Below are 57,671 nucleotides of genomic sequence, written 5' to 3'. Positions count from 1 at the left end.
TTCTTCCGCTGGGCTATCCGGCCACAGCGGCGATACATCACCGTCAACCCGCTTGAAGGGATGCAGATTGCGAAGTCTAAGAAGCGCAAGCGCATCCTGACGGACGAGGAGCTGCGAACCGTTTGGCATGCCGCCGGCCAGACTGAAGGAGAGTTTGGAGAAATCGTCCGGTTGCTCATCTTGATGGGTCAACGCCGCAGCGAGACCGGAGCGTTGGCTAAACTCCACTACTCTCACAATCAGCAAACCGTGACGCTTCCCGGCGAACTTACCAAAAACAACCGGGTGCACACCTTCCCAGTCGGGCCAATGGCCTCGGCAATTATTCACAAGAAAGTTCAGGAGAACCGCGATAGTCCCCTGCTCTTCCCCGCTCGCGGGCCGGTGCGTGAGGGCGACCGACCTTTCAGCGGTTGGAGCAAATGCAAGAAGGCTCTCGACAAGACCGCCAACATTGCGCCCTGGACATTGCACGACCTACGCCGAACGTTTCGAACAAACCTCGGCCGCCTGAAAGTCCGCCCCGATATCGCGGAGCGGTTGGTCAACCACATCTCCGCTCGCACGGACATGGAAGACACCTACGACCTCTGGACGTACCTCCCCGAAATGCGCGAAGCGATGGAAAAGTGGGAAGCATTCGTCCAAGGCGTTTGCATCGACGTTCCGACATCACTTGCCGCGTGACCCGCACAAACTTCTGCGTTTGGACCGACGAACCTGACAAGCATTAAACGATGTCTCTGGCGCGCATTGAGGCCCCGTCCCTTCACCTTCGGCCAGTTGCTCGCGATCGCTTCGAAATTGCGTCTCTAATCGCCGCCGACATCAAACTATATTTCTCCCCAACGCACGGGGAGCAATTGGCTTATCGCAAGACAGACCTTATCGTGCAAGTTGTGTTATGCATATTGGACCGTGGCGAGCGAACGATTGGAGCCCGTCGTGGCCAGAATGCCGAAATACGAGAAGATCCGAAACAGGATGCTTCGAGAGAGGCTGGCCAAGCCGGTTGAGCCAAAGAAAAGTAAGCTTTGGGCGTTTATCAATAGCGGGATCGTCCTATGGCTTCTCTCGGCGCTGCTGCTGTCTGTCGGCGGCGGGTACGTCACAAACCACGCGCAATGTATGAAAGAGGCCGAACAGCTCATAAACCGCCAAAGCATGTTCATCCAAGAACTATATGGGCGCGAGCTTGCATTTAAGACAACAGTAGACGACGCGAAGACGGTTCAGAAGATTCCGTTCTTGCCCGGCAGTGATGGTTCGATTTGGCCCGAGCTTGCAAAGTTACAATACTTACAAGTCCTGCAGGAATTCGGCCTTCTCAATGGCCGCGTAGCTTACGATGACCTACCAGATGACTTCATTGCCAAGGCGAGAGCCAAATGGATTGAGTTCAACATCGCGAAACAGAATAAAATATCTGAGAATTTCGACAAATCTCAGCTGCCCGGGCCACAACCTAAAACCGATCCCGCCGTATTCTTCAAATTTCGAAAGCTTTTAGGTCAGCTCCAGTTCGAGGATCAATCTTTCCAACACGATCTCAATGCGGTTGCCTACTATTTCGAGCCCAATTGCACGGTTGTGAATACGTTTTTTCTGGCTCTGGGTTACAAACCACAAATCATGGCCGCGCGCGTATCTCCAGTTTACAAGGAGGAAACGTTTAAGCAGATTTTCAAAGACGCAATAGCGCGCATCTCAGCGCTTCAATCCGAACTTCATGCCGTTCTGTTGCAGCTTTACGGATAGAGTTCACGCTCTGACTCTATTCCGTTCTCAAAGAACGAATCGGGGTAGCGCGAAATCGGCGAGGCTGAGGTGTTAAGAGTTGGTGAAACACTTCCATCATGTGGCCTTATGCTCGATACGATATCTCAGCTCGTAAGCTTTGTAGTCACTGTCTCACTGACCGTCTTTGTGGCCAGGCGAGCTAAGCGTACTAGAAGTCGGGCTGTCGCAGTTGCTTGCGGAACCGGAGCTTCAATACTGCTCTCAGTTGTCAACGACTTCTCATTTACCTATGCGACCGCTGATTATGACCGGTCACTCGAATTGGTTCTGAGCCGGGCGCTGGTTTCAGCGGCCATCGGGATTATCGTTTCGTCTTTCGCAACTCGCCCATCATCAATGAAAAAGTCTTAGGCACCGCCACCTATCGCCGCAAGGTATGGGTTGAGGTTGAGGAGAATGACGAACCGAACGGTTATGGAAGAAACATACGATCTCTACACCTACCTCCCCAAAATGCGGGAAGCGATGGAAAAGTGGGAGGCATTCGTGCAAAGCGTTTGCGTGGACGCTTCGACATCGCTCGCAGCTTGATTGACGTTAGTTGATTGGCCAGTACCCGGATGAAGTCGAGGAGCTTGGCCTTGAACTGAACTATCTGCTCATCCGTGAAAGCAGTGTGAGCCCCCGCCCTAATTCTCTACAGGGGCAGTTTTTCTTGGCCACGGTACAACCCTTCTCAGGTTGGCAAAGCCTATTGCAATCGACCCAGCGGCTGCGACTCTTGGGCGAGCTGATTCTGTGGAGCATATCCCGTGATTGTTAGCGTCCTTGCCCTAGGTGAACCAGTTGCGCTGTTCAATAATCAGGACATGCACAATGTGGTTTCCTACCAGGTGCAGCAGGCACTGCAAGCCGTGCAGCAGATTCCTGCTGACACGTTCCTGAATACGCCTACCGAGGACATCGTCAGCGACCTGTCGAACAAATACAGCCTCACTCCGCCCACCCTTCGGATAGCGGATGCGTACGTTGATGGCCCGCATGAGGTCGAAATCAAATACCCGGATTACGGACGGGAGGTGCGTTTACGGGGTACGCTCTTGGCGCTCATTATCCCCTTCGATGGCGAAGGAAGCATGCTCTACATCAACCCGGGAAGGTGGGGCGGCGCAATCCGCGCTAATCTTCACAACAACAACATCATACTCGTCGTGCGAGGCGAAAATCTGCAGCCCGCTCACGTCAATGAGCAATTTAAGGTTAGATCCGACGAGATCGAGGAATATCTTGGCTACCAACGCGCAATGACAGACGAGCACCGCCAAAGTCTCCCAAATCGGCTACGGCCCGAAATCGAAGCGCGCAAACAGAAATTGCTTGATGCTCGGAAAATGGTGGCGGGGTTAGCCTTTCCGATTCGCACCAGGGCGGACACTCCAAAGACGTACGTTGCTCCGCTCGTCCGAAAGAAGATCGTGGCCGCGCTGCCCGCAACCTCGGCACCGTTTGAACCAGAGCCCGTTCTCGAAGAGGCGAACTACCAGGCCATTCTGAATATTGTCCAATCAATGGCGCTTGTGATGGAACGTAGCCCTTCCGCATTTGAAACTATGGGCGAAGAGAACCTGCGCCAGCATTTCCTTGTTCAGTTGAACGGTCACTTCGAAGGTGCGGCTTCGGGCGAGACCTTCAACTTTACAGGCAAGACCGACATTCTTATCCGGGTCAAAGACCGGAACATTTTTATAGCTGAGTGCAAATTCTGGGGAGGCGAGAAAAGCTTCCTCGCAACGATAACTCAGCTCCTAGATTATCTGAGTTGGCGTGACACGAAGACGGCCGTTTTGGTGTTCAACCGAAACAAGGACTTCTCGGGCGTGCTTAAAACGATAGAGACTTCTCTTACTAGCCATCCGAATTTGAAACACGGTCCCAAGAAGGAAGGCGCGAGCCGTTTCCGGTGCACCTTTGGCAATTCCAAAGACCCGCGTCGCGAGGTGATTGTTACCATCCTGGCCTTCGACGTTCCAACCTGAGTTCACCCATGCCCGATTTCACGATTGCCGATCGCGCCGACTTCCAGAAGATGGTTGATGCTCAAGTCGAGGAAACCCTTACCATCGAATACAAGGCATCCCCTGCCCTGACGCGGGACAGCAAAAATGTCCTGGAGCTTTGCAAAGACGTGTCTGCGATGGCCAATTCGGCGGGCGGCCAAATCATCTACGGGATAGAGGAAGATAAGAAAACCCATAAGCCCACGGCCGTCGATGATGGGGTTACCGATGAGAAAATCACCCGTGAATGGATGCATCAGATCCTTGGTTCTAACGTCCACCCTCGAATGGACGGCCTGACCGTCCAGCGCATTCCGCTAAGCGCAACGGGTTTTGGTTTCGTCATCACGGTCGAACCGACCCAAACCGGCCCACACCAGGCACCCGATAAGAAATACTACAAACGCTATGAGCTAGAAGCGGTCGCGATGGACGATTACCAGATCAAGGACATCATGCGGCGATCATCCACGCCAGACCTGCATGTTGGCCTGGATTTGGCGGGTAAAGACATCCTCATTGCCGACTTCACTGCGGGAATCAACCTTTCTAAGTCATTCCTGCTCGGTTGTATTATCACCAACGAGTCGCCTGCTCCTGCCTATCACGCCATTATTGACGTTCTCGTTGATGTTGCGCTCACAAATCCTTTTCAGGTCAACCCTTTCAAAAAATCCACGACCGTCGATCGCCCAAATACAAAACTAACGGTGTTCCGTCGCACGATCTCATCCCCGCCTGATGTGCCGATATTCCAAGAGGCAATTCATGAATCGCATTTTGGGCAGATCGCCCTCCAGGTACCGGAAAGTTCCAGAGTCAGCAGCATCTTCTATCTGGAGACGAATGTTCAGTCGCCGGGTTTTTCAAAACGGGAGGAGTGGGCAATTATGTGCAACAACGGGCGGCTTTCTCTAATCCACCCTGGACACCCCTTCATCCGAAAAGCCTAAAAGCCCTAAGGCCTCTTCATCGGCATCATCAACTTGTTCTCGCGCATCTCGTAACCGCAGCGAGCGAAAAACGCGAACGCGCCGATTAGAAGCACCCGCCAGCCTAATGATCTGCGGGTTTGTTTTTACCAAGATTACGGACGCACCCGTCGGGCTATTGCGATAATCACGACGATGACCACCGCGGCTCCGATAGCCCAGACACCGTCGGCGCTGATGGTGGCGCCCCAGAGGTTGACCAGAAGTTTGTCTGACATGACACAGCTCTCCATTTGAAAAACATGAAGAGCGAATCGGCTTTCTCAGGGGGTTTTGTCAGAAGTGGGTATTCGCCAAATCGTGTCAAATGACCGACATGCCAGCACTGAAATTGCTCACCTATTTCAAACTTGCTGGCACACCATTGACACACAATAGCGAACCCCTCCTCCCTATCCCGCTAATATCTTTCAGTTGTTGATCTTTTTGCGATTATTTTTCGCACCATGTCCCTTACCAGGGAACACGACGACCGCTGACATTTCCTAGCAAAATCAAAGGGCCGCGGTGTTACCTCGAGAGCGCGCACCTAAAAATAAAATCTGTTCATCCACCGTTACCGGCCGAAGATTGCCCTCTCGTACCGCGACATCGTCAGGATCGCCCGGACCCTGTCCACGTGGTCCATCTGCTCCCCCTACTTCGCCTCCAACGGCTTCTTGCCGAGACGGTAGAATTCGTCGTGGTGTAATTTGGGGGCAACCCTTCCGGCCCATGCCGCGGCCCAGCCGAACGGTCTCTCGAGTGATGTAGCGGGTGCATTCCAACCTGGACGCCGCACGATTGACGGCGAACCTCCGCACTTAACCTTGGCCAGTTGAAAATTCGACCGACATTGCCGAGCGCCTAGTCAATCACATTTCCGCTCGCACCGACATGGAAGACACTTACGACCTGTGGACGTACCTTCCCGAAATGCGTGAAGCGATGGAAAAGTGGGAAGCGTTCGTGCAGAGCGTATGTATTGACGAGCCGGCATCCCTCGCGGCCTAACGAACAAAAGGCTCGCGCGGCACAGAAGGATTCCAACAACCGCTTCGCTCAATATTAAAGGCGGGATTTCCGCCATTATTTTCATGGGTTACGGCTGACTCTGCCCAGGTTCCGGATACAATGCCGAATCACCTGAGGTGAACCCGTGGTCACTCGCCTACCCAGCAAGCCATCGTCAGTTGTACCCATCGTCAAACCGGGCGACCTCCGCACGGAGAGTGACGTTGAACACAAGGTCATTCTGCCCTTTCTGATCAATCCCAGTTATCTCGGCCTCAGGACCGCTTGGATACGTACCAAAGAGTACATGACGCCGACTGAGATCGATAAAGCGGCCGGGAAACGGTATGGCTATTTCCCGGATTATTCCATTTGGCTCAATAGCATTCCACTGGTGATCGTCGAGGCAAAAGCCACCGATGTCGCGATTGAATTGGGGATGCGGGAGGCGCGCCTGTATGCGTCCGAGATCAACAAACGCTATCCGCCCGAAGTAAACCCAATAGGCTTCGTGCTTGCTTGCAATGGTTTGCAATTCGGTCTTTCGGCGTGGGATAGCGAGGTTGGTGGACTCATCGCGCCGTGTGCCGACGTACAACCCGGAACCGCCCTCCTCGCTGCTTTTCAAGGCGCGATCGGTCTTGCCGCCCTCCAAGCCCGCGTCGAAAAGCTTGGTTCGCATTTCCAAGCGCGCACTTTCTACAGCGTTGCGTCGTTTATGGGCGGCCCATCCAGGCTAGCGCAGCAGCTTGGCGTCAACGATTTTGCGGAACCCCTCTTCAGCACCATCACGAAATACTTCGGCAGCAACTCCGATGAAACGCCTGACGAGGTAATCGACCGGGCATACGTCACCTCAGATGAACTCGGCAACTACGAGGGTGTACTCGAAACCTATCTCAAGGACCGCACCGACAAAATCGCGGGAAATCAGCTCAAGGCAATTGTCACGAGCAAAAACACAGCCACTGGCATTTCCTCCGAAATCCAGAAATATTCTTTAAGCCCGTCCTCGAATGCCCGCGTTCAGCTCATTATTGGTTCAGTCGGTGCTGGTAAGAGCACGTTTATCCGCCGCTTCTACCGACGATTAATGACACATGAAGTCAGCAAGAAAACTCGGTGGGCCTTTCTCAACTTCAACGTCATGCCTCCTGGGCTTGACGGCCTCAGGACATGGATCGCCGAGCAGTTCGCCAATTCGTTCGCTGAGATCAATAATGTAGATCTCTATGAGGCCGACCAAATCGAGAAAATATTCGGTTCTGAGCTTCGCCGCTTCGAACGAAGCCCGGCCAAGGCCCTCAAGAACAATGATCGAACTGAGTACGTGCGACGCCGCACGGACTTGCTCGATGAATTGACAAAAGATCCCGCGAAGCTAGCAGAATGCATCGCCAGGCATTTTTCCGGCGAAATGAATCTTGGCATCGTCATAGTATTCGACAACGTCGATAAGCGGTCGCGGGATCAGCAGCTAGCAATCTTCGAAGCTGCGCAGTGGTTCAAGGAACTGACCAAATCACTCGTTCTCATCAATCTCCGCGACTCCACATTTGAGGCTCATCGCGACGAACCTCCCCTTGATGCGTTCATAAACGCAATCAACTTCTACATCCGGCCGCCGCGGTTTGCGCAAGTAATTCGCAAACGCCTGGAATTGGTCATGGAGACGCTTCAGAGTGAGGTAGACCCGCAGCAAGAATATGCTCTCGCATCTGGCCTCAAGATCAAATATCCCGCAACACGGCTCGGCGAATTCCTTCTCGGTATCTATCTGTCGATGTTCGACGATAGGTCTGTGAAAGTTGCCTCCGCGCTGGAGGCGCTTGTCGCGAAGGATGTGAGACGAGCACTTGGAATGTTTGGCGATATCATCGTGTCGCCCCATATCCCGACAGGCCAAATTACAGGCTCTGTTTTGACGGGCGGCGAAATGCGCATTCAAGAGAACCGCATCATTCGTTCCCTAATGCGAGGACGTCAAAAATATTATAACGGCCGATCGCTATACATTCACAACATCCTCTTCGCCGACACGGATTACAATCGTCCCAGCAACTTGCTGATCCCAGACATCCTGGAATACTTAATCCGAAACCGGAAGGCGAAGATCGATTTCACCCAAGAAGGATATGCCACGATCGGCACTGTCCTGAAAAAAATGAGCCAACTGGGCTACGATGAGGAAGACGCCTTCAAAGCCATTGAGACAGTAGTGAAATGGGGACTCATCGAACCCGAGAGTTTGGTCGTTGACAAATTGTCAGAAGACGACGCGATCAGGATGCACGCATCCGGTTTCATCCATATGCGTTTTTTCTTAGAACGGAACGAGTACCTGATCGGCCTGACGACAAATTTGCAATTCGCGTCCCGCGAAGTTGCCAACGACATCGGTCAGTTGTGGGCCGGTCAGGATCACCGGCCAGACCTTCAGGTAGCGACGAAGCAGAAGATCATGAAGATTCTTAGCGACCACGTTCGCTTCGAATACACGCGACGCTGCCGTCGCCATGCGTTCTACGAAGAACACGGAATTGGTGGCCGCGTCGCAGTTGAGGCAATCGAAAAAGCTGCGGCTCATCTGAAATTCGTCCACAACCCCAAGCCAGCACCTATTCGGACAACACGTCCCAATCGCAGCGGACCGCGCCAGAACTAATCACGCGACCGAATGAGCGCCTGGGGATAACGGGAGGCCGACACTTTGGCCCCGCGTTATCATCAACTCATGGACAACATAACAGAGGCGCGCCCCGCCGCGCCCAGTGACGCCCCCCATTACACGCTCACGGTAGAAGAAGCCGCAGACCGGTACGACAAAGCCGGCGTCCCCCGCACAATCCGCCGCATTCAAAAATACTGTGCTCGTGGAGATCTGGACTGCAAAAAAGTCGAAACTAATTTCGGCGAGAAATATTTCATTTCCGAAGAATCAATTGAACGCCATATCGCACAAACAAGGGACGCCCAGGACGCGGCCGGGCGCGCTCAGCCGCGCCCCGACGCGCCCGAGCGTTCGTTAGAAACAAATGATCTTTCCAAAAAAGAAGAAGGCATGCCCACTGACGCCCCGGCGCGTCCAGACGCGGCCGGGCGCAACTTCCAAGATTTATATATTCAGCAACTTGAAAAAGAGAATGCCTTCCTGCGCGATCAAAGTGTAGTTCTGCTTGAACGAGTAAAGGAGACGAATGTGCTTACGCAAGGCTTGCAACGATTGCTTTCGCCATTACTGCGCTCGCCGGAGAAATCTGAAGAAGAAAACTCAAACACGCCGAACTGAGGCTGCACTCAACCGGCTCTCCACAGCTCCGACCCGTAACAGCTTGCGGAGGGGATATACTTTAGGGGCATGAAAGATGCTGAACAAACGCCTGCTACAATCGCGAACAATTTGGCGCCCGAACGCGTTGAACGATTGTTTATGGAAAACAATTTACTACGCGTCATGGGTTACCTTTTCTGTCATGATCCACGCGCAGCAGCAACACATGTTGAACCGATAACAGACCTCGACAAAATTGCAAAGCGACAGGTGACTATCGAACCTCACCCAAGTTATGGTCAACCCGGTCCCGCAGATTTCAAAATTTTCTTAGCGATTCTAAAAAAACTTTCGGACTACGGACGGCCAGTTCCGAACAAGGTATATTTCTCTCAACAAGAACTAGCGCGTCTTACCGATCGGGCATGGGGTGGCAAAACCGGCAAAGAATTTATTCATTCGCTGTACACGCTCGCACATACCCGCGTCACCATGCCGTTTTACCGCAACGGCAAAGACGAACCCACGATTGCCAACTTCAGCGTTCCGTCAGAGTTCACCATTCAACCGCGCGGGAGCAACATCGAAGCGTGCGAAGTTGTTATTCCCGAGTTCATTCAGCGAAGTCTCGACGATCGTTTTTTTTCCTGCCTAAACTACAATCGCATCCGGGGAATACCAACTATACAAGCCGCCCTTTATATTCGTTTGTTTCATCACTTCGCAAATCTCGCTGAGCGCGGTACGCGCAACTCTGTGCAGATACGCAAACGCTACGACGACATTTGCAAAGAATGGCTTGGCGGCATAGCCGTGAGAACTCATAAATCCCACATCGTCCGCGACCAACTCGGTGTGCATCTTGATGCCCTCGTTGCAAACAAATTTTTGCGTTCGTATTCGATCGACAAGACCGCTGCTGGCGACGGCTTCAACATCACCTTTTTGCCCGGCACTGGCTTCCACGACGACTACAATCGCTTTTACAAAAACCGCTTTCAAAATGAATTGCAGTTCAAATTCTTCGAAGAGCAACAAAGCATAGGTCATCCGCTGGAATTGGTTCGCCGTTTTCATGAGCAACGTACCGGTGAGAAAATTACTGCTTCGCATGTGACCCAAGCCGAACAGCAGTACGCGCTTACTTTGATACAGGAACTTACGTTCGAGGGTGCTCTCGCTTTCGTCGACTATGGGGTTAACCGAGCCCGGGCCGGCAATTACGCGGTCAATACACTGTCCGGGCTCAAAACCTATTGCGGCGACTTTCTCAGAGAACGAGATACGCTGGCCAAGGCACAGGCGGCAGCCGCAAATCGCGTCCGCGTAGAACAGGCGAAGGCCGAGGCCGAGGAATATGAAGCCTTCCGGCGTTCCGAGGCGGACCGACTATTTGCCGCCGCGCGGGCTGAAGTTCGGCAAACCATCGAAGCTGACTCTATTGCCCAGGCCAAGGCGAGGGGCGGCTTTTTGGGCAGCTCCGCGGGATCTATCGTAGTCCGCCTAGAACGCGATAAAATCATCGATAAGCGCTTTAGTATTCCAACCCTTGGAGAGTGGCGCACCAAAAAATTTAACTAACGAGGTCCAACAGGGAAGTGAGACTGATCGATCCGGGCGGAACCAGCCAGCCGGCCCTGCCCCTCAGAGTGCTAAAACCAAAGCTCGGGTGGGGGTTTGGCACAAATTAGTGGGGGGTTTGGCACAAACTGCATGGGGGTCTGACACAAATTAGTGGGGGGTCTGACACAAATTTCTTGGGCCGCAAATGGCAAAATACCCATACTTCAAGCCACTTTGTCCCACTCGGTCGATCGCTCAATTATATTTAATAATCAGCTCAATAAACACACGTGTGCTTTAGCTCATTCTTTTGAATGGAAAAACCAGCGCGACACAACACATTTGCAAAGTTGTCAATGACGCGCCTATTCAAAGTCTGCAGCTCACCCAGAACTCCCGGTAAGAAATGCCCCGGCTGAAAATCAAAATATGGCTCTGTTGAGCCACCAAACACGCATAGGGTCGCAAAAGAGATCTTGTGCGACGTATTTTATATGGCTCTGTTGAGCCATTCCATTCTCCGTAATCCTTGCGTTGCGAATGTCGGTTTAGGTCCCGTCAACGGACCTTGCGCGGCCCAGGCCGCACTTCCGAAAAGGGCCAACAGCGGTCAAGCAAGCCAAAGCGCAGGCGCGTCTTATAAGCGGCAACTGATCCTTAACCAGCGGTAACCGATCCCTCACAACTCAACGTAGTGCCATTGCCGAACTTTAATTGTCGTTCGCTATGGTCCTGCGCCTGTGGTGTCGACTAACGCAGGCGGAGTCACGATGAGCGGCGGCGCTAAGGGATGTTTGGTCGGGTTCGTGGTGCTTTTGGCGATCTTGGCGTTTGGCTGGTGGGGATTTCGTGGCGAGACGACCACACTTAGGTCACGGCTGACGCTTGTGGTTGAAACCCCGGAAGGTGAACGATCCGGTTCGAGCGTGAGTCAATTGACAATCCTCGCCCCCGGACGCTTGAACCGCGCAATAGGATTTTCTTCGCTGAGCACGACGGGTGAGCAAGGTGAGGCCGTTGTTGTCGATCTGGGAGCGCGTGGCGTTCTGTTCGCTACACTCGCGGATGAACGAGCTCTACGGAGCGGTGGATCGGGTATGTACAATGCAGCCCGAGTGCCATTTCCGCAGACGAAATTTCACGGAGAGGTCGGCGAAGGAATATGGGCGAAGGATGATTACACTGCTTATCTTGAGGAGTTGAATCGACGAAAACCCCGGGCTGAGTTGCCATTCGCGGATCTGCCCGTGCTCGTGCGATTTCGGGATCTGTCCGATCCGAGCAGCGTGGTGCAGGTGAGTGCTTCTGACTTGGCTGGGAGTTTCGGACCGGGGGTAAGGCTGCAGCGCGCATTTGTTGAAATCACCGATGATCCGCCAACGACGGGGATCGAAGCCCGGCTGCCATGGCTGATAACCCGCATCACGTCTTCACGAAGCCTGATCCCGCCTCCGCCGGGGCTACAGCTCTTGTCTGAGGCCACCACAGCGGAACTGCTCATTCTCGACAATTTCCGGAGACGATTTCCATAACGTCGATTCGAATGTCCGCTTCGGGTCAAAAGCGCCGTTTTGACCGTCGGCCCACGACTTCCGGTATATCCCTATGAACAGACATTCTCGGGGTCCGTCGGCTTGTCTCAAACGGGCCACGAGCCGACGTTGTGCCATTGTTTGCGTGGCTGTGATACAATGGGCCTGTGAAAAACATCATCCAATTCATGGTGACCAAAGAGCAAGGCGTCTACACCGCTGACGGCGTCAACGTGCCTGTCGTCACCGAAGGCAGCACATTTGAGGAGCTGCAGGCCAATATCCGCGAGGCCGTAGCTCTGTACTTTGAGGACGAAAACGCCGCGTCTCTTGGCTTCAGTACATCCCCCGCAATCCTTACCAACTTTGAGCTAGCCCCCGCCCTACATGAAGGGAGGGCTTAGGGTCCTTTCGGGCAAACAGGTTGCGGATATCCTCGGGAAGTTCGGCTTCGTCCTCCACAGCACCAACAGCAGCCATCTGAAGTTGCGACGCATCGGCATTGACGGACGCGAAACCCTCGTCGTCCCGGTCCACTCGCCCATCGCACGAGGCACTCTCCGGGCGATCTACAATCAAGCTTGCAGATATGTCCCGCAGGCCGAACTACACCCTCATTTTTATAACGACTAGCGCACCATGTTGGACGAACTCGAACAACTTTTCCAACTCGTCGCCGACTGGCCACCAGAAGTGCAGCAGAAGATCATGGATGCCATTCGAGCCATCCAGGCCGAATACATCGATGGCAATGAGGATGACGAGTTAAGCTCTTGAGGCCCAACTGCGTGCCGAGCTTCTGACGAGCCTATTGCACGGCTCCAATGGCGACGAGCCGATTCCTCCCATCCATCTTGCGAAGGCTGCCGAGATTGACAGCTTTCTAGCGGCGCCTACAGCCATTCTCTATCAGGTCGCGCTATTAACCGCGCGTTGTTATAGGCGTCGTCCAGTTCCAAGACGGTGGATGCGATATATGTTTGGCCCTCCTTTGAAACGACAAGAGCAAGATCCGCAATATTTGAGTGCCTCATGCACAACGGGAGTAACAGTTGCAGCTGTCCTTTGTGAAATTGAGGGATGGCCGTCTTATAGTTTCTAAGTACACGTTTGCGCGCATTAGCTAAAGCGCCGTCGTAGTTTTGCTTAAGTTGATGCCTGTTACTTTGCACCTCCACTGGAAAGCGTTCAAGGTTGTGTTCTAAGATGTGTTCGGCTCTTTCGCGAAGCTCCAGTGATGCATCAAAAATAAGATCGACCGGGTTGTTAAAATAATTCGCGATCTCCGGTAGTTTGCTAAAGGAATTTAATCGGCCGTCAGCACCTGTGACGAAACGATCTAACGTCCATTTTTGAGGAATTGACTTGTCTCGGTTCTCCAAAAAGAAGGCATATATATCTTCCTGCAAATTTGTCAGAAGACCGGTGTTTCCACATGCCACCTTTTTGCCGTTCCGATCGGTAGCAAAGGCGAGCTTATCTTCCTGAAGAAGTTGCGCAAACGTGTACACGATGTAACTAAAGAGGACAGGGTGAGGATATTTCTTATTCTTCTGCTTGTAGGTCCAGTCTTCGGCTTGGGCCAGTCCCCCTTTGCCGTCCCGGCCAGCGAGCACGTCCAGTAATTCCCCCGACCTCAACTTTTCGATGTCAGCAAAACGCTCCAGCGGAAATCGAGATTGAAAGACTCGGACCCTGACTGCAGATAAACTTTTATCTGTCGTCTGCGTTTCAAATTCGACTTCTTCTCCAACGATAAGTTCACGCGGACCTTCAGCCTGAATTTCTTTATATCGAACATAAATATTGTCTCGAAAATCGGGACATTTAATGAAGCCAAACTGGTCATCGTCGTTCCAAACGACTACTTGACCTCGATGGCGGTTCTTGAGGCGATCAACTTTTATTGCCCGAGGTGCTCGCTCTTTGTTATTTGGTTTTAGAGAAAACTCGACTTCTTCGCCTTTCATTGGCGGTGTGTCTGCCTGAAAATCCGCTATGGCGAGAGCCGCAAAGTCCTTGATGTGCTCCGTTGGCTCGCCCAGCAGTTTTATCCATCCCTTCCGAGTGTCCTGGTTAAAACTTTCCACTTTTCCTCTATAACGGATAGGCTCTTGCGGTTTGGGGAGTGGTCCGAGTTCGATGGCGTCAATTTGAGTGATGGTTGGGGCGGTGATAGGTTCTAACCGAGCTTCGGGTTCGGCTTGGGTAGGGGAAACAGCCTCCTCGATAGCGTCAACAACAACAGGTTGAGGTGTCGGAGCGACCTGAGCGTATTTGGCTTCGACCTTGGCGACGGCCTCATAGAAACTCAGTTCCTCCGCATGTATCTGCTCCTCCGACATCGCCGTTTTCTGAAAGGCCGCAAGCATTGCGCTTCTTGCTCGCTCGTAAAGCGAACGTCTGATCTCTATGCCATCATCGCCGTTTGCCTCAGCACGCGCGACAAGAGCTTCAATTGTAGGAAAGAAATCCGTCATCAAAATCCCCCAAAAATTCCCTTATTTCTGAAGTGTAGTGCGCGAGAATGACCCGCGTAAAGTGCATTGCGCGTGGAAAGAGACGCGCTACCTCAGTACAAGGACCTACCCGACCTCCTGCAGAAAGCACTCAAACGCAGGCGGACGGGCAAGGAGCTTACCTTCCTTCAGGAAACAATGGGACTAACTAGCCCCGTGGACTGCCCTTTTGTGCAGTGCATGAGTACACCATGTTGCTATTGCTACTTCCGGTAGATTCGATAAGTTTCTTGCTCGGCCGGTAACCCCAGCCGTGCGCACGGCTCCATTCTTTGGAGACGACGCATGACTGGTAAGGAAATCGTAGACCATAAAGGACTGAAGGCACTCGGCATTAGATATTGCAAAGTGCACCTAGGCCGCTTGGAGGAGAAGGCGAAGTTTCCGCTGAGCTTCAAACTCGCGGAGCATCGCAACTCACCGAGAGTCTGGAAACTTTGCGAAGTGCTGGAATGGCTGGAAGTTCGGGCTGCTACGAGACTGCCGACGCTCTGAATAGGAGCAGACCCCGCCCCTCCAAAGGCGGGGTTTCCTATTTCAGGCCGAGAAACTTCACTGACAAGCTCGTAACCTGCTGCTTGTCAGAGCCCACCGGCCAAATTTCCCTTACGGGACATACATTTCCGCCACTTGTCCGCTTCGGCTATCGCCTCGACTAAATCCCTTTCTGCTCTTCTTCTCTCATATCGCTCCGCGCGCTAGCGCGCGCTCCGCTAAAAGACAACTACCGTGTCTTTTTATGTTCGACGAAAGAGCCAGGCCACTCGCTGACGCTCGGGAGAAACGGATTTAGTCGAGGCGCGAAGCGCCCAGACGGACAAAGTGGCGGACAGTTTTACACTCACGCTACAATGACAGTGGACCGGTTCTTTCGTGCTGTAACGTCGCAGCGCCCGACACCGAGCCGCGCCTACACCATTCGGCAGAGCTTTGGGCTGGCGTTGCGACTTCACACCATGAACCGTTTGCTAATCGGCGCGGCCGACAAAACAAATCTGCTTTTGCAACTTTTGCAAGACGAAACGCCGGTCACCGTGATCGACCCGACTGGCGCGCTGGCCAGGGCGGCAGCCAACCAGCTGCCCCGTGCCCTCACGCAGCGCGCCTTGTACTTTGACCCGGCCGATATGGCGCGGCCAGTCGGCCTCAATGTGTTGGAAAAGGTGCCGACGGATGACCGACATCGCGTAACAGAGCAGCTGTGTGCCTACTTCGAAGCAATGTGGCCAAACGGTTGGGGAGCGCAATCGAACTACATCCTCGCAAACTGCCTGCGTCTGCTGTTGGATGGCAACGAAACATTGCTCGGCGCAATCAAACTCCTTACCGATCCCTCTTTCGGCGAACAACTCCTCCGGCAGTGTAAAGACCCCGTGGTCAGAGCGAACTGGGAAGTCATTAACAGCTGGGACCAAAGACAGCGGCAAGCCGCCCTGGCCCCGCTGCAAAACAAGCTGGGAACGCTGCTCATGTCTCCGATGATACGCAACATCGTCGGTCAGCCACGCACTACCTTTTCAAACAAGACCAACGTCATTATCGCCGACCTGGATCGGTCCAAACTGGGCGACATTACCGCCCGCCTCTTAGGCGGGCTCCTCATCACCCGCAGTACCGGGCATGTAGTTATCAACGACTACGGGTTCTTCTGCGCCCCTCTGCCCCTCCCGCAAGATCGCTTTACCGTAGCCGTTAATTTTTTGGACGAGCTACCGCAGAAGCTGCGCGGTGACGTGCTCGGCATAGACCAAAAGTACGTCTTCAAAACTCACAAGAAGGACGCCGACGAGCTATCCTTCTACGTTGGCTTACTGAACCCGCGTATGGTCGTGGATCTCGACCCTAGCGAAGTACGCACTGCACAAGGCCTCTTTAATCCTGAACGGCCTCCCTCATTAAAACGTCTAAAGCCCTTGAAAAAGAGGACGCGCGCCTGTCATACTCGCGCTCGCTTACAGGTTGAACGGCGTATTGCCCAGTATTTTTCATGAGCACATTTCCCCAAGCGGTACTTGCCCTCGCCCTTGTTCTGGGTGGGATAGCCACCCCGGGCTACTTATTGGAAAGCACCAAACAGGCTGCCGAGACCCGCGCGGCTAATCCTCCGCCGCCTCCCGTATTTTCCTGCCACTACGGCCAAATACTCGTACCACCCTCGACTTGCATCAATCTGCCGCCGGGGAATGTCGACCTAAATTTGGATCAAGGCTCACGCTTCTCTACTCCCAATAGCGAGTACGCTCAGTTGACCATCCGCTCTGGTCGAATACGCATCAATGATATTTATAGTCCGTCCGTGATGTTCTATGTCGCTGGGCAAACTATCGACGTCTCCGCAAATAAAATTGTAACCGCGCTAGAGCCGAACACTCGAATCGAAAAGCGCTTGCGCTAGATGCCCGCGATCATCTTTCTCATCGTTATGGTGGTGCTGATTATCGCCGCAACAAATTGGATGGGCGAACATCCAGGCACGTTCCAATTGCTGCTGTTCGTCGGATACATTGCGGCGGCAATTTGGATATTCAAACGATTTGCCAAGAGCCAATGGCTTACCAATTACAAGAGGAACGTCGATAACGAAAGGGCGGAGCGCGTACGCAAACGCGAGGCGGATAAGCTGAAGAAACTCGAAGACGCGCGACTGGCTGAGTGGGATACTTATACCCCTCCAGACCGCGTCCAATTTCTGCAAGATGTCACCGCCCATCCGTACCCTGCGCCGCAGTACGTCCGCGAAAGCCTAGCGTACATCTGCGTCCGCGATAAATCCTATTTGCAACGGTTCTTCGCCGTCGAGGAATACAAATCGCTTTACACCGCCATGATTGGCGTCGCCTCACGCTCTTTGGTTAGATACACCGCTGCCTTGCCCGCAGTATATCGTCAAGAACCTACCAACAGTCCTTTCACCATTTCCCTTACCCCGAATGAGGAAGAGCTGATTACTGCCCATCAACAACTCTCCCAAGAATTTCGAAACTTAGATACCCGCCTCTTTCAAAGTCGGTACCACTACACCAACCCGCTCTTACGACCTACCGAGCCGAGCATGCCCTCGCGCAAGTCTTGGGACGAGACTGGTAAGTACTACAAAGAGCAGATGGCCGAATACAAAGTCGAACTACGCACCTACGAAAGGGATCGTAAAGAATGGGAGAAAATGGAAGATGAACTGGACGAAGCGCAAACCCCAACTGAAAAAATTCTCACTGGCTCGCCACTGTATGGCTGGGCGAATGAGCTAATACCCAACCCTTTTGCCATTTCTTTCCAACTACCCGAGGCACAACGTTTTGCGGGGACTTGGATTGTTGCACCGCCAGGCCGAGGCAAAACGAACCTCCTGCACAACCTTATTAAAGAACACCGCGCCACGTCTTGCACCATCGTCTTAATGGACAGCAAAGGTGACCTCATCAACTTCTATAAGGGCTACGATAATGTAGTGCCAATTAATGCCTCGACTGTGCAGATAAATCCATTCCAGCTTGGCAGCTCGACCCGCACCCTCGACTTTCTGGAGTACATTTTCTCCGCCCTCTTGGAAACAAAACTCACCCCCAAGCAGACGACCCTCTTCCGTTGTTGTTTGGCTCTGATGCTGAAGATACCCAACGCCACCATCGAGACTTTTCGCAAGCTGCTGGTACACGGTTGGAAAGACCAAGAACCCTACGTCATGCAGCTAGACGAAATGAACCGAGATTTTTTCTATGTTGAAGGACGCAAGTCCGAGTTCGACGGCGGACAGTACAACGAAACCAAGCAGGAAGTGCTGCAACGGTTGAGGCTGTTGGTGTCCAACGACTATCTGAAGAAAATCTTTACCGCCCCGCAATCCAACACCGACTTCTTCGCCCTCCTCGACAGCGGAAAAACCATCATCATTGATAATTCCAAGGACGAGTTGGGCGAGAATGGCGCAGAGTTCTTTGGCCGCTTTTTTGTCGCGATGGTATGGATGGCAGCTGTGTCACGCTCGAAATTGCGCCAAGATCAAAAGATGCCCGTCTTTTTTTACATTGACGAGTGCCATACAGTCATAAAGCGAGACACTAAGATAACCACAATCTTGGACGAGTGCCGCAGTCAAAAGATTGCCCTGATACTCGCCCACCAACGTATTGCGCAAATTGACGCCAACGTCATTGATGCCCTCAATAACTGCGCCATCCGCATGGCCAACAGTGACGACGATGCCGAAGCCCTAGCAAAGCGTTTTCGTGTGGAAGCCGCGGCTCTCCGTTTACCTGTGGGCCAGTTTTCCTGCTTCGTGCGCGATAAGACCCCCACAGCCGTCACTATAAACGTGCCCGAGTTCGACATGAGCATCTTCCCACCCGCACCCGACACCCCTCCCCCCTACACACCGCCACCACCACCGCCGCGCAACGACCCGCCGCGCTCTGTCCCCAACGATGAGGTCGAAGACTTTTAATCCGCGATAAAGTTGGGACATGGCGAACGTGCGAACATAGCGGCCTTATCCGCCCAAATGTTCTGCCGTACCTTCTAATTATGGAAGCATACAACCTCGACACCTTCAAAGCGCTCGATCGATACCGTTATCTGCGGAGCAACTTTATCGCCGCCTATCACGGCGGCTCGACGCAGCATCGCAAGCGGGATCTTGGCCCTTTGCGTCGCCGCGGCTTCATTGCCGCACCCGAACAGCAGAAGAATTCTGCGAACTACCGCTACTCGCCGCGCGTCTATGAGCTGGCTCCCAAGGGCAGGATTGAATTACTAGCCACCGGCAGTACTCCCACAGACTGGCGCGAGGCGCGCCAGTTCTGGCACCAGCTGATGATCGCCGACATCGTAATGTCGTTCGAGATCGCGTGCAAGCAACGCGGCCTTCACTTTAGGCATCGAACCGATATCATCGGCGCACAGTCCCTCCAATTTAAGTCATCGATCTCCCATCAGTTTGCAAAACACATGGAGCACTACGACGGCGCCCTCCAGCCCGACGAGCTGTTCGCCATCAACAACACCTACTTTGTTCTGGAGGCGGACCGGCAGCACGAGCCGATAACCCGGCCGACGCTGAACGCATCGAGCTACCTGCGAAAGATCTTGCAGTACCGCGCCGTTCTGAAATCCGGGAGCTACAAAGACCTGATCCCGAACATGATGGTCATCAACATCACCACCAGTCCGGCACATGCCAGGAACATTCAAACTTTCATGCTGAACGAGCTGCGCATGTCGTCTTCGGCCCTTCTCTTCAAGGGCATCGAAATCCTGGGTTCGCGGGATAGCTACCCGCAGCCCTTGATACACCTCCTCGATGAGCCGTTTCAGCGAGTGGGGCACCCCGACTTCATCATCTCGAAGGAGACTTAATGGAAATTGACATCGAGCGTGCCAAAGAACTGATCGCCCAACGCGAAGAAATCGACGCCGAGCTGGCCGGTCTTTTTACCGGGGAGAAGAAAAAGAGATCACCACAGAAATGCAGCAGTTGCGAGAAGGAGGGCCATACCGCCCGCAACTGCCCGGATAAAATGCCGGTGGTTGGGATATAAGAAAAAGGCCCCGCAACTGAGCGGGGCCTTTTTTGTCACTGCTGCGAGATGAATTCTTCGGCGCGTTGCAGCACTTTGGCTGCGTTCAGAAGATCGCCCGTACCGAGCTGGTCGGTGTCCTTCCAGTCGTCACCGTCCTTGTAGGACTTCGAGAGCACGGTGTTGAAGAAGTCGTCATTCTTCCACACGGTTGCGGTGACGTAGCCGAGGCGGAACTTCGCTGCGGGTTGGTTTGCTTTTGGCATCTCACTCTCCTTCCCGCCGTTGGTTCATGTGCGGGAAACCGGATCGCGGACCCCCGGCCGATTCAGTCACGGCCGAGCGCAGTGCGACCTCCGGTTTTCCACACACGACCTGCATCTGCACCCAGTATACCAGGTGGTAGAATAGCGGCAGAAGCACCTCCCCACTCACCCAAAGGATGGTCCCATGCCCTTCGTGGATTTCGCGGAGTTGAAGACCCGTGTCTCGATCGAACAGGCTATGCAATGGCTCGGCATCAAGCTGACGCCACACGGCAATCAGTATCGGGGTGCCTGTCCCGTCTGCCAAGCCGGCGGCGACCGTGCCCTGATCGTCACCCCGGCCAAAGGCCTCTTCTATTGCTTTGCAAAAAAGTCCGGCGGCGACACAATCGCCCTCACCGCGCATATACGTGGCATCCCGGTAAAGGAAGCGGCCGACCAGCTCGACCGCGCCTTCGGAACTGTACAGAACGGTACTAGTACAGTTAGCAAGAACCGGGCCACAGTTCCCCAAGCACCGGAAGCTAGAAAGCAGACGGCGTTTGACCCGGAGGCGTATGCGGCGCGTCTTGATGCGTCGCATGCGTCTCTGGCCCCCTTAGGCCTGTCAGCCGAGACCCTGAAGGCTTGGAAAGCTGGATACTCAAACTCCGGCACCAACCGCGGTAGGCTTGCTATTGCCCTCCACGACCGGGATGGGAACATCCTGGGCTTCGCCGGCCGATCGCTCGGTGACGAGCAGCCAGCGCTCACTATCCCCAACGGGATCAACCCGCAGGAGATCATCTTCGGCGGCGAGCGCGTTGAGGCCGGCACACTCTACCTGGTTCGGGACGTGCTCGACGTATTGAAGGCCCACGAAAGCGGCGTCACGAATTGCGTTTGCTTCCTCACGGAAATATCGGCGCTGCAAATAGAAATGCTCGCAGCGCTGATGGCAACGAAGCACTGCGATACGGTTGAGTTGTTCTAGAGCCCCTTCGGGGGCTCTTTTCTTTCGATGATAGAATTTAGTCGGATAGCTCTGTGCGAACCTTTCCAGGGCAGCGACGAGGCACGCTGGCGGGCGAGGAACATAGGAACCCCGTTGAGAGCTGATGACTCGCAAGGTGCGGAGCTATCCCCAATTCCTTGGAGGTTGCCATGCCGCTCTTTCGTAACTTTTACCTCTGTTATCGCTGCCAAAACGAGTGGGAGGATGTCTGGTCAGCGACATGTGACGATGACTGTCCACATTGCGGCGCCAGGCATTGCAGTCCTTACAAATCGGAAGATGCCGATGAAGATGATTGAGTACGAGTTCACCCTGCCCGATGGCTCAAAGCGCTACGAGTTCGTCGACCCAGACAACGACATGAGCGCGATGCATCAGATCAACTTGTGCATGAAGCTTCATAAAGCAACGAGTGCCCATCCCGTGCAACCATCCTTGTTCGACAACGACAGCCCCGTCAATTAGCGGGGCTGTTTTCTTATTCAGCCGCTAACGCGGTGGCCCAGCTGAAATCATAATGCGCGCTCAGCACTTTCATAACCACGACCGCGCCGAGAACGCAGACGATCTGCAACAGCGTCTTCGTCGAGAATATCTTATTGAACAGCGTCATGCGACGTACCGCTCCTAACGCCGGTGGCCTAGACGAATGCCAAGCTTGAGCGCTTTCTGTCGCAGAGATCCCACACTACGTTTTGTAAGCTTCGCAATTTTGACAACGGGCGTTTTCGCCTTCGAATGCGCGCGCAGCTCCTTCACATCTGCCTTGGTGTATTCGCGGCGCACGATTGTTTTCTTCTTTGCCTTCTTAGCCACTCGTTTCTCCCCGCTTTCCGGTGCGCCCTTCTAGCACACACAGCCGTGCTGACAACCTGCGTGGTAAGATTGGGAGCGTTCTTTCGCACAGGAGGTCGCCATGAATGAACGCTCGGTTGTGCGTATCCGAGAATTGAATGACGCTTTTCGGAAGACCTTCGCCGGCGGAAAGATGGTGATGACCGCCAGCGTTGCCGCATTACCCGACATGGTAAAAGCATCTGCACTTGTGAAAGTCGCGCAGTTCGATGACTTCACTCTGGAGAACGACCCTCACGGGGAGCACGACTTTCTTAGCTTCGAACACTGTAACCGCACGTTCTTCTGGAAGTGCGATTACTACAACAAAGAGATGGACGGCGGCTCTGAGGATCCAGCCGATCCTGAAATGACGGTCCGCGTCGGCACGTTGATGCTTGCCGAGGATTACTAGCCTACTGCCCCGCCAAATCGCGGGGTTTTTCTTACCCCGTCCGCACAGTTTGATAATGGATGATACAATGACGACATACACTCACTATGGATTTTCGTCGACGAATTGTTTGGTCAATCGCGCTACCGCTCTTCACTCTTTTCCTTACGCTCAGTTGTGACGTCACAGCTTCGCTTGCCGCGACCGGCACCATCGACGCGACCAACCACTACGCGTGGAATGACAACGGCGGATACGTCAATTGGAATGCGACTAACGGAAACGTAACCGTCACGGACACCACTCTTACCGGCTACATCTGGTCGGCTGGCTTCGGCTGGATCAACCTGTCTCCTACGCTAGGTGGCGTCACCAACAACGCCGGTGTTCTGGGTGGTTATGCCTGGGGCGCCAATACTGGTTGGATAAACTTCACGGGCGTGACCATCGACAGCAATGGGCTCTTTCATGGCAGCACGGTTGCACAGTCCCTCTTTGGCACCATGACCTTTGACTGCACGTACTGCAACGTCACCACCACGTGGAGGAACTCTTCGGTCGCAGCCACCAACACCACGACCAACACTGGCGGAGGCGGCACCATCAGCGGCACGCAATCATATGGTTATGAAAGCTCGACGACCGGAACGTCTTCAGCCGCGACCACGCCGCCATCGCTTGTCCCTACCTCGCCGCCTCCGCCTGTCATCAAACCCGTGTCAGGCCCAACCAGCGGCGTGACCATCCCGGCTCATCTAACCCCCAGCATTACGTTGAGTATCTATACGAGCCCCACAGCAACCGTCGGCAGGCCTCTCGCGCTCAACATCACCTTCAACAATGCAAAGCGCACACAGAATATATCTTATGCCTACCGCTTGTATCGCGCTGATGGCTCGATCGCCTATTCGCAAACAGGCACGGTTGCCCCTGCCGCAGCGTCGAACCTTAGTGTCAGCATCCCGACTGCGGGCCTTGCTGCAGGGGCCTACACGGTGGGCGTGTCGGCGCAGTATGGCAGACAATCCATCGCTTCAGAGACGCTGCCGGTCAGCCTTTATGCAACGACGGCAGAAGCTTCTGCACATGTATCAGACACGACCACCGCAGCTGTGGCCGCTCCCTCATGCTCGTTGCTGGCTTGCTGGTGGCGGATGATTGTGGGATTCTTCAAGCGAGTGCTCTAGGGCGTGTACTCGTCAATCGCGGTTCGTGAGCGAGATCGACCCATGTCCGCACACATCGTTTCGCACGGGCTAACTCGTTGGCATTTTTGAACCGAGATTATTGCGCTTTGAAATATACCGAGGCAGGCTGGGTTAAGGACGGCACCGGTCGGCGGCGGCTGCCTGCCTTATCCCCTAGTGGCGTAAGTTGAATTTGAGAGTGGCCTCTGTTTTGGTTTAGGGTGCGCAGGGGGCCGATTCCGGACTTGGAGGATGCGCCATGCGCCCGCAGTCCTTTCTCGCAGTAGCTGTGCTGGTCGCCATGATCGGACTTGGGGCGCTCGTCGTTTATGAGTATGTGCCTCACTAGATTTAAGCCTGCGGAAACCGAAGCTTAACCGATATTCCCGGTAGGAATACGGAACTTCGTTAATCGCCAATCTGCTATGATTGCTCACCGATTCTGCTCGGCGCAACAGAGTGTTGAATGGCGAAGTCTTCAAAGCTCATAGCAGTAAAGCGCGGCAAGGTCCTCTTGGTGCGACGCAAGAGCGACCGGCTTTGGATGTTTCCCGGCGGTCGCAAGCGGCCACGCGAGACTGAGAAGGACTGCCTGCGCAGAGAAATAAAAGAGGAGCTGCCCAAACTCAAGCTCGGGCGCGTCCGCCTCTGGAAAGAGGTAAAATCAAAGAACCGGCGCTCAGGCAAAATGATGAGCGATGCAATCTTTGTCGTCAGAAAGGCATCCGGTCCCCTGACCATTGGCGACAAGAAGGAGATTGACAAGGCGATCTGGCGCAAGCCGCGCGGCATTCGTTTAACGCCGACCTCGCGTTACATCCGCGACAAACTGTTCCCCAAAGCTTAGTGAGCGGCAGCGCCACTGCCGACTGTCGTCTCCAGCCTCCACCATGGTTGCCTCGCCGTGGTGGTTCACTTAATTTAAAGAAAGAGCGACTTGCCGCTCATAGGCTTGGGATAGGGTGACGCGGCATAAGCTTCGATATAATCCGGGAGGTGACGATGCCAGATTCGGAAATGCTGATCCGGCTTATCGCTGCGGCCGGCCTTGGAAGCCTTATCGGGTTTGAGCGCGAGCGGCTACTTTGGGCAGCGGGAATACGCACTCATATGCTGGTGTGTGTCGGATCGTGCCTGATCATGATTGTCTCCCAATACGGCTTTTCTAACGTCTTGACCCACCAGAATGTCGTTCTGGATCCCTCACGAATTGCCGCGCAGGTTGTTTCGGGAATAGGATTCCTCGGTGCAGGGGCGATCCTTGCCCGGGGCGAAATCGTCAAGGGTCTTACCACGGCGGCCAGTATTTGGACGGTAGCCGCAGTCGGTCTCGCCGTCGGAGGCGGTCTATATCTGGCTGCCAGCGCGTCAACCGTGATTATCCTGATTATCCTTGCGGGCATCAAACCGCTTGAGGAGGCCTATCGTTCAAGAAATCAGAGTTGCCAGCTTAAAATTGAGGTCGAGAATGGAAGTCTCACGCCCGAACTGCTTCGAGAGGCGCTTGGTCTCAGGGCTGGCCAGATCAAGCGTTTCCTGGTGGAGAGCCGAAACGCACAGGGCACCGACGACCTGGTGATACTCTTGAGCAAGGTCTCTTCGCAGGAGATCGCCACCTATCCCGAAAAACTGAAGGAGCTTGATGGCGTTCGCGAAGTCACGATCATGAAAAGATCCAAGGATCACGCGCCAAGTTAATCGTGTCTGACTCGTGGACCGCACGGAAATATATCGTTCACGCCCTAACCCTTTATCCCCACGCTATCCTGTCTCGTTGCGCGCCGTGCTACACTGATATATACGGCCGCGATTTTTTATATGAAATCCAAACTCACGCTTTCTGTATCGCTCCTGTCCGCCGGTCTCCTCTTCCTCGTCCCGGTAGTAGCCTCCGCCTCCTATCAGCCTGGCCAAACGTTAAACCCCACGTGTCCGCCGAGCGACGCGACCTGCATCGTTGTTCCTTCCACCGCGAGCAGCACGAATATCAGCGCCAGCTTCCAGGCTACCTCGACCACCGCCACATCGACCTTCGCCGGCAGCACTTCTGTTGTTGGCACCGCATCATCAACAAACGTTGTCGTCTCAAACAGTCTCACGATAGGAAACCTCAATGGCATCCTCAAAGCTGTTGCAGGAGTCGTTTCTACTGCACTCGTTAATCTATCGACCGACGTCACCGGTATCTTGGGCGTTACCAACGGCGGTACCGGAACATCCACTGCACCAACGTACGGCCAGGTACTCATAGGTAACGGTTCAGGTGGCTACACACTCATAGCAACTTCTTCGCTCGGCATTGCGGCCGGCGGTTCAAGTCCATGGGCGACTTCCGGGTCGAACATTTCGTATAATTCCGGCAACGTGGGAGTAGGCACCACTTCCCCAAGCGCGCTGCTCACAATCGACTCGACCTCGACAACTGGAACCCTGCTGCGCCTAGGCAACGCCGGCACGGGTGGCCATATCTACGATCTCATCTCCACTGGCTCCGGCAATACCAATGGTGCCGGGCGCCTAGACATCTTTGACAAGACTGTGGGCCTTTCTCGCCTCTCCATTACCTCATCCGGCAACGTGGGCATCGGAACGACGTCGCCGTTTGCCTCGTTCGCAGTGAATGGCTCGGCGTATCTTACCGGCAGCTTGACCGTGGGGGATGCAACAACGACGCGAACAAACTTGGGCCTTGGATATGCATCCCCCTCTACACTCTTGGCTCAAACCCATATTGCGACTTGGGGAGATAGCCTGACGGCGGCGACTGCGGGAAACACACCGTACACGACGGATTTGGCACAGCTCACTGGCTTTTCCGTCTACAACGGCGGTGTCGGCGGGCAAATCAGCTCGCAGATTGAAGCGCGCATGATTGCGGATACAGCTAAATATTCCTGGCCTACCGTCATTTGGTCGGGCCGCAACGACGGCTGCAGCATTTCTACCGTCGAATCGAACATCGCAACGATGGTCTCCGCCCTTCAATCCGTGGGAAACAACAACTACGTAATTCTCGGTGTTATCAATGCGACAACCGAAGGGTCCGGTACTGGGGCGTACACGTGTATTACGAATCTAAACTCTTATCTTGCGACAACGTACGGCTCGCATTTTATCGACGTGCGCTCGTATCTGGTATCGCTCTACGATCCAAACCAAGCACAAGACGTAATCGATCACGGCAATGACACGCCGCCAACGTCACTGCGCGCAAGCGGCGATACGCTACATCTCAATAGCCAAGGCTACTATGACGTTGCGCAAGATATCTATCAGGGCTTTTCGGTATTGCAGCCGGCCAGCTCCGCATCCACACTAACGCCAAGCAACGCCCTGAGCCTCTTCGCAAACCCACCGACGATTGGATCAACAACTCCCGGGGCAGGCTATTTCTCTCGTTTTGCGGTTGGGACGACTACCAACTATTCAGCGCTAACGCTAGATGCTGGAGGAAGCGCGAATGCTAGTGCAATTACGTTCTCAGGCCTTCAACAGACGACAAACACGATAATTGCCTTAAGAAATTCTGTTACCAATTTGGGGTGGTCGATTCGTTCCGGAGGCGGCTCGCAGGAAATGTTCGACTTAGCGGACCCCTATCTCACGAATGTTCTTCAGATAAATACCGGCAGTTCGACCAATTCAAGCTTTTACAATCCGTCTGCCAGTGTTCCGTTCGGGTTCGGTACGACAACCGCAAATAGTAACTCCACATCCAGGGTCGCTATCTCCGCAAACGGATTTAGTGCTGCGTCGAATCCGCTGCTTACATTTACCGACATGCCAGGCTCTCCACCTCCAGTTATCGGAGTTCGAACGGCTGCCGGAAATGCCGGGTGGACAATCGCTGCCACCGGCGGAAGCGACGAGTTCTATAACTTGAAAAATGGCGCTGCAACGGTAATGAGTATGTACACGGGGACGGCCGGTTCTATTAACAGCTATTGGACTCCACAATCCGTTTTCAGCAAAATTGGTTTTGGTACTACGACCCCCTACGCCCGCCTTTCCCTTTGGGGGAGCGATACCGCAAGCTCAACTCTCGCTTTCAATATTGTTAACAGTGCTTCTACCACTCTCTTCGCAGTCTTCGATGGAGGCAATGCACAACTCTCGGGTACACTTACCCAGAGTTCTGACCAGCGTTTGAAGACAAACGTTATTCCTCTTGATGCTTCAACGTCCTTGTCAGAAATCAACGCGCTTACGCCCGTGACCTATAACTGGCTTGATCCAGAAAAAGGAGGCACGCGCCAGTACGGCTTTATCGCGCAGCAAGTGCAACAGATCTTCCCAAACCTGGTCTCCACCACATCCGCTACCGCACTCACGCCAGACGGAACGCTCGGCCTCAACTACCTTGGCCTTATTGCTCCGATCGTGGAGGCAATTCAGACTCTCTCGACCGAAGTACAGAGTCTTACGGCTATCGTTGCTGGATTTGCAGACAGTTTTCACACGCAACAGCTTTGCGTCGGTTCGACATGCATAAATCAGCAACAGCTCGCGGACCTACTTGCTCTTGAGACACAACAGGGCCAGGTTCAAATAAGCGCCCCTACCCCGCCGACTATTTCCAGCACCAGCACTCCCCCATCGATCAACATCCAGGGCAACAACCCTGCGATCATCCAGGTTGGCGACACCTACACCGACCTTGGCGCTATCGCGACCGACAATCAGGGCACTAGCCTCGGTTACAAAACATTCCTAAACGGCGCGCTGGTAAGCAACATCGTTATGGACACGAGCGCCGTCGCCACAGACACCATCGACTACGTTGCAACCGACACCTGGGGCAACACGTCGACGAGCACCCGCTCGATCCTTATTGAGGCCGCTGCAGCAGCATCTTCATCCGTGCAGTAACGTTCTCCGCCATTCCGCTGGCCATGGATTAGCTGCCCTAAGCGATCGCGCCGGCATCGTTGAGATTTCCCTAAGTTGTGCGGGTGGCATCCGTTAATGCATTTGCCAGATCTCCCAGAGTCCTAAAACAGGTCCCACCGAGGAGTTCTACATCCACGCCCGTACCGTTCAGGCGGTCGGATCGACTAAGAGAGCGGATTAACACGAAATCATGGATGCCTTCAGCAAGGTCCATGCGCACGGCAATTATTAGATCAATATTGGATTTTCGTCGTTGCCTCAAAATCCACTGCGAATTTCCAGATTTTGTCTTGAGGCATCGGAGCAGGTAAATTTGAACCGTGACTTTATCGTTCACGATGTATGTTCTCGCATTGAAGTCGAAGCGTGTCGTCAAATCCATGCGCCGCATCTCCGCGAAAAGCAGAGGCAGAATGCTTCTGCGCTTCGATGAGGTCTCTCGCTTAGCGGATGCATTGGAAAATTTGTTCTTTGGCTGGTATCCGATTAACTCGTATGCCTTTACTAGGCTGCCGAAGCGCTTTTGATAGCTTTGAGTTTTCGGCGTCGACCCTGCGGCATTTATAAGCTTGCTGTTCAATCGACCTTTGAGGTTCAGGAGGCACCTGAGATTTTCAAGCATGTGCTCGTCAGACTTGCGTCTTGTGAGTTCGGCGAATCTCCGCTGTGCAGCGTGAAATAGATCCGCATCAACCACTGCCTGAAACGCGTTGACTGATCGTATCCACATCTCCGACGGGTTCTTCACCGCCTTATCTTTCAGCTTGAATGAAGTGCGATTGTAGACGTTGTTACCGATGTATTTCTCGTTTGAAAGCATTCTTGAAATTGTGTCGCGATTCCATGGCCGCCCATACTGATTGACGAGCCCCTCCTGATTCAATTCTCCTGCTATCTGAATTTCGTTCTTTCCGTCGATCGCAAAGGATCTGAACATGCGTCGGACGAGGGCGACTTCACCAGCCGGCCCCGGAGCAAGGATAACGCGATCGGATTGAATAAATTTTCGTTCCCCGTCGGCCAAAATGATTCTTGGAGTGCCGCTAGCGTCGACTAAAGTCCGCCTCAAACCATATCCAGCAGGCGCCCCTTGCCAAAAGCCTCGGCTGCCTAGCGTACAATGCCCAGCAAAGACTCTCCTAGAAAGACGTCTGCTAAAGCCCGCCGCTTCCGCCCTTTGTAAAGCCTTGAGCACAGTTGATACAAGGCTACCATCGTTCTCAAACTCTTCCTCGCAATAGATAACCTGAATGCCCGACTGTTTACAGAGATACTCGTAGTGCGCGCTTTCGTCAGCATCTTGGAAGCGCCCCCAGCGACTAACATCATAAACCAAAATGACTTCGAAGTCGGCTAGCTTAGTCTGAACATCCTTGAGCAGCGACTTGAGGCCCAATCGGCCGTTCAAATGCAATCCACTACGTGCTTCGTCCGAATACTCCCGAACGATTTCGAGGTTGTGAGAGGCAGCGTATGCTGCAATTGCCGCCATCTGGTTTAGCGTCGAGTAGTCCTGTTCGTCCGTGGACATGCGAACGTATTGCGCGGCTCTCAGGGCAATTCTGTCACTCCCGGGGAAAGGCTTTCGCACGAACAGCCACCACCGATGCGGTTGCGTCGATAGTAACTTTGGCCCGATCCTGTTCCTGAGTTCTTACGAGGTTTCGAAGAATAATGTTCAAATTCCTCCAGGAATTCGGTCAGCTTTTCCGTTCGCCCAAGGCCACTACGCGAGGAAGAAAGCTGGAATGAAATGGTGGTCGAGCGGCGTGCTCATTCTTTCCTAGGAAGGATAGTATCCGTCGCGCGATCGAGAACACCCATCTGGTCGCAGACGCGCCGAAAATCGACCAGGCCGCGGTCGCTCAACTTCGATCGCTCGGATAGTGGCCGGCGGTCTATCCTCACCACCGATGTGCTTTTGGTCGCCTCGGTCTCCGGTAACCACTGATCGTCGCTCACAGCTTCTCTGCCTCTCCGCCACGGCCGCCAATACTGTAGGGCCTATTTAAGAAGTAGTTTCGATTGCCGAGCGCCTTTTCCGCGTACTGATCTATGGCCACAATAATCGCTTGGACGTGCTGATAGCCCTTCCCTGGCCGCTAAGTGCCGGACCTCCGCCAAAACTTTAATCCACGGCGGAGGATTGGCTTCGTCTTGGAAGTACTTGAGAGGCTCGCTCACCATTGGCGGCCACCCAAAACTTTCCCTTTCGAGGGAGCAGGAAGCTCGCGCTTCAACTTGTCCCGCTCCGCACAAAGCGCATCGATCTTGTTGAGCATTCGCTCTAGCAGCGCTTCGGCCGCGGCTGTAGGTATCCCTGCCCGCTGCAGCTGGCGGATTTCTCCACGCTGCCGCCCCACCTGGGTCCGCATGCGCTCGATTTCATTTCGGATGTGGTCCAGTTCCATAGCCAGCCTCAGAGTTAGTCGCAATATTTGTTCACTAAATGTTCTTACTGGCAAGCCCGTGCTGGCTTTTTTATCCTCTAGGGGCCTAAGTTGATTTTTGCAGTGGCCTGAATTGGTTAGGCGACGTTCTCGGTAAGACTACTGAGCCTTCGTTCCCCTATATGCACTGATAGGTGCATAGCCATTTATATAGGCATCAGGAACCGCGCATTTTCGTTCGCGTTAACAGGCAGCCTCCTGCGTAACGGATAAGAGGAGCCTGACGTGATCGAGCGCCCCCACCCCGATTCGTATTTGGTTCGAGCACGCATCTGTCTGAGCGTCGCGATCATCGGCGCGATGTTATTCGCTGCGGCGATGCTCACGGGTGCATTCGTCCAGTAAGGCTGGGACCCAATGTCGCCCCTTTGCCCGGTATGCAGCCTGCCCATGAAACCGCTCGGTCGCACCTTCCAGTGCGACACTTGCCGACAAATAATCATATTCTTTGACGCGCCTCACGCCCCCTGTAAACCTAGCCCGAGCGAGCCCACCCTAAGAAACAGAGCTAGGCAAGCAAGGACGCCTCGGTTGGCTGGGGCTATTTGTCAGGCACGTTCACCGGGGGAAGCGGCTGCGTTGGCATGATAGTCGTTTGACGCCCATGCTGCAGAGCGGACGCCAACGCCAAAAACCCCGCCACGGTTATGATGATCGCCCCACGCATGCGATCACCTTAGACCTCCAAGCGCCGCGCGCAATTTGACAGAAGTCGAAGGCCGCCTCAGTTGGGGTCCTGGCCTGTTTCGACCCCTGGTGGCCTAGTTTGATTCTGTTCACAATTGAACAGACCGGGCGATTTCGGCATAATAGGATCGAAACTCTGGAACCCAACGGTTAGGACCCGGAAGCCAAGAGGTGTGTCATGCAGCGTCGTCGTTTCAAACACATTCTGACTTTCCCAGAACGTCTCGATCAGGAAGCCAAGCGTCTCCGAACAGAGGCCGAAAAATTGCCGCCCGGATCCGAACGGGACGAACTTCTTCGCAAGGCTCGCCAGGCCGAAACCGCTTTTCACGTCAATGACTGGCTTTCATCACCCGGGCTTAGGGCACCGGAATAGAAGTAAGGCCGCCTCAGCTGGCGAGCTGTCCAGCATATATCCGCATTCCGCCCGGAGTGGTCATTCGCAGCCTGCCCGATAGATCGACCATGTAGCCTAGCGCGATCAGCCGCGCGCTATGGTCGGGCCGGGATCACTGCCAGGGGGCTTGTTACGGCGAACGTGTTGCCGACTATGAGCAGGGAGGCAATCCCCGCTTCAATCCTATCCCCAGCCCGGGACTTATGACCTTGCAACCGTCTCCCCTGACCCATCTGGGCCATGAACCTTTGCGCGGGGTGTGCTGACACACTCATATCGGGATTTTACGATCACCTTCCCGGGGCTAGGACCGGCGCCGTCTGCAATCTTTTCAAGCGGGCGGCGTTGTGTTGTCGGGTGCGCTCAAAGAGGCGGCCCCAGCACTGGGGGCTGGGGCAATGGCTGGGGCCGTCCTTCACTTGGACGACGCAGGCGTCTCCACCTATCCCGTCACTAATCAAGCTAAACACGAGTTCGACGCGGTGTCGGTCTGACTCCCGACATTGGGAGTGTCCTAATTCCCCGTCGCGGGTGTCCGAATTTGGACCCCACTGGCAAGCCGCTACGATTGGTGTGCCGGCAGCAAAAAAACACCCAACCAGTTGTCGGAACCAACGGACCTCGTTCGTCTTGAATCCGGGTTCTGTAGCGTTTGGAGTATTTGAATGGCCCCCCGCGCCAACTGGAAAGGCTTTTTACGCCTTTCGCTTGTTACCTGTCCGGTCGCTTTGTACCCGGCCACTTCTGATTCCGAGAAGATCAGCTTCAACCAGATCAATAAGAATACCGGCCATCGCATCAAGTACATGAAGGTAGATGCCGACACTGGCGAGGAAGTTGCTAGCGAGGACATCACCAAGGGATACAAGGTCGACACCGACACCTACATTGAAGTGTCGAAGGACGAGCTTGAGAACATCGCTCTCGAATCCACCCGGACCATCGATATCGATGAGTTTGTGCCGAAGAGCGATATAGACCCGCGCTATCTCATCCGTCCGTATTACTTGGTCCCTGACGGCAAAGTCGGACACGACGCCTTTGCAGTCATCCGCGAGACCATCCGCAGCATGGACAAGGTCGCCATTGGCCGCGTCGTCCTAACCAATCGCGAGCACATCATCAGCTTAGAGCCCCTCGACAAAGGGCTCATGGGCACGCTCTTGCGATATCCCTACGAAGTCCGGAGCGAGAAGGAGTATTTCGACGAGATCCAGGACGTGAAAGTCACGAAGGACATGCTCGATTTGGCAAAGCATATCGTCAACCAGAAGGCGGCCGATTTTGATCCTGAGAAATTCGAGGACCACTACGAAGAGGCACTGACGGAACTCATCAACGCCAAGCGCAGCGGCAAGACCATTACCGCTAAGGCGCGCCCGCGCGGTGAGAACGTGGTGGATCTCATGGACGCACTCAAGAAGAGCATCGCCAGCGAGGCGCCGCCGAGCAAAGGCAAGAAGCCCCGCAAAGCCGCTGCCGGCCAGAAGGAAATGCTGCTCCCGATCGAGGGGAAGAAGCCCGCAGCAAAGAAGGCGGCCAAGCCTGAGCGGGCTACGGGGCGCCGGAAGGCTGGATAACAGCCTCTGTTGGAAGCCGCTTGAAAAGGAATTCGCTAAGTGCGAATTACCTGCGGCGGTTTGACGCTTGGCGCCAGAACGCATAGGCAACGGGAGAGCCAAAAAAGAGCCAAAAATTTAGCTCTTTCTGCTAACCCATTGAAATCACTTACGCGCTCGTAGCTCAGCTGGATAGAGCATCGGATTTCGATTCCGAGGGTCGGGAGTTCGAATCTCTCCGAGCGCGCCAAGCCCGCCCTCGCAGCCCTTCGGACCGCCGGGCGGCCCCCTTCCCAGAGTTCAAAAAGCTCCTGTACTGCAAGGATTTGCAGCAATTGCCTTGGATAGAGAGGAGCTTGGAAACTGGTTGTTATCTCTTCGGTGTCAGGCGGTCAATTACGTCCTCCATGGGCACGAGATCGCGGAGTCAATCTACGGTGCGTCGGTCCGTGCAGCAGCGGAGAGGGCGACTGAGGCACGCAAGCGAGCCCATCGGCTCGACCAGTTCGTGAATTTTCAGAAAGTGAGCAAAATGGAACAGCGCTGGAGTTTCCGCCGGTCCAAGCCGTCTCCATCATCGCCCTACAATTGGCGTTTGCCGGTGACTGAGAGCGTAGTGCTCCCGCCTGATCAAGGCGAGCAACATGTCCCACCATTTCGGATCGTTATGCCCAGTATGTCGAGCCGCAACGACGCTGGTACATATCACGCCCGGCCGCTGGGGTTTTCAAATCCGAACTTTTGAGTGCTCCGCATGCAGGGACATGCACCAGATCGTCGCCGATCTCGCTGAGCCAATGAAATCTACGAAAACGAACGGCTGGCTTCACAGCCAATTGCAAGCGCCCATCTAATGCCGCGTGCAATGCCCCGGCCGAGCCCTCAAGCGCATCCGCACAACTTCGGCTGGCAAGCAGGCCAGCGCCTCTTGCATAAGGATGCTGGTAAGATGGGCACCATTGTCGAGGTAGGGCGTCAAATCAAAGTTCGATGGGACAAAGGCCGGACAAGCTATTACCCCCGCGATCTCCCGGCCTACGTTCAACCGACAGAGCAGTAAGGCCGTCCCAAGGGAATTTTAGATGCCAGAGTACCGCGCCTACATCTTGGGTTCGAACGGCCATGTACGAAGGCGTATCGACTTCCTCTGCGAAGAAGACGAGAGCGCCAAAGAATAAACCAAGCAGCTAGTTAACGGGCATGACGTTGAGGTTTGGCAAGGCGGTTGCAGGGTTGCGGCGTTCGAGCACAAGCCTGAAAAGGCAAGCAGCGCGATCCCTCACGAAAATCACCACGGGCAGATGATTCCGAAGCTCGCGAAGTAAATTTGCAATCAAGGGGGCGTCATGGTAGCCGACCGCATTTTGAGTATCGCCATCATCGGACTAGGCGTCTTTTCGGTGATCTTGGCGTCTCGGATAATCTTCAACATGTAGGAAGGAGGCCGCTTCAGCGCCGAACAAGTCGAGGCTGGCTTACTTCACGCTGACGAAACCAAGGTCGCTGATCCAACAGATGGCCGGACTTGGCGACCCGAAGCGGTGTTCGTTGCTGCCAAAGAACAACTCGGTAGCCCCATCCGCGGGCTGCCTTTTGGCGAGCACGGCGCGACGAAGACCAATCGCGACCTCGGTTCGTCCGAGCGCCCTCCCTGTCTCCCTTGGATGAATTTCGGCCGCCTCCATCATCAAAAGCCGCACGTCGTCACCGGGAGACCATCGTCTGAATCGTTGGCTTGCCAGTATGCACCTCATCGATTGCTTGAAGCTCGGGCGCTTCTCACAAATGGGAATTTATCAGCCACAAATGTTCCAGGAGGCAGACCGGCCCCGGCGCCGGGGCTGGCGAGCGCTGGGGCCGTCTGGGGAATGGCGCTATCTCGCGACTAAGCAACATTCCACCTTCAGTTGATCACACACAGCCATGCGCGACTGGTCAGTTTTCACCACTCTCCCATTTGTCAGAGCGAGCGTCCGAACAGAGACAGCACCGGTCGGACCGGGGCCTAACGGAGGGATCAGTCCGGCTGCGCGGTGCGGATTGGCAACAACCTTGATAATCCAGCGCGTCGGGGTGCTGGATTTAACTTCCATGACCGAATGAACCAGTCCCGCGACGAGCGATCCTTTTACGATCAGGGTTGCTTTTTGGCGGCGATGTTGATGATACCGATAGCGCCGCGCGACTTTTCGATCAGACGTCTCGAACGTGTGCATATAAACCAAGCTGCACCACGCGAAACGGTTCCGCGATGACCCGCTGCGGAGTGCCAGGCTACCTGAAAGCCTTACCCAGACTGCGCGCCTTGGCCCGTACGACAATTATCGAACGTTTCAACACGATAGCGGCACGCGCGGCCGATGTTCCTGCATCAATTAGCGCCGTCAAATGTGCAACTTGCGCTACTGACCACGTCCTGCTGCCAATTCGCACCATATGGCCCAATACCGTGCGTCCGCATTCGTTCCGAATTGAAACAAATCCCTCGCTGATCATTGAGGCAACCCTCGATATTCGGAACAATGCCGTAGGGCGGAACTTGGCGAACTGGAGGTTGCCAATGCCCCGCTACTTTTTCGATGTTGAAGACGGCCACAGGCTTTTTGATCCAACAGGCTTTGTTTGCGACGACGATATTGCCGCAGTCATCAGGGCGACGGTGCTTGCCGTAGGCATATCGCTCGATAAGCCCGAAGATGATCCTGAGCGCCGCATTGCCATAATCAACGACAAAGGACACAAGATTGGCAACGTGCCCGTGTATTCCAGGCCATCATACGGAAACCCGGCCAAATAGGTGAACCGCCGGCTCACCGCCTTCGCTGGCATCTCGACCGAATACAGAGGTGATCGCGGCACGAAGTCCAAGCCGATCCCCGGTCCACATCTTGTCTATGGATTCTTGACCACCTCTCCAAATGAGGTTGTCGCGCCGATTCATAAGGCGATGCCGGTGATCCTGACGACCGACGAGAAACGCGACGTTTGGATGCGCTCGCCGTGGGATGAAGCAAAGGCGTTACAGCGGCCATTACCGTGCCGATCTCCCTCGAAGCGATTGTCCAGCGCTACGACGCCAAGGAGTTACGATGACAGTCCAGCACTGTCACCGTAACTCCGCGCTCGATCTCAACCCCGCGGGCGCCGCAATTCGAAGCTAGGCGAGGAGCCACAAAGTGAAAACCCACCGGCGTGAACCGGTGAGCGCAATCGCGGAACCAAATCGGGCCTAGCCGACTCTCAGATTCTCCGCGGACGTCTTGCCGCGGTTTTCCTTCTCCTCGTAGCTCACCTTGACACCCTCATTGAGGCTGCTCAGACCGGCCTTTTCCACCGCCGAGATGTGCACGAATACGTCTTTGCCACCGCTGTCGGGTTGGATGAACCCAAATCCCTTGACTGGATTGAACCACTTCACAGTGCCTGTCGCCACGTCCGCTCTCCCCTTTTCAAGTAATGGTGGCAGCCTAGAGCGCTAGCGCACGATACCGCAAGAAGAAACCCGCCGGGCGGCCCACGAAATCATTTTCCCAGACCACGAAGCCGACCCGAAACAAACCCGGCCTAGCGCCCCCCAGTGTTCAAATGGAGCGATGGCTATGATGGGCTCGGTGTGGAGTCGTAAGGCACGCATGCTCCTGATCGCAAATTTGCTGGCCGGCGCCACCGTTCCGCTAGCGATGGCTGCTCACCATCCCGTCTCAAGTGTCGCGCTCGGTAGTGAGTTGCAATGCAGTAAGGCGAACTACGGTGCCAGTGCACTTAATTGCCTACTCCTCCCTCTGGGCGCTCATCACACAGGCATAACTGCCCTCGTTCGCATCGTTGTCCCTGGAACAGCGCACAACATCACCTCGCACTGCGACGGCCGCACACGCCTTCGTTCTCGATTAAGTGCACTTGTCACCGTAACTCCGTCCGGCTCAGGTCTGGTAATCGACCGAACCACACGCGCTCGTAGCTCAGCTGGATAGAGCATCGGATTTCGATTCCGGGGGTCGGGAGTTCGAATCTCTCAGAGCGCGCCAGCCCCGCGGCCAAACACGCTCCAATTTCGCCAGCCCGACGTTGCACCGGATTGGTCGATACTGGTGTCAGGGCACAATTCGTACTTGACGCTCTGGCAAGCCGTTAGTGTGCGGGCTTAGACGCGACTTCTGACTGGCTTTGCTGCGCCAGCGGTTGATCAGTGTGCGATACAGCAAGCATCGACACGACGAGAGCCAAATAGGTGACTATCCATAGCGTCGCCGGAACCGCCGGACCTGAAAACTTGGCACCGAACGCATCGAACGACAAATCTCCGCCCTCGTTCTTCGGGGGAGCGACCTCTTGAAAAACGACCACAATCGCAGCGGCCGCCACTGCGGAGATGGGCAACCCGAACATGAATTGGTAGCTGCCCAGAGCAAAAAAGTCAGTCGCGAAGGGTTGTATCCACCCAAGTTTCGAGACGCCGAAGCCTATCGCAGCAAGAGCGTAAGCGAGCAAACAAAACAGCGTTAAACCAACTACGAACCCTCGAACCCATTTCATCTGATTCATCTGAAAGCCTCGCGAGAAAGCGCTCCTCCGCTCACAACCATATCACGCATGAATCAATGATGCACGCCAAGATTTAAATTCCTCTGAAGGCGCTTCCGCGCGTCTAGGCGAGAGCCTAAGGTCTTGGGTGGACGCGCCTTTGCTCTTTTGTGCACCGTCACCGGTCAGAGCTCGGCCGCCTATATCGGGCCAGGATCGCCGCCGCCATCCCTGCTTCTGAGGCCGGGCGTCACTGGCTGTTCCAGCTCAGGTCTGGTAATCGACCGAACCACACGCGCTCGTAGCTCAGCTGGATTCAGCTGGATAGAGCATCGGATTTCGATTCCGAGGGTTGGGAGTTCGAATTTCTCCGAGCGCGCCATTTCAACGCTACAATTTGGTGACCACGGCTGTCGCTGCACGTGCCGACGCTCACCACCGCGCCGCGCGCCGGTCTTCGTCGCCCACGATCAAACGCGGCGAGCGGAGTTGCAGGACGCCGTGCGAGATGGTCGGCGGCAGCATGCAGGTGTGAACCCAGCCGACATAATGGCCGTAGTGATCGGAGGTGTGAACCAACGGGCAACGCGGATCGCCGGTGCCGTAGTAGCTGCGGTTGGCGGCCAGGGCGCTGTTGAGGATTCCGTCGATCATGCCGCCGTCGATATGAAGTTCTCCGGCGGCGGCCGGCCGCGTCTGGCCTGCTGCGACGGTCAGTGCGAGTGCCACCAGGGCCGAGGTGGCGATGTTGGATTTGATCGGCATGTGACATCTCCAGATGGATGGGTCGCCTGCCAATTGGTCGAAGCTTGTTTGAAGCGCGTTCGGGCCCGAGCCCGGACAGACGATTACAAATCGTCCATGCAGCTGCGAAGATGAAGGAGAATCGCGAGGCTGTGCTCGCGCTTACGAACTGCTCGGGATCTTGCGGCGCACCGCTTCCACGCCGGCGTCGGCGACACGATAGGTCCGTCCGCCCTCGGGCACGATCCAGCCCTTGTCGATCATTCCGGCGATGGTACTCGGGCCCACGCCGGCCGGAAACCGGCGGCCGTTGTTGATCGCGTCGATCGCAACCCGTTCGAGATGGGTGGCGACGTGCGACGGGCGCGCCCGATAGGCTTTCGCAACGATGAGGATCGACAGAACTTCCGCGCGCCGCCGCACCGCCGAGGCGCTGCGGGTCAGCTCGTTGCTGATCTCGAGGGCATTCCTGCCGGCCTTGGCGAGCGCCCTGAGCTTCTCGTCTTCGTCAAAGGTCCAGCGCCGCACGGTCCCCATTTTCCCCTCATCGCTAGGATGCGCTCCACCTGGACCCGATGCATACGCAGGCAACGCTGATTTGCCATGTGACTTTCGGCACCTCTTGATGTGACGAAGGGGACTGTCGGCGATGCCGCGGCTGCAACGGGCGAAGCATCAAAAGGAATCGGCCCGCCACCGGCCCCGCAAGGGGCCGGCCACGGCACCGTTCTGTCCTAAGAGAACCGATCAGTGCTTGGTTGGGTCAAGCACCACGATCACGCCGGTCGGTTCCGGCTCATGCGGCTGCAGACTGGTCAAAGTCGCGTCGCTCCACTCGGCGAGACTGACGACCTCGCCGGCTTCTCCCTCGATGTCGCGCGTTTCGGCGGGTTCGAGCACCTTGAGACCGCTTCTGTCGACAAAAAAGGTGTGGTCTCCGAAGACGCTGTTCAATCGGGCGACCGCGGGATGATCCTCGGGAAGCACTTCGGCCTCCATTTGCATCATCGTCCGTTTCACCTGTTCGGAATTTAGCTTCATCAGCTGCTCCTGTTTGGGTTCCGGTCTTGGCTGGCTTCTTCCCCGCTTCGCCCGTTTCCTCAGGGCCTCAACTCTCGAACCGATGCCGCAGCGAAACGTTCCCCGCGCGCGACGCATTGACCGCGCACGTGACGGTTCCGCATCGCGCGACGTGCGTGCTTGTCGCAGGCGAGTTTCAGGCGAGGCCCGCCAGCACGACCTCGGAGATGATGGCATCGTTGATGCGCCGCTGTTCCGTGCCCGGCCTGCCGTAATTGCCGCAGCATTGCGCCACGACGACGTCGAGCTTGGGGAATACGTAGAGGCGCTGGCCACCCCAGCCGATGCCGCCGACCCAGGGTTCAAAGCGCTGTGAGGCCGCGGCGATGGACCCGCCGAGATACCATTGATAGCCGTAGCGGCGGTCATCCGCGATGGTGACCGCAGGCGCTACCACGCGTTTCATCCAATCCCGCAGCACGATCTGCTGGCCGTCCCACGCGCCGCCGGCGCGCCAGAGTTCGCCGATCTTCAGAAGATCGCGCGGCAACAGGCGCAGGCCCGAGGCGGCGCGATACTGACCATCGCCGAGGCCCTTCGCCCAGTCGACCGGACCGAAGCCCAGCGGATCAAACAGCACGCGGCGGCAATAGGCGAGCAGCGGTTCGCCGGTGCCCCTCTCGATCAGGCGACCCAGGATCGCGGTCGCGCCGCCGCAATAAGTCCATTTGGTGCCGGGCTCGTCGACAATCGGCCGCTCCAGGATGAAGCGGAAACGATCGGGCGCTGCTTCCATCGCGATCTCGGAATTGCGCAGGTCGCTCCCATAGGGGACCGTGAGTTCGTCCCATTCGAGCCCGAGCGTCATCGAGAGCAAATGATGGATGGTGATGCGATCACGGCCGGGCTGGCGCGCAAGATCGGCATATTCCGGAAACTGCTCGTAGAGTTTCGCCTCAGGCGGCGGCACCTTGCCGGCGGCGAGCGCGACGCCATAGGCGAGGCCGACCACGCTCTTGGACACTGAGCGCAAATCGTGTGGGACGTTGGGACCGAACACGACATTGCCGAGCCGCCCACGGCCTGCCTGTTCGTCGTCGCCCTGCCCGTAATGCTCAAACACGAGCTTGCCGCCCTGGCTCACCAGCAGCGCATGGAGGCCGCTGATCCTGCCGGCACTCTCGGATTGCGCGAGGCGCGCGCTGAATGTGTCCTCTGACACCGCGGCAATTGCGCGCGGCGCGATCAGGCTCGCACCAAGCCCGGCCAGAACATGACGGCGATCGAAAACCCGTCGCATATGCATGGTCATCCTCCTCCCGATGCCGGCGGCCATCGAACTCCCGCGAGCAGCCAGTTCTGTATATAGCAAGGTACCATGTAATGCAAGGTACTTGTCCGCACTTGTCCCAACCGCCGTGCTGCGGACATGGCTGAGCGGGTAGCCGCGGCTCCCCGCTCCCGATGTCGGTCTGCTAATGCAGTCGCGCGGCCCTCGCCTTCGCCGCCTTCAGCGTGTTCTCCATCAGGCAGGCGATCGTCATCGGACCGACGCCACGCGGCACCGGCGTGATGGCGCCGGCCACCAGAACCGCTTCATCGAAGCTGACGTCGCCGCGCACCGCGTAGCCGCCGTCGGGCGTCTGGACGCGGGTGGTGCCGACATCGATGACGATGGCCTGTGGCTTGATCCAGTCGCCGCGCACCAGCCCGGCCTTGCCCACCGCGCTGACGAGAATGTCGGCCTGACGGCAGATGCCGCTGATGCCGCGGGTGTGGATGTGGGTCTGCGTCACGGTCGCCTGCTCCTTCAGGAGCAGCGCGGCCATCGGCTTGCCGACGATGTTGGAGCTTCCGATCACGACGGCATGAGCGCCGGTGAGATCCGGCCGGATCGACTTGATCAGCCGGAGACAGCCGAGCGGCGTGCACGACACCAGCGCGTCGTCGCCGTGGAACAGGCGACCGGCGTTGAGGGCGTGCAGGCCGTCGACGTCCTTGGACGGATCGACCGCGGCCATCACGCGCAACGCGTCGATATGTGCCGGCAGCGGCAATTGCACGAGGATGCCGTCGACATCGTCGCGCGCGTTGAGCCTCTCGATCAGCGCGAGCAACTCGCCCTCGCCGGCACCGTGCGGCAGCAATTCGACGCCGCCGCGCAAGCCGAGCCGCTCGGCCATCCTGATCTTGCTTTGCACATAGATGTGGCTGGCCGGGTCGTCACCGACCAGCACAACGGCAAGCCCCGGCGCGCGGGGCATCCGATCCAGTTCGATTGCAATATTGTCGATGAGAATTTGGGCGTGTACGTGCCCATCCAGAATGATCGCCGTCATATGGCACCTCCGATGTCGAAGCGGTGCCCAGGCGCGCGGCGTCAGTCTCTGCGCTCCCCGATGGTATCCCATCCAAGCGCCAGTCGCGCAGATGGCCTGTTCATAGCGAGCCGGTCGGACAAACGCAAATCACCGCATCGGCCCTGAGGGCCGCAATCGGCGAACTCGTCACGGTTACATAATACCGTCAAAGTCTGGGGTAGGATTTACCAATAAGTTGCGATAAGTCACGGCGCCGGCCGGGCTTTTCCGATCCCCGGCGCCCTCCTCCCGGTCATCACGCCATTTCGGACATTTCGACATGAGACAGATCATCCTCGCGCTCGCGCTCCTGTACCCGGCCGCTGCGCTTGCCCAAGGGGCTACCCCGCCTGCCGCCACCGCCCAGCCAGCCGCCTCGCCGCCGCCGATGGTCGGCGACAAGCCGCTGGTCCAGGTCGGCAAGAAGCCCGCCGCCAAGAAGGGCGAGAAATCAGCCACGCCGGGCAAGCCGCAATCGATCGCGCTCCGGCTGCAGGAGTGTCAGGACATCGACGATGCGACCAAGGACCGGCTGATCTGCTACGACGCGATCTTCAAGCCGCAGCCCAAGCCGAAGCCTCCGGCCGCGAAGGGCGTCAGCGACTGCCATTTCCTGAAGGAAGAGGACGAGCGGCTGACCTGCTACAACGGCTTCGCCGACAAGATCCCGCGGCTGCCGCGTTAACCACAATCGCCGTCGCGGATGCGACGGCGATCTGGACGTTCGATTGTCAGCTTGATGAAGCGATCACGACCGACGGTGCCGCCGCTCGGTCAATTTCACGCCGGTCAATCCGGCTACCAGGTGCCGAAGCCGCTGAACAGCCCGGAGCGCGGCTGCTGCTGGGCGACGCGGAACGGCTGGAAGGGGCCAGGCTGCGCCAAGCGCGTCGGCTGCAACTGCGTCGGCGGGTTGGTGTGGGTCTTGGCGACCTTGCGCTTCTTCGGCGCCTGCACCGGCTGGAGCTGTGCCTGCTGCTCGAGCGGCTTCGTCTCCGCCACCGCCGGCTTGCCGCGAGCATCGGTCTTCACGTCGTTTTTGGCTTCCGCAGGAATGAACTGGGCGAAGGTGTCGCGGACGCGCGCCTGAGCCGACGTCTCTCGCGCGGCCGCGGGGGCAGCTGCGGCGACAACGTTAACTTGCGGCGGAATGACGGTTGGCAGGCTGGTGTCATACACCACCCGCTCCGGCAATTTCTGGGTCGACCTGATGCGGACCGTGCTCCTGTCGAAGCTTGGGGCCGACGGGTTGGTGACGGCGGCGACCACGGTCTCCTGCGGGACAATGGCGTCGATCACGAACAGCAGCGCGAGCAGAACTCCGCCGACGAACAGGAAATAACGCGCGACTGGCATTTCGGTAGCTCCCCCCGCGCAACGGGCGCGGTTCAACTCGCCTGGAGCACAGCGGCAAACGCCACCGTGCGCCAACGTTGTGTTCGTTTGCGCATGATCACCCGGGGAGCCCTCATCCGCGCTGCCGGGTCATGGTCTAACTGGCGATGTATCAGTTAGTTCCTTGCGGCCGTTTATGGTTCACCCCCGGCAGTCACTTTTTCGAGATGCAGGGTTTAGAGGCGGCTCGCGGTCACCACGGAACATTTCGCTTTAATTGCATTAATATTTACGAATCCGATCAACATCCGCGGATAGGTCTTGCGGCTCCTCATGGCGATGGTGTCGCTGATCAGGCGCTTGCGCTCGGTCAGGGGACTGCCGTCGCGGCGGATGAAGGCGCAGGCAATCTCGATATCCTTCACCGCGAAGTCGTTGGCGTTGCGCAGCGTCAGGGTGACTAGCGCCTTCGAGCCAAGCCCGCCCCGGCGCCATGATTGCGATGCGATCCGCAAGCCATCGAGCGGCGATTTCTCCGGCTTGGCCTCCGGCGCAGTGACGATCCCGGCCGCGGCGGGCTCAACTGCGGGTACGGTTGCAGTAGCGGCTTGGCCCGGCTGAGCTTCGGCCAACGGATTCTGTATCGAGGCGTTCTGTGCCGCGAGGATGATCGCAGAGGACGCTGGCGCGTCGTCCAGATCATCGGCATCGCTCGGATCGGGGAGCATCAGCCATGCCGCGATACCTGCAACGGCGATCAGCGGCACAACCAGGCTCACGCCGATGCCGGCGGTACCAAGATGTCCGGTCCCAAGCCCACGAAACGACGCCCAGCCGATTCGCATTGCCGTTCCCTCACCCGGCGGCTGCTGCCGCTCATGAAAAAAGCCATACGGGCGCCGCACCGTAAGGCTTCCAGCGACGATGGCCGCGGTACGGGGCGCTACTGTCGGGACAATCGCCGACAGCCAAATTGGTTTCATTCCGGCACGGCGAGATTGCGGCTCAATATTGCTGCCGATGTCACGCGGGGATGGAATTGCGCCCGACTGGCCGCTAGATTTGCGCCGCATCCGCCGCGCTCATCGCGCGGCATGAATAACAAAGGAGATCGCGATGCCGACCGTGACCTGGGACCACGTCCACCTGCGCAGTCCAGATCCCGAGGCGACGGCCACCTGGCTCCGCGACGTCCTCGGCGCCGAGATCATCCGCGGCCCCGGCCGCATCGATGTCCAGCTCGGCGGCGCCAAAGTGTTCATCGCGGAAGTGACTGCCGGTGACGGCGTCAACGCAGCCCCGCTGACGCCCTATCAGGGGCTCGATCATTTCGGGCTGACGGTCAAGGACATCGACGCGGTCGCCGCCGAGATCAAGGCCAAGGGCGTCGCGTTCACCAAGGAGCCGACCACCATCCGCCCAGGCGTGCGCATCTGCTTCATCCGCGGCCCGCAGGGCATCTCGATCGAGCTCCTGGAGCGCGACAAGAAATACGCGTGAGCGCGACGAGCAAGTCGGCGCGCGCGTCACCGTCATCCCCGCGCAACGGCTTCGCCGTTGTCGCTGGGATGACGCGGAACGTGATCGTGCGCCGCTACGTCATGCTACCCGGCATGAAGCAGCGGATCGTCACGCCCATGTAGCCGCGGATCGGCCACACCATGGTGCGACCGGCCAGGTTCGGCTCGGTAATGACGGCCTCCTCAGGTACGTCGATCCACTGGCCATCGAGACGGACGCGGTAGTGCCCGTCCTTGGATTCCCAGTCGACGTCGCTGACCGCGCTGCCGTCGGCATCCGAGCAGCACGGGCCCTTGCCGCTGCGCAAACCATCGAACCATTGCTTGAGCGGCGAATTGGCGTAGCGGCCATCGGGATCACGCGCGTGTGCGAACTGCACGGCTGCCACTGACACCAACACTATCAGGCCGAGCTTCAATAGCGCCGTCACACGACCGATACGACGCCAAGCTGAAGTTCCATTGTCATTACGATGGCGTGCCAAACGGCCGCCGGAATCAATCCAGTCTGCCATATGTCTCTTGCTCCAGCACTCACCGGCCAGTGCAACCAGAGCTATGCATTTCGCGGGCCATAGTGATTCGCGGGCATGGTCCGCTGTCATTGCGCCGTCACACAGGCTGGCAGGAACCGAGGGTCCACCCCAACTGCGCGCGCCCCGGAATCAACCTGCCGCGTTGCACGATCGTGCGCGCTTTGGCATAAAAAACAACCGGCTTTCCGTGGGCGCGGCGGCCGGCGATCGGGACACTATGAAGAACGGGCTATATTCGATTCACGTGACCCTGCTGGACGGACGCGTCGGCAAAGGCAGCGGCGTGATTCTGTTCCGCGATGGCCAGATTTTCGGCGGCGATGCCTATCTCTATTACACCGGCAGCTACACGGTGAAGGGCGACGCCTTCAAGGGCGAAGTGCTCGTGCAGCGCCACACCACGCCGCGCGAAACCGAAAATCCGCTGTTCGGCGGACCCGCCCCGGTCGGCGTCGGCGTCACCGGCACCTTCACCGATACGCGCGGCACCATGAACGGAACCGCGCTGGTCGGCAAAGCGAGCCTGATCTTCGGCGCCACGCTGCACAAGCTCGCGGATATCAACTAGCGATTTCGCTCCGCTCGCAATGACGGCTGAACTTGTTCTCCGCTCGTCGTGCCCGCCTACTCCGCCGCCTGCTCCAGCGGTGCGACGCGGGGCAGGACGATCTGGATGCGCGTGCCGGTGCCCGGCGCAGACTCGAGCGCGAGCCGGCCGCCGAGGCGCGTGGTGACGATGCTGTAGACGATGTGCAGGCCGAGCCCGGTGCCGCCCTGGTCGCGCCGCGTCGTGAAGAACGGATCGAAGGCGCGGCGCCGCACGTCGAGGCTCATGCCGCAGCCATTGTCGGCGAAGATCACCTCGACATTGTCATTGCCCGACGCGCGCACCTGGATGTCGACCTCGCCGGCCTTGCCGTCCGGAAATGCGTGTGCGACCGCGTTGAGGAACAGATTGGTCAGGACCTGACCATAGGGCCCAGGATAGGAGTTCATCACCAGATTCGGCTCGCAATCGACGTTGAGCGTCAAATTGTGCTTACGCAGGCCAGGCCGGAGGCTCATCACCACCTGCTCGGTGAGATCGCCGAGGTCGAAGCTGCGCTGGTCCGAATAGTTGCGGTCGGCGGCCACCTGCTTGAACGACTGGATCAGCTCGGCGGCGCGGTTGAGATTGGCGACCAGCTGCGAGGACGCATCCCGGACTGTTTCCAGGAAGTCATTGAGGGTGGAGCGGCGCAGATCGCCGCGCTCGACCTGGCCTCCGAAGATCGCGGTCTTGCGTTCGAGCGCCGAGGCCACCGTCAGGCTGATGCCGACCGGGTTGTTGACCTCATGCGCGACGCCGGCCACCAGCCGCCCGAGGGCTGCAAGCTTCTCGGCCTCGATCAGTGAGTTCTGGGTCTCGCGCAGATTGCGCAGCGCCGCTTCGGCGGAATCCTTTGCCTTGCGCATCTCCTGTTCGGAGCGCTTGCGCTCGCCAATGTCGAGCGCGACCGTGACGATGTTCTCGATCTCGCCCTGCGGGCCGAGGATCGGCAATTTGTTGACCAGCCATTGCCGCATGTTGCCGGCGGAATCCTTGTACTCCTCCTCGTAGAAGCCGAGTTCGCGCCGCGCCGACAGCACGCGCTTGTCGTTTTCATCGGTCTTGGCCGCACCGTAACGCGACATCAGATCGGCGGTGGTCTGGCCGGTGGCGTCCTGCGGCTCGACGCCGAAGATGCCGGCCATGTAGCGGTTCATCATCACATAACGCAGCTCGCGGTCCTTGACGTTGATGACGGCAGGCACGGTGTCGATCACCATCTGCAGCAGGCGGCGGCCTTCGGCGATCGCGTCTTCGGCACGCTTCTGGTCGGTGATATCGCGCACCGTGCCCTCGTAGCGGATCACTTCGCCCTCGTCGTTGCGCACGACGGTGGCGGAGTCCGACAGCCAGAGCACGGAGCCGTCGCGCGAGCGCACCTGGTACTCGTAGTCGCGCACAACGCCGTCGCGCTGCATCAGTTGCTGGTACTGCGTCCGCGCCGCCGGATCGACATAGACGGCGGAAGCGATGTCGGCGATGCCGTTCATGAGGTCCTGCGGGGTGGCATAACCCATCATCCGCGCCAGCGCCGGGTTGGCATTGAGCAAAGCGCCGCCCGGCGTCGTCACATAGATGCCTTCGACCGAGGCCTCGAACAGCTTGCGGTAGCTCTCCTCGGCGAGCCGCTGCTCGGCGAGCGCGCGCAGCGCCGCCTCACGCGCGCTGTCCGCATCGACCAGGGCCTGGCGGAACACTTCGGCGGCGCGCGCGATATCGCCGATCTCGTTGTCGAGATCGGCGCCCGGGATGAACGCGTCCTTCTCGCCGCCTGAGACCCTGCGGATCGAGCGCGCGATCTTGGCGAGCGGCCGCACAGTGCGGCGCACCACCAACGCCGCCGCGAACAGCCCGATCAGGACGCCGGCCGTGCCGAGCACGATGCTCTGCCACTTTGCCTCGGCCAATGTGCGCGCGAAATCCCGCGACAGCACGTGGCCACGCCTTGTGCTGAGTTCGCGCAACAGCTCGGTGACGCGCTGGATCAGCCGGCCTTCCTCACCGAGCACTTCCTTGTCGATATCGGCGATCTGCCCTTCCCGCACCGAGATCGCGATGATCGCCTCGGCGTAATTGTCGACCGCGCTCCGCAAGGCAGCGTCGGAAATGGCCAGCGCCCGCATGCTCTGCGCGGCCTGCTCGGCCGCAGACGTGTTGTGGGCGAGCAGCGCCGTGGCGATGCGGCTTTGCGCTTCCAGCAGCGTTGTCGCCAGACCCGGATCGGCGATCGATGCGACCGCCTGGTCGAAGGCATCGCGCAGCGGCGGCACTCCGGCGACCAGTTCGGCGCGGCGGCTGAGCAGTGTCGAGATGCGATCGATGCCGCCGCGATAGGTCGCGAGCCGCTGGGTGACGCCGTCGATCATCTCCTGTTGCTCGGGCGCCAGCACGATGCGGGTCTTCTTCAGGATGTCGCTCAGCGATTGCGCGGCCTCCGCGACCTGGGCCGACTGGCTGCCGGGCTCGGTGACGAAATCCCGCGCCGCCAGCCGCAGCTCGTTCATGCGGCGATCGATATCCTCGGCGATGTCGCCGACGCTTTGCAGCCGCTGCAGCTCGGCAAAGGTCGCGTCGATGTGGCGGATCGCGACCACGCTCGCGGTCGATGTGATGATGATCACGGCCAGCACCAGCAGGAAGCTGCCGAACGTGAGCTGTCCGATCGAGAGGGAAAATGCGCGCGGCGGTTGCGAATTCGGCGGCAATTCAGCGGTCATGTCATCGAGGCCGGGGTCCAGTCGGCCGCAATATACGGGAAATTACGGGCTGTGGGGAACAGGCTGACGCTCACCAACAGGGCATCGGCGCGACCGAGGGTGATTTGCGTCACGCTGATGACGCGGATCGCCCCAATCCGGGACTTGCGCGGCCGCGCCGGCCCCGGCCGCCGCAGGGCTATCGCAGGGGTGCACTGCTAAAATATCGAAAACAACCCCATGCAAAGTAGCCGGTGGGCCGCCGGCTTTCGACACGACAACTTGACACGTCGGGCAAATCAGTGGCATTATTCCATTATTCCGAAATCATGCAAGCTCCGGGGGCCACGACCGTTGCCGGTTTCAGGCCGTGGCGGCCTTTCGCGCCGGGATGGTCATCGCTGCGACCCCGACCACGACACAGGCGAGCCCGATCCATGCCGTTGGGCTCAGCCCTTCGCCGAGGAAGACGACGCTGAGCGCGACCCCGATCGGCACCCGCAGGTAGGCCTGCGCCGTGGTCCCGACCGAGCCGAGGGTCTGGATCAGGCGGAAATAGATCACGAAGGCGATTGCGGTCGAGAACACGGCGAGCGCCAACAGCGCCAGCAGCGAACTGGTCGACGGCGACAGCGTCCAGGGCTGGTCGACGACAAGGCTAACCGGAATCAGGATCACGGCGCCTGCGATCAGCGAGCCCGCCGCCGGCGCCATCGGGTCGAGGTCCTTGAACCCCCGGCTGAAGATCGCGGCGCAGGCGTAGCTGATGGTGGCGACGACGATCGCGACCTCGGCCACGATCCCGGTGCCGAGGTCGCGGAACGCATCGACCCCGACGATCAGGCAGATGCCGGCCATGCCGGCGACCACGCCGAACAGCTTTCTCGGGCTTGCGGCCTCATGGCGGGTTATCGCGACCGTGAACAGGAAGGTGAAGATCGGCGAGGCCGAATTGAGAATCGTGGTCAACCCGGCGTCGACCATGCGCTCGCCCCAGGCGATCAGTGTCCACGGGATCACGCTGTTGAGGCAGGCCTGGAAGATGAAGCGGCGCCAGGTCGGAATATCCGCCGGCATCGCTACGCCGCGCCAGCGCATGATGACCAGCAGCAGGGCGCCTGCGATCGCGGTGCGCGCCGCGATCAGCGTGATCGGCGGAATGGTCGCGACCCCGAGCTTGATGAAGGTGTAGGAGCCGCCCCAGAGCGTGGCGAGCGCAAGCAGCAGCGCCAGCTCGAAGGCCATGTTGGGCGGGCGCGGCGTAACCTGTTCCATCTCGGATTCCATCCCTCGGACTATCGAGATGGAGTTTACATGGAGCGAAGCACAGGATACTTCGTTGCTCGCCGAAGTGTGTCAACTGAATGAACCGTCATCCTGAGGTGCGAGCGGAGCGAGCCTCGAAGGATCGACGGCCACCGGCCGGGCCGTGCATCCTTCGAGACGCGCGCAAGAGCGCGCTCCTCAGGATGACGGGTCACCCCACCGCGCCGACGTCGAATACCTCGCCATCGTAGCCGGCTTCCTTGGGAATCCGGAGCTGGCGGCCGGTGGCGGTCTTGGTCATGACGGGCATCACCGTGACGATCGACTTACCCTTGCTGTCGTCAAGCGCGGCCTGCACGCTGCCCTGCTTGCCGAGCCTGATCAGATTGCGTGTGGTCGGGAACGGCAGCTTGAAGCGGCCAGTTTCGCCGCCTTCCAGCGCCTCGCGCGCCGATACCCAGATCGAATCGGTGGACTCCTTGCCGTCATGGGCGCCGAGTTGCTCCGGCGGCGCCGCGGCGAGGAAGAACCAGGTGTCGAAGCGTTTTGGCATGCCTTCCGGCGTGATCCAGTGCGCATAGGGCACGAGTTCGTCGAGCGCGAGCAGCATGCCGTTGTCGGTCAACACCTTCAGGAAGGTGATCTTGCCCTCGTTCAGGTCAGCGCGATGCGCGATCGCGATCTCGTTCGCGGGCCTTGCGTCGACCAGGTCCTTCGATCCTTTCGGCCGCGCCAGCAGGATGCCGCTCTCTTCAAAGGTTTCGCGGATCGCAGCGATGCGGAAGCCGAGCGCGTCGGCGTCGAGCCCGTCCCCGCCTGAATAGAGCGCGGGGTTGGCCGCGATCTCCTTGTCATTCTTGTCGACGCTGCCGCCCGGAAACACCAGCGCACCCGAATTGAACTCGATCTGGTGATGGCGGACCATCATGAAGATTTCAATTTCGTTCGCAACCTTGCTGTCGCGCAACAGCAGGACCGTCGAAGCAAGGCGCGGAGCGACGATGTCGGTCATGCGCTAGCCTGCTGCGCTGGATTGCGGTTGCAGATTGGCGCGGCGGTCGACGCGGGCCACCCGCGAGAGCAAATAATCGACCTCCGCCCTCGTCTGCGGCGTGATCACAGCGCCCGGCTTGCGCTGGGCGCTGGACGAGATGATGCCGCGCTTCTGCAGCACGTATTTGCGTACCGTGAGGCCGACGCCGGGCTGCTGCTCGTAGCGCATCATCGGCAGATGGGCATCGAACAGATCGTGCGCGGCGTCGCGCTTGCCGGCCTTGGAGAGGTTGACCACGTCGATCAGGAGTTCCGGGAAAGCGTAGCCGGTCATCGCGCCGTCGGCGCCGCGCTCCATCTCGAAATCGAGGAACATGCCGCCATTGCCGACCAGGATCGACAGCGGCCGCAGCGAGCCGTCCTTCTGGAAGTTGCGCAAGGTCGAGAGCTTATCCAGCCCCGGCCAATCCTCATGCTTCAGCATCACGCAGGATGGGCTATCCATCACGATCTTGCGGATCACGGCGGGCGTGAACACCACGGTCAAGGTCAGGGGATAATCCTGCAGCACCCAGGGAATGTCGGTGCCGATGGCTTCCTGCGCCTGCTTGAAATAGGTGACGATCTGGTCGTCGGTGCGCAGGTTCGGCGGCGGCGCGATCATGACGCCGGCGGCGCCTGCATCCATCGATTTCTGCGCCAGCGAGCGCATGGTGGCAAATCCCGGCGCCGAGACGCCGACGATGATCTGCATGTTTTTCGCACGCTTGACGAAGCGCACCGCGACCTGCTCGGCCTCGGCGGCGTCGAGCTTCGGCGCCTCGCCGAGGATGCCGAGCACGGTGACGCCATCGCAGCCGACGTCGGCGTAGAAATCGGTCAGCCGGTCGATCGAGGCTTCGTCGATGCGGCCATCGTCATGAAACGGGGTCGGCGCGATGGCGAAGGTGCCTGCGGCCTGGGCGGTGAGTTTGGTCATGTGTGCCTCGATTTTTGATCGTCATTCCGGGATGGTGCTTAAGCACCAGACCGCAGGTGCGCAATTGCGCACCGGGGAATCCCGAGGTTCCGGGTTCGTCCTTCGGACGCCCCGGAACGACGTTTATCATCTAAAACCGCCGCGCGCCCATCTTGATCTGCTCCTCGGAGAAGAAGATCTCCTTGGCATGGCTGGCGATGTCCTCGGCCTTCCAACCCGAAAATGGCGGTTTCCAGCCGTCCATTTCCATCATCCGCATCTCGCGGACGCCGCGCGGGCCGGAGACGCCCAGGACCTTGCCGGTCTGGTCGCCCGACAGATCGCTGACCATGTAGAGCACGGCCGGCGCGATGCCGTCGGGGCCGAGCGCCGCACCCGGGTTCTCCTTGTAGCGGGGCAGATCTGCGGTCATGCGGGTCAAGGCGCCCGGCGCCAGGGTCCAGATCCGGATGCCGTATTTGCGGCCCTCGATCGCCAGCACGTTGGAAAGGCCCCAGATGCCGCCCTTGGCCGCGCCGTAATTGGTCTGGCCGAAATTGCCGATCAGCCCCGAGGTCGAGGACGTGTTGACGATGACGCCGCCGCCATTGTCACGCATCCATTTGAACACCGGCTGGGTGCAGCAGAAGGTGCCTTTGAGATGCACCTTCATCACCCTGTCCCAGTTCTCTTCCTTGGCCTTGTGGAAGGTCTCGTCCAGGAGGATGCCGGCATTGTTGACCAGGATGTCGGCGCGGCCGAAATTCTTGATGGCGTCGTCGAACACCGACTGGCCGCCGGCGAGCGTCGAGATATCGGCACCGTTAGCCACCGCACGGCCACCCTCGGCCTTGATCGCGTCGACGACCTTCTGGGCCATCGACTTGTCGGCGCCCGTGCCGTCGCGCGGGCCGCCGAGGTCGTTGACCACAACCGCCGCGCCCTCGCGCGCGAACAGTTTTGCGTAGGCCTCACCAAGTCCGCCGCCGGCCCCCGTGATGATGGCGACTTTGCCGTCGAGTAATCCCATGGTTTCTTCTCCCTTTTAGTTGCCGTCATTCCGGGGCAGCCCGCAGGGCTGAACCCGGAATCTCGAGGTTCCGGGTTCGCGCTCTCGCGCGCCCCGGAACGACGGATGAATCAACCCAGCACCGTCCTGCCGCTCTTAATGACCGTGACGCCGCGCGACTTCACCTTGGCTTCGAACGACACCACGTTGCCGTCCTTCCACAATTCCATGGTGATGGTCTCGCCGGGAAACACTGGCGAGGAGAACCGCGCCGCATGCTGCTTGAAGGCGGATGGATCGTAGTCGGCATAGGTCTGCAGCACGCCGCGGCAGGTGATGCCGTAGGTGCACATGCCGTGCAGGATCGGCCGCGGGAAGCCGGCCTTTTTCGCAAACTCCGGATCTGAGTGCAGCGGATTGCGGTCGCCGCAGAGCCGGTAGATGAGCGCCTGGTCGGGCCGCGTGGTGATGTCGACGACCTTGTCGGGCGCGCGCTCCGGCACTCTGTGCGGCTCGGGCTGGCCTTCCGACGGGCCGCCAAAGCCGCCGTCGCCGCGCGCGAAACGCGACGCGACGAGCGTGGCGAGCTTCTCGCCCTTCTCGTCCCTGAGCACGGTCTGGTGGCGGATCACCGCGCCCTTGTCCTTGCCCTTGTCGAAGGCGTCGAGCACGGTGGAATCGGCGGTGATGTGCGCCGCCGTCGCAAACGGCTTGTGGAAGGTGATGTCGCGCTCGCCGTCGACCACCATCACGCGGTTGAGGTTCATCTCGCCGGGGCCGGCGCCCCAGGCCGCAACCGACGCAAAGGTCGGCACCACCTTCAGTGCACGCGGTGTCAGCGTGCCCTCATTGACGAAGGCGAGCTCCTTCTCGTCCATCGGATCGGCGCCGAGCCCGATACCATAGGCATAGAGCATCACGTCGCGGTCGGCGTAGCTGTATTTCTGGCCAAGGTTCTTCAGGGCCATCAGCTGTTCGTACACGATCGGCATTGTCGTTTTTCTCCCGAGTATCTTTTCTCGCGGTGCTGATTGCTGCGCCCTCTCCCCCTGTGGGAGAGGGCTACACCGGCGTTCGTCACAAACACGCTTCGGTGAGGGGTTCGCGCCGCAGAGAGATTCTTTGCGCGGAGAGAGACCCCTCATCCGGCAGCCTTCGGCTGCCACCTTCTCCCACAAGGGGAGAAGGTAATTAGGCCGGCGCGAAGAACGGCAGCGGCGCGCCATCGGTCGGCTTCCACACCACCTTCACCTTCTGGCCGATCTTCACAGTCTCCAGATCGCAATCGACGATATTGGTCTGCAACGAGGGACCTTCCTTCAGCGTGACATAGGCGATCGCGTAAGGCCCCGTCGGCGATTTCCGCATCAGGCTGTAAGTGTAGACCACAGCCTCGCCCGAACTCTCTTCCCACACCGTCTTGTCGGAGAAGCAGAACGGGCAGATCGAGCGCGGGAAGTAATGCGCCTCGCCGCAGGCGGTGCAGCGCTTGATCATGAACTTGCCTTGCTTGGCCGCGTCCCAGAACGGCGCGGTCTCCGGGTTGGTCACCGGGGCATTGTACTTCTTCGCTTCAGACATCACGCACGCTCCAGAATGCAGGTTGAGGCGGCGTGGCGAACGCCGAGCAGACCGCCGGTGCCATGCGCGATCGCGAGATCGCAATTCGGCACCTGCACCTTCGGATGCGCTTCGCCGCGCAGCTGCCGGACGGCCTCGAGGATCTTTGTCATGCCGCCGCGGTTGACGGGATGGTTGCTGCAGAGGCCGCCGCCATCGGTGTTGAACGGCAGCTTGCCGACGCCGGAGATCAGATTGCCGTCGGCGACGAACTTGCCGCCCTCGCCCTTCTTGCAGAAGCCGAGGTCCTCGAGCTGCATCAGCACGGTGATGGTGAAGCTGTCATAGATCGAAGCGTATTTGATGTCCTTGGGCGTCACGCCTGCTTCCTCGAAGGCGCGCGGTCCGGACCACACGCCGGCGGAGTAAGTCAGGTCGAGATCCTTACCGCCGCGCGGGCCCTTCGCCGCCTCGCCGTGGCCGATCAGGCGCACCAGCGGCTTCTTCAGGCTCTTGGCGATTTCGGGCGTGGTCACGATCATGGCGCCGCCGCCATCGGTGACGACGCAGCAATCCATGCGATGCAGCGGATCGGAGATCATCGGCGAGTTCAGGACGTCTTCAACCGTGACGACCTCCTTCAGCATCGCGTGCGGATTGTACTGCGCGTGATGTGAGGCCGCGACCTTGATCCAGGCCAGTTGCTCCGAGGTGGTGCCGTAGTCGTGCATATGGCGCATGGCACACATGCCATAGGCATTGTGCGTGGTCGCCCCGTAGGCGAGTTCGAAATCCGCCTCGGCGCCGGAGGCGCGCGGCGGCATCACCCCGGTGCGCGGCTTGCCCGCCAGCGTCACCAGCGCGACCGAGCACTTGCCGGCAGCGATCGCCTCGGCGGCGTGGCCGAGATGGATCAGGTAGGAGCAGCCGCCGGTCTCGGTGGAATCGACGTGGCGCAGCTTCTTGGTATTGAGCCCGAGATAATCGACCATCGGCCACAGCCCGCCCGGCGCATCACCGGCGCAGAAATAGCCGTCGATATCGTCCTTGGTGAGCCCGGCATCCTCGATCGCCCCCTTGGCGACTTCGGCGTGAAGCTGCGCGGTTGATTTATCGGGTGCGTGCCGGGTGGGATGCTCATAGATCCCGGCAATGTAGGCCTTGCCCTTGATGGTCAAATCGTTCTCCGCTGGCGTTTCTTCATGTCCAGCTTTTTTCTGAACCGCTCGCACGACCTTGGCAAGCGCGGAAATATTCCGTCAGGCGAGACCGCGGCGAGCGCTCCGTGTGGCCGACAAAGCAGGTGTCGTCCCGGCGAAAGCCGGGACCCATAACCACCGCAGTTCATCGTTGCACGACGCTGGGGCCACAGCTCGGACTAACAACACGACCCTGTGGTTATGGGTCCCGGCTTTCGCCCATAGGCGCTAAGATAGTTTGATCATGGCCTGATAGCGGCGTTTACGTCTGGGAGGCTCGCGCAGATGTCGTTGGAGAGCGAGGCTGGCTCTGCGCAGACGCGCGATTGTGGGCTGGGGAATGATGGCTTGGAGCAGGGAGGCGATGAGCTGACGGAGCAGGCGCCATGCTGCAGGTCTGGTTAGGCGGCTTCGGCCAAGCGGGGAGAGTCCTCGAGTTCGTCGACAAGCGGCTCGAGCAGAAGAATGATCAGCAGGTGAGCGAGGATATGGGGTCTGGCAGACCGCTCGTCAGTTCCTGGAGGTCCTTTCAAGCCAATCAGGCTCTTCAGCCGCTTGAAGCCGAGTTCGATCCGCCATCGCAGCCGGTAAAGGGCAAGCAGATCAGCGGTTGTGAAGTCCTCGGGCTTGAGCGAGGTCACCAGGATCACCCAATCCGCAGCATCAAGCGTTTGCCTGGAGAGACGATGGCCTCCCTTCTGAGCCGTCCTGCGTGCCTTGCGCCGTGCAGCCTGAGCCGCATCTGCAGGTTTCTTGACGGCAACCAAACGCACAGCAAGCGGTGCTCCACCAGACTTGCGTTTTACCCAGATCGGCCGGTCGATGATGCCGCGTGCCGCGGCCTTGCGCAGTTCGGCGACGAGATCGATCAGATTGCCTTTGCGATCCAGCCAACAAGCGCTCTTCCAGCCCGAGCGGATCACGAAGTCCGCACCGGCCTCGACCAGATACGCCATGCGCTCCGGCTGCAGATAGGCGCGGTCGGCAAGACGGATCTCGCCGGCAATCAGCGGGATCCGGTCCAGCGTCTCGCCCGCGCGTTCGTCGGTCAGCTCGAAGTGACCAAAACGTTCTTGCGGAAGATCGAACGCACTGTGGATGCGCCACACCGCATTCTTCTGCCTGCCGCCGGTTCCAGCTTTTGGGACCGTCGTGGCGTCAACGATGCGGATCAGTCGACCGCGGCTTGCCTTCGGCGCACCGCTCGCAAGTGCCCGGCCTATCAGCTGTGCAAGCCAATCCCCGGACTGACGCAGCCGGTATAACAGAGCCACGTTGGAGATATCGACAAGGCCCACCGAAGTCGCCCATGCCGCCGTCAACCGCAGACCTCTCGTGCCCAGGCAATACGCAAGGATCAGCCGCAGCAGATCGACTGCATTGCTGATCTCGCGCGGGCGAACAAACGCCTTCGTCTCCCGCGCGCCAGCCTCCAGAGCCTCAGCTCCGCCCAGCCGCGAAACAACACGCGCCCAGTCTTCGTTCACAAGCGATTCGTTTCTCATCTCTTCTTGGAATCACACG

At 57.8% G+C, this 57,671-nt stretch carries 54 protein-coding genes, 3 tRNA genes, 1 pseudogene and 1 riboswitch (1 of these 59 running past the window's edge); of the genes and pseudogenes, 32 read left to right on the top strand and 26 right to left on the bottom strand.

Going from position 1 to position 57,671, the window contains the following annotated elements; all coding sequences use genetic code 11:
* The 4 genes from UP09_RS07675 to UP09_RS07660 form a co-directional block, all read left to right on the top strand.
* Window positions 1–687, top strand: partial view of a tyrosine-type recombinase/integrase gene (locus UP09_RS07675; protein ID WP_044537484.1) — the 3' portion only. 459 nt of this gene lie to the left of the window's left edge; the window shows 687 of its 1,146 coding nt (coding positions 460–1,146); its start codon lies beyond the left edge, outside the window; its stop codon occupies window positions 685–687.
* 258 nt (window positions 688–945) lie between these two features.
* Window positions 946–1,758, top strand: a complete 813-nt coding sequence (locus UP09_RS07670) for a hypothetical protein (RefSeq protein WP_156164512.1) — start codon at window positions 946–948, stop codon at window positions 1,756–1,758.
* 794 nt (window positions 1,759–2,552) lie between these two features.
* Window positions 2,553–3,776, top strand: coding sequence for a hypothetical protein (locus tag UP09_RS07665; protein WP_156164511.1), 1,224 nt, complete (start codon window positions 2,553–2,555; stop codon window positions 3,774–3,776).
* Window positions 3,777–3,784: 8 nt separating this feature from the next.
* Complete coding sequence (locus UP09_RS07660; protein ID WP_044537481.1) at window positions 3,785–4,750, top strand: AlbA family DNA-binding domain-containing protein; 966 nt, start codon at window positions 3,785–3,787, stop codon at window positions 4,748–4,750.
* A gap of 134 nt (window positions 4,751–4,884) precedes the next feature.
* Here the strand turns inward: UP09_RS07660 and UP09_RS38740 are convergent, their stop codons facing one another.
* On the bottom strand, window positions 4,885–5,007 hold the full coding sequence (locus UP09_RS38740; protein WP_283805997.1) for a hypothetical protein: 123 nt from the start codon (window positions 5,005–5,007) through the stop codon (window positions 4,885–4,887).
* Between the two features lie 920 nt (window positions 5,008–5,927).
* Here UP09_RS38740 and UP09_RS07655 point away from each other — a divergent pair.
* The 7 genes from UP09_RS07655 to UP09_RS37485 all read left to right on the top strand — a co-directional run bounded on the left by UP09_RS07655 (window position 5,928) and on the right by UP09_RS37485 (window position 12,925).
* Complete coding sequence (locus UP09_RS07655; RefSeq protein ID WP_044537480.1) at window positions 5,928–8,447, top strand: hypothetical protein; 2,520 nt, start codon at window positions 5,928–5,930, stop codon at window positions 8,445–8,447.
* 45 nt (window positions 8,448–8,492) lie between these two features.
* A complete protein-coding gene (locus UP09_RS07650; RefSeq protein WP_156164510.1) occupies window positions 8,493–9,071 on the top strand; it encodes a helix-turn-helix domain-containing protein in 579 nt (192 codons plus the stop codon).
* Window positions 9,072–9,140: 69 nt separating this feature from the next.
* On the top strand, window positions 9,141–10,634 hold the full coding sequence (locus UP09_RS37495; RefSeq protein WP_156164509.1) for a replication initiation protein: 1,494 nt from the start codon (window positions 9,141–9,143) through the stop codon (window positions 10,632–10,634).
* Window positions 10,635–11,386: 752 nt separating this feature from the next.
* Window positions 11,387–12,148 carry a hypothetical protein gene (locus UP09_RS37490; RefSeq protein ID WP_156164508.1) on the top strand — a complete coding sequence of 254 codons (762 nt, stop codon included), beginning with the start codon at window positions 11,387–11,389 and terminating at the stop codon, window positions 12,146–12,148.
* 167 nt (window positions 12,149–12,315) lie between these two features.
* On the top strand, window positions 12,316–12,552 hold the full coding sequence (locus tag UP09_RS07635) for a type II toxin-antitoxin system HicB family antitoxin (protein ID WP_052833000.1): 237 nt from the start codon (window positions 12,316–12,318) through the stop codon (window positions 12,550–12,552).
* Window positions 12,536–12,781, top strand: a complete 246-nt coding sequence (locus UP09_RS38945) for a type II toxin-antitoxin system HicA family toxin (RefSeq protein WP_044537476.1) — start codon at window positions 12,536–12,538, stop codon at window positions 12,779–12,781. The genes UP09_RS07635 and UP09_RS38945 overlap by 17 nt, the downstream gene beginning before the upstream one ends.
* Before the next feature lie 6 nt (window positions 12,782–12,787).
* Window positions 12,788–12,925, top strand: coding sequence for a hypothetical protein (locus UP09_RS37485; protein ID WP_156164507.1), 138 nt, complete (start codon window positions 12,788–12,790; stop codon window positions 12,923–12,925).
* A gap of 116 nt (window positions 12,926–13,041) precedes the next feature.
* Here the strand turns inward: UP09_RS37485 and UP09_RS36265 are convergent, their stop codons facing one another.
* Window positions 13,042–14,628, bottom strand: coding sequence for a DUF3825 domain-containing protein (locus tag UP09_RS36265; protein ID WP_052832999.1), 1,587 nt, complete (start codon window positions 14,626–14,628; stop codon window positions 13,042–13,044).
* A gap of 995 nt (window positions 14,629–15,623) precedes the next feature.
* On the opposite strand from UP09_RS36265, the gene UP09_RS07620 reads away from it, so the two are divergent.
* The 4 genes from UP09_RS07620 to UP09_RS07605 all read left to right on the top strand — a co-directional run bounded on the left by UP09_RS07620 (window position 15,624) and on the right by UP09_RS07605 (window position 20,201).
* Entirely contained in the window at window positions 15,624–16,658 is a 1,035-nt protein-coding gene (locus tag UP09_RS07620) for a type IV secretory system conjugative DNA transfer family protein (RefSeq protein ID WP_156164506.1), read from the top strand.
* 404 nt (window positions 16,659–17,062) lie between these two features.
* Window positions 17,063–19,108 (top strand): ATP-binding protein, encoded by a 2,046-nt coding sequence (locus UP09_RS07615; RefSeq protein WP_044537473.1) that lies wholly within the window; start codon window positions 17,063–17,065, stop codon window positions 19,106–19,108.
* A gap of 80 nt (window positions 19,109–19,188) precedes the next feature.
* Window positions 19,189–20,019, top strand: a complete 831-nt coding sequence (locus UP09_RS07610) for a replication-relaxation family protein (RefSeq protein ID WP_044537472.1) — start codon at window positions 19,189–19,191, stop codon at window positions 20,017–20,019.
* The gene (locus UP09_RS07605) at window positions 20,019–20,201 is read left to right on the top strand and encodes a hypothetical protein (RefSeq protein WP_044537471.1); all 183 of its coding nucleotides are present in this window, start codon (window positions 20,019–20,021) and stop codon (window positions 20,199–20,201) included. The genes UP09_RS07610 and UP09_RS07605 overlap by 1 nt, the downstream gene beginning before the upstream one ends.
* Before the next feature lie 35 nt (window positions 20,202–20,236).
* Here the strand turns inward: UP09_RS07605 and UP09_RS07600 are convergent, their stop codons facing one another.
* Window positions 20,237–20,446: a hypothetical protein gene (locus tag UP09_RS07600; protein ID WP_044537470.1), complete on the bottom strand. Its 210-nt coding sequence runs from the start codon at window positions 20,444–20,446 to the stop codon at window positions 20,237–20,239.
* A gap of 184 nt (window positions 20,447–20,630) precedes the next feature.
* On the opposite strand from UP09_RS07600, the gene UP09_RS07595 reads away from it, so the two are divergent.
* Both UP09_RS07595 and UP09_RS07590 read left to right on the top strand, forming a co-directional pair.
* Complete coding sequence (locus tag UP09_RS07595) at window positions 20,631–21,419, top strand: CHC2 zinc finger domain-containing protein (RefSeq protein WP_044537469.1); 789 nt, start codon at window positions 20,631–20,633, stop codon at window positions 21,417–21,419.
* Between the two features lie 306 nt (window positions 21,420–21,725).
* Window positions 21,726–21,905, top strand: coding sequence for a hypothetical protein (locus UP09_RS07590; RefSeq protein ID WP_156164505.1), 180 nt, complete (start codon window positions 21,726–21,728; stop codon window positions 21,903–21,905).
* Between the two features lie 13 nt (window positions 21,906–21,918).
* Here the strand turns inward: UP09_RS07590 and UP09_RS38735 are convergent, their stop codons facing one another.
* Window positions 21,919–22,053, bottom strand: coding sequence for a hypothetical protein (locus UP09_RS38735; protein WP_283805996.1), 135 nt, complete (start codon window positions 22,051–22,053; stop codon window positions 21,919–21,921).
* 14 nt (window positions 22,054–22,067) lie between these two features.
* Window positions 22,068–22,256, bottom strand: coding sequence for a hypothetical protein (locus UP09_RS36850; RefSeq protein ID WP_082070031.1), 189 nt, complete (start codon window positions 22,254–22,256; stop codon window positions 22,068–22,070).
* Between the two features lie 100 nt (window positions 22,257–22,356).
* Between UP09_RS36850 and UP09_RS07585 the strand changes: the two genes are divergently transcribed.
* From UP09_RS07585 to UP09_RS36845, 5 genes are all read left to right on the top strand, one after another.
* A complete protein-coding gene (locus tag UP09_RS07585) occupies window positions 22,357–22,689 on the top strand; it encodes a DUF3768 domain-containing protein (protein ID WP_044537467.1) in 333 nt (110 codons plus the stop codon).
* 86 nt (window positions 22,690–22,775) lie between these two features.
* The gene (locus tag UP09_RS37480; RefSeq protein WP_156164504.1) at window positions 22,776–23,855 is read left to right on the top strand and encodes a hypothetical protein; all 1,080 of its coding nucleotides are present in this window, start codon (window positions 22,776–22,778) and stop codon (window positions 23,853–23,855) included.
* A gap of 466 nt (window positions 23,856–24,321) precedes the next feature.
* Window positions 24,322–24,702 (top strand): NUDIX hydrolase, encoded by a 381-nt coding sequence (locus tag UP09_RS07580; protein WP_044537466.1) that lies wholly within the window; start codon window positions 24,322–24,324, stop codon window positions 24,700–24,702.
* Window positions 24,703–24,857: 155 nt separating this feature from the next.
* Window positions 24,858–25,553: an MgtC/SapB family protein gene (locus tag UP09_RS07575; protein WP_044537465.1), complete on the top strand. Its 696-nt coding sequence runs from the start codon at window positions 24,858–24,860 to the stop codon at window positions 25,551–25,553.
* 120 nt (window positions 25,554–25,673) lie between these two features.
* Window positions 25,674–28,724, top strand: coding sequence for a tail fiber domain-containing protein (locus UP09_RS36845; protein WP_082070030.1), 3,051 nt, complete (start codon window positions 25,674–25,676; stop codon window positions 28,722–28,724).
* A gap of 70 nt (window positions 28,725–28,794) precedes the next feature.
* Here the strand turns inward: UP09_RS36845 and UP09_RS07565 are convergent, their stop codons facing one another.
* Together UP09_RS07565 and UP09_RS07560 are read right to left on the bottom strand one after the other, a co-directional pair.
* Window positions 28,795–30,336 carry a recombinase family protein gene (locus tag UP09_RS07565; protein WP_283805995.1) on the bottom strand — a complete coding sequence of 514 codons (1,542 nt, stop codon included), beginning with the start codon at window positions 30,334–30,336 and terminating at the stop codon, window positions 28,795–28,797.
* 589 nt (window positions 30,337–30,925) lie between these two features.
* The gene (locus UP09_RS07560; RefSeq protein ID WP_044537463.1) at window positions 30,926–31,156 is read right to left on the bottom strand and encodes a hypothetical protein; all 231 of its coding nucleotides are present in this window, start codon (window positions 31,154–31,156) and stop codon (window positions 30,926–30,928) included.
* A 904-nt stretch (window positions 31,157–32,060) separates the two neighbouring features.
* Here UP09_RS07560 and UP09_RS36830 point away from each other — a divergent pair.
* From UP09_RS36830 to UP09_RS36825, 5 genes and pseudogenes are all read left to right on the top strand, one after another.
* The gene (locus tag UP09_RS36830; protein WP_082070028.1) at window positions 32,061–32,258 is read left to right on the top strand and encodes a hypothetical protein; all 198 of its coding nucleotides are present in this window, start codon (window positions 32,061–32,063) and stop codon (window positions 32,256–32,258) included.
* A 686-nt stretch (window positions 32,259–32,944) separates the two neighbouring features.
* The gene (gene ku / locus UP09_RS07550; RefSeq protein WP_044537461.1) at window positions 32,945–33,859 is read left to right on the top strand and encodes a non-homologous end joining protein Ku; all 915 of its coding nucleotides are present in this window, start codon (window positions 32,945–32,947) and stop codon (window positions 33,857–33,859) included.
* 152 nt (window positions 33,860–34,011) lie between these two features.
* Window positions 34,012–34,088: transfer RNA gene (locus UP09_RS07545), tRNA-Arg, on the top strand.
* Between the two features lie 2,055 nt (window positions 34,089–36,143).
* Complete coding sequence (locus UP09_RS37475; protein ID WP_156164503.1) at window positions 36,144–36,635, top strand: DUF6894 family protein; 492 nt, start codon at window positions 36,144–36,146, stop codon at window positions 36,633–36,635.
* Window positions 36,636–36,638: 3 nt separating this feature from the next.
* Window positions 36,639–36,953 (top strand): annotated as a pseudogene (locus tag UP09_RS36825) (SOS response-associated peptidase family protein); the annotation flags it as partial.
* A 114-nt stretch (window positions 36,954–37,067) separates the two neighbouring features.
* Here UP09_RS36825 and UP09_RS07530 read toward each other — a convergent pair.
* On the bottom strand, window positions 37,068–37,271 hold the full coding sequence (locus tag UP09_RS07530; RefSeq protein WP_044537458.1) for a cold-shock protein: 204 nt from the start codon (window positions 37,269–37,271) through the stop codon (window positions 37,068–37,070).
* A gap of 518 nt (window positions 37,272–37,789) precedes the next feature.
* Here UP09_RS07530 and UP09_RS07525 point away from each other — a divergent pair.
* Window positions 37,790–37,866: transfer RNA gene (locus UP09_RS07525), tRNA-Arg, on the top strand.
* Window positions 37,867–37,969: 103 nt separating this feature from the next.
* Here UP09_RS07525 and UP09_RS07520 read toward each other — a convergent pair.
* Window positions 37,970–38,383 (bottom strand): hypothetical protein, encoded by a 414-nt coding sequence (locus UP09_RS07520; protein ID WP_156164502.1) that lies wholly within the window; start codon window positions 38,381–38,383, stop codon window positions 37,970–37,972.
* A gap of 274 nt (window positions 38,384–38,657) precedes the next feature.
* Here UP09_RS07520 and UP09_RS07515 point away from each other — a divergent pair.
* Window positions 38,658–38,744 (top strand) — tRNA-Arg (locus UP09_RS07515).
* A 50-nt stretch (window positions 38,745–38,794) separates the two neighbouring features.
* Here the strand turns inward: UP09_RS07515 and UP09_RS07510 are convergent.
* From UP09_RS07510 to UP09_RS07490, 5 genes are all read right to left on the bottom strand, one after another.
* On the bottom strand, window positions 38,795–39,127 hold the full coding sequence (locus UP09_RS07510; protein WP_044537456.1) for a hypothetical protein: 333 nt from the start codon (window positions 39,125–39,127) through the stop codon (window positions 38,795–38,797).
* Between the two features lie 141 nt (window positions 39,128–39,268).
* Window positions 39,269–39,643, bottom strand: coding sequence for a hypothetical protein (locus tag UP09_RS07505; protein WP_044537455.1), 375 nt, complete (start codon window positions 39,641–39,643; stop codon window positions 39,269–39,271).
* A gap of 210 nt (window positions 39,644–39,853) precedes the next feature.
* Window positions 39,854–40,147, bottom strand: a complete 294-nt coding sequence (locus tag UP09_RS07500) for a hypothetical protein (RefSeq protein WP_044537454.1) — start codon at window positions 40,145–40,147, stop codon at window positions 39,854–39,856.
* A gap of 175 nt (window positions 40,148–40,322) precedes the next feature.
* Window positions 40,323–41,432, bottom strand: coding sequence for a serine hydrolase domain-containing protein (locus UP09_RS07495; protein WP_197082630.1), 1,110 nt, complete (start codon window positions 41,430–41,432; stop codon window positions 40,323–40,325).
* 169 nt (window positions 41,433–41,601) lie between these two features.
* A complete protein-coding gene (locus UP09_RS07490) occupies window positions 41,602–42,465 on the bottom strand; it encodes a bifunctional 5,10-methylenetetrahydrofolate dehydrogenase/5,10-methenyltetrahydrofolate cyclohydrolase (protein ID WP_044537453.1) in 864 nt (287 codons plus the stop codon).
* An 18-nt stretch (window positions 42,466–42,483) separates the two neighbouring features.
* A riboswitch (ZMP/ZTP riboswitch) is annotated at window positions 42,484–42,562 on the bottom strand.
* A 204-nt stretch (window positions 42,563–42,766) separates the two neighbouring features.
* Between UP09_RS07490 and UP09_RS07485 the strand changes: the two genes are divergently transcribed.
* Window positions 42,767–43,171: a hypothetical protein gene (locus tag UP09_RS07485; RefSeq protein WP_044537452.1), complete on the top strand. Its 405-nt coding sequence runs from the start codon at window positions 42,767–42,769 to the stop codon at window positions 43,169–43,171.
* 113 nt (window positions 43,172–43,284) lie between these two features.
* Here UP09_RS07485 and UP09_RS07480 read toward each other — a convergent pair whose 3' ends face one another.
* Window positions 43,285–43,842 carry a hypothetical protein gene (locus UP09_RS07480; RefSeq protein ID WP_044537451.1) on the bottom strand — a complete coding sequence of 186 codons (558 nt, stop codon included), beginning with the start codon at window positions 43,840–43,842 and terminating at the stop codon, window positions 43,285–43,287.
* Window positions 43,843–44,057: 215 nt separating this feature from the next.
* A complete protein-coding gene (locus tag UP09_RS38820; protein WP_156164501.1) occupies window positions 44,058–44,894 on the bottom strand; it encodes a hypothetical protein in 837 nt (278 codons plus the stop codon).
* 43 nt (window positions 44,895–44,937) lie between these two features.
* Here UP09_RS38820 and UP09_RS07470 point away from each other — a divergent pair, with 43 nt between their 5' ends.
* Window positions 44,938–45,321, top strand: coding sequence for a VOC family protein (locus UP09_RS07470; protein WP_044537449.1), 384 nt, complete (start codon window positions 44,938–44,940; stop codon window positions 45,319–45,321).
* Window positions 45,322–45,415: 94 nt separating this feature from the next.
* On the opposite strand, the gene UP09_RS07465 is transcribed toward UP09_RS07470, so the two are convergent.
* Complete coding sequence (locus UP09_RS07465; RefSeq protein ID WP_082070027.1) at window positions 45,416–45,856, bottom strand: hypothetical protein; 441 nt, start codon at window positions 45,854–45,856, stop codon at window positions 45,416–45,418.
* A gap of 238 nt (window positions 45,857–46,094) precedes the next feature.
* On the opposite strand from UP09_RS07465, the gene UP09_RS07460 reads away from it, so the two are divergent.
* On the top strand, window positions 46,095–46,445 hold the full coding sequence (locus tag UP09_RS07460) for a GrlR family regulatory protein (protein WP_044537448.1): 351 nt from the start codon (window positions 46,095–46,097) through the stop codon (window positions 46,443–46,445).
* 56 nt (window positions 46,446–46,501) lie between these two features.
* Here UP09_RS07460 and UP09_RS07455 read toward each other — a convergent pair whose 3' ends face one another.
* The 9 genes from UP09_RS07455 to UP09_RS07415 form a co-directional block, all read right to left on the bottom strand.
* Complete coding sequence (locus UP09_RS07455; protein ID WP_044537447.1) at window positions 46,502–49,183, bottom strand: PAS domain S-box protein; 2,682 nt, start codon at window positions 49,181–49,183, stop codon at window positions 46,502–46,504.
* Between the two features lie 342 nt (window positions 49,184–49,525).
* Window positions 49,526–50,437 (bottom strand): DMT family transporter, encoded by a 912-nt coding sequence (locus UP09_RS07450; protein WP_044537536.1) that lies wholly within the window; start codon window positions 50,435–50,437, stop codon window positions 49,526–49,528.
* Between the two features lie 202 nt (window positions 50,438–50,639).
* Complete coding sequence (locus UP09_RS07445) at window positions 50,640–51,440, bottom strand: NUDIX hydrolase (protein ID WP_044537446.1); 801 nt, start codon at window positions 51,438–51,440, stop codon at window positions 50,640–50,642.
* A 3-nt stretch (window positions 51,441–51,443) separates the two neighbouring features.
* Window positions 51,444–52,400, bottom strand: coding sequence for a dihydrodipicolinate synthase family protein (locus UP09_RS07440; protein WP_044537445.1), 957 nt, complete (start codon window positions 52,398–52,400; stop codon window positions 51,444–51,446).
* A 130-nt stretch (window positions 52,401–52,530) separates the two neighbouring features.
* Window positions 52,531–53,409, bottom strand: a complete 879-nt coding sequence (locus UP09_RS07435; protein WP_044537444.1) for an SDR family oxidoreductase — start codon at window positions 53,407–53,409, stop codon at window positions 52,531–52,533.
* A 110-nt stretch (window positions 53,410–53,519) separates the two neighbouring features.
* Entirely contained in the window at window positions 53,520–54,380 is an 861-nt protein-coding gene (locus UP09_RS07430; protein WP_044537443.1) for a MaoC family dehydratase, read from the bottom strand.
* A 199-nt stretch (window positions 54,381–54,579) separates the two neighbouring features.
* The gene (locus UP09_RS07425) at window positions 54,580–54,969 is read right to left on the bottom strand and encodes a Zn-ribbon domain-containing OB-fold protein (RefSeq protein WP_044537442.1); all 390 of its coding nucleotides are present in this window, start codon (window positions 54,967–54,969) and stop codon (window positions 54,580–54,582) included.
* Window positions 54,969–56,126 (bottom strand): thiolase family protein, encoded by a 1,158-nt coding sequence (locus UP09_RS07420; protein ID WP_044537441.1) that lies wholly within the window; start codon window positions 56,124–56,126, stop codon window positions 54,969–54,971. Before UP09_RS07420 ends, UP09_RS07425 begins: the two co-directional genes overlap by 1 nt.
* A 422-nt stretch (window positions 56,127–56,548) precedes the next feature.
* Window positions 56,549–57,652: an IS4 family transposase gene (locus UP09_RS07415; RefSeq protein ID WP_044535962.1), complete on the bottom strand. Its 1,104-nt coding sequence runs from the start codon at window positions 57,650–57,652 to the stop codon at window positions 56,549–56,551.
* Window positions 57,653–57,671: the final 19 nt, after the last annotated feature.

Origin of the sequence: Bradyrhizobium sp. LTSP885, assembly GCF_000938305.1 — a bacterium.
Taxonomy (GTDB): Bacteria; Pseudomonadota; Alphaproteobacteria; order Rhizobiales; family Xanthobacteraceae; genus Bradyrhizobium.
Note: the sequence above shows the minus strand (reverse complement) of the source record. Positions and strands in the feature narration are given on the sequence as shown.

Coding starts and splice junctions, on each gene's coding strand:
- UP09_RS07445 (WP_044537446.1), bottom strand. CDS start 51,440: ATGACCGACATCGTCGCTCCGCGCCTTGCTTCGACGGTCCTGCTGTTG.
- UP09_RS07440 (WP_044537445.1), bottom strand. CDS start 52,400: ATGACCAAACTCACCGCCCAGGCCGCAGGCACCTTCGCCATCGCGCCG.
- UP09_RS07490 (WP_044537453.1), bottom strand. CDS start 42,465: ATGACGGCGATCATTCTGGATGGGCACGTACACGCCCAAATTCTCATC.
- UP09_RS36830 (WP_082070028.1), top strand. CDS start 32,061: ATGCAGCGTCGTCGTTTCAAACACATTCTGACTTTCCCAGAACGTCTC.
- ku (WP_044537461.1), top strand. CDS start 32,945: ATGGCCCCCCGCGCCAACTGGAAAGGCTTTTTACGCCTTTCGCTTGTT.
- UP09_RS07605 (WP_044537471.1), top strand. CDS start 20,019: ATGGAAATTGACATCGAGCGTGCCAAAGAACTGATCGCCCAACGCGAA.
- UP09_RS07520 (WP_156164502.1), bottom strand. CDS start 38,383: ATGAATCAGATGAAATGGGTTCGAGGGTTCGTAGTTGGTTTAACGCTG.
- UP09_RS37480 (WP_156164504.1), top strand. CDS start 22,776: ATGGATTTTCGTCGACGAATTGTTTGGTCAATCGCGCTACCGCTCTTC.
- UP09_RS37485 (WP_156164507.1), top strand. CDS start 12,788: ATGTTGGACGAACTCGAACAACTTTTCCAACTCGTCGCCGACTGGCCA.
- UP09_RS38820 (WP_156164501.1), bottom strand. CDS start 44,894: ATGCGGCGCAAATCTAGCGGCCAGTCGGGCGCAATTCCATCCCCGCGT.
- UP09_RS07430 (WP_044537443.1), bottom strand. CDS start 54,380: ATGCCGATCGTGTACGAACAGCTGATGGCCCTGAAGAACCTTGGCCAG.
- UP09_RS07480 (WP_044537451.1), bottom strand. CDS start 43,842: ATGCCAGTCGCGCGTTATTTCCTGTTCGTCGGCGGAGTTCTGCTCGCG.
- UP09_RS07575 (WP_044537465.1), top strand. CDS start 24,858: ATGCCAGATTCGGAAATGCTGATCCGGCTTATCGCTGCGGCCGGCCTT.
- UP09_RS07450 (WP_044537536.1), bottom strand. CDS start 50,437: ATGGAACAGGTTACGCCGCGCCCGCCCAACATGGCCTTCGAGCTGGCG.
- UP09_RS07465 (WP_082070027.1), bottom strand. CDS start 45,856: ATGGCAGACTGGATTGATTCCGGCGGCCGTTTGGCACGCCATCGTAAT.
- UP09_RS38735 (WP_283805996.1), bottom strand. CDS start 22,053: ATGACGCTGTTCAATAAGATATTCTCGACGAAGACGCTGTTGCAGATC.
- UP09_RS07560 (WP_044537463.1), bottom strand. CDS start 31,156: ATGGAACTGGACCACATCCGAAATGAAATCGAGCGCATGCGGACCCAG.
- UP09_RS37495 (WP_156164509.1), top strand. CDS start 9,141: ATGAAAGATGCTGAACAAACGCCTGCTACAATCGCGAACAATTTGGCG.
- UP09_RS07600 (WP_044537470.1), bottom strand. CDS start 20,446: ATGCCAAAAGCAAACCAACCCGCAGCGAAGTTCCGCCTCGGCTACGTC.
- UP09_RS07470 (WP_044537449.1), top strand. CDS start 44,938: ATGCCGACCGTGACCTGGGACCACGTCCACCTGCGCAGTCCAGATCCC.
- UP09_RS07610 (WP_044537472.1), top strand. CDS start 19,189: ATGGAAGCATACAACCTCGACACCTTCAAAGCGCTCGATCGATACCGT.
- UP09_RS07595 (WP_044537469.1), top strand. CDS start 20,631: ATGCCCTTCGTGGATTTCGCGGAGTTGAAGACCCGTGTCTCGATCGAA.
- UP09_RS38740 (WP_283805997.1), bottom strand. CDS start 5,007: ATGTCAGACAAACTTCTGGTCAACCTCTGGGGCGCCACCATCAGCGCC.
- UP09_RS07425 (WP_044537442.1), bottom strand. CDS start 54,969: ATGTCTGAAGCGAAGAAGTACAATGCCCCGGTGACCAACCCGGAGACC.
- UP09_RS07580 (WP_044537466.1), top strand. CDS start 24,322: ATGGCGAAGTCTTCAAAGCTCATAGCAGTAAAGCGCGGCAAGGTCCTC.
- UP09_RS07460 (WP_044537448.1), top strand. CDS start 46,095: ATGAAGAACGGGCTATATTCGATTCACGTGACCCTGCTGGACGGACGC.
- UP09_RS07615 (WP_044537473.1), top strand. CDS start 17,063: ATGCCCGCGATCATCTTTCTCATCGTTATGGTGGTGCTGATTATCGCC.
- UP09_RS07455 (WP_044537447.1), bottom strand. CDS start 49,183: ATGACCGCTGAATTGCCGCCGAATTCGCAACCGCCGCGCGCATTTTCC.
- UP09_RS07620 (WP_156164506.1), top strand. CDS start 15,624: ATGAACCGTTTGCTAATCGGCGCGGCCGACAAAACAAATCTGCTTTTG.
- UP09_RS07415 (WP_044535962.1), bottom strand. CDS start 57,652: ATGAGAAACGAATCGCTTGTGAACGAAGACTGGGCGCGTGTTGTTTCG.
- UP09_RS07500 (WP_044537454.1), bottom strand. CDS start 40,147: ATGAAGCTAAATTCCGAACAGGTGAAACGGACGATGATGCAAATGGAG.
- UP09_RS07495 (WP_197082630.1), bottom strand. CDS start 41,432: ATGCATATGCGACGGGTTTTCGATCGCCGTCATGTTCTGGCCGGGCTT.
- UP09_RS07505 (WP_044537455.1), bottom strand. CDS start 39,643: ATGGGGACCGTGCGGCGCTGGACCTTTGACGAAGACGAGAAGCTCAGG.
- UP09_RS07590 (WP_156164505.1), top strand. CDS start 21,726: ATGAAGATGATTGAGTACGAGTTCACCCTGCCCGATGGCTCAAAGCGC.
- UP09_RS38945 (WP_044537476.1), top strand. CDS start 12,536: ATGAAGGGAGGGCTTAGGGTCCTTTCGGGCAAACAGGTTGCGGATATC.
- UP09_RS07435 (WP_044537444.1), bottom strand. CDS start 53,409: ATGGGATTACTCGACGGCAAAGTCGCCATCATCACGGGGGCCGGCGGC.
- UP09_RS36845 (WP_082070030.1), top strand. CDS start 25,674: ATGAAATCCAAACTCACGCTTTCTGTATCGCTCCTGTCCGCCGGTCTC.
- UP09_RS07585 (WP_044537467.1), top strand. CDS start 22,357: ATGAATGAACGCTCGGTTGTGCGTATCCGAGAATTGAATGACGCTTTT.
- UP09_RS07485 (WP_044537452.1), top strand. CDS start 42,767: ATGAGACAGATCATCCTCGCGCTCGCGCTCCTGTACCCGGCCGCTGCG.
- UP09_RS07660 (WP_044537481.1), top strand. CDS start 3,785: ATGCCCGATTTCACGATTGCCGATCGCGCCGACTTCCAGAAGATGGTT.
- UP09_RS36265 (WP_052832999.1), bottom strand. CDS start 14,628: ATGACGGATTTCTTTCCTACAATTGAAGCTCTTGTCGCGCGTGCTGAG.
- UP09_RS07510 (WP_044537456.1), bottom strand. CDS start 39,127: ATGCCGATCAAATCCAACATCGCCACCTCGGCCCTGGTGGCACTCGCA.
- UP09_RS37490 (WP_156164508.1), top strand. CDS start 11,387: ATGAGCGGCGGCGCTAAGGGATGTTTGGTCGGGTTCGTGGTGCTTTTG.